This window comes from Embleya sp. NPDC050493 (assembly GCF_044458105.1).
GTDB lineage: Bacteria > Actinomycetota > Actinomycetes > Streptomycetales > Streptomycetaceae > Embleya.
Map to the genome: position 1 here is coordinate 1 of NZ_JBITHP010000008.1, position 57,671 is coordinate 57,671.

The 57,671-nt window shown below is 72.5% G+C and carries 43 protein-coding genes and 1 pseudogene (1 of these 44 running past the window's edge); 16 read left to right on the plus strand and 28 right to left on the minus strand.

What is annotated here, in order from left to right; translation table 11 throughout:
- Positions 1-104: 104 nt before the first annotated feature.
- A complete protein-coding gene (locus ACIBM5_RS17590) occupies positions 105-977 on the plus strand; it encodes a helix-turn-helix domain-containing protein (RefSeq protein WP_396007685.1) in 873 nt (290 codons plus the stop codon).
- A gap of 219 nt (positions 978-1,196) precedes the next feature.
- Complete coding sequence (locus ACIBM5_RS17595) at positions 1,197-1,655, plus strand: SRPBCC family protein (RefSeq protein WP_396007686.1); 459 nt, start codon at positions 1,197-1,199, stop codon at positions 1,653-1,655.
- Positions 1,656-1,802: 147 nt separating this feature from the next.
- Here ACIBM5_RS17595 and ACIBM5_RS17600 read toward each other — a convergent pair whose 3' ends face one another.
- Genes ACIBM5_RS17600 through ACIBM5_RS17610 form a run of 3 tightly spaced genes read right to left on the minus strand, consistent with a single transcriptional unit; the run spans position 1,803 to position 4,745 of the window.
- Complete coding sequence (locus ACIBM5_RS17600; protein WP_396007687.1) at positions 1,803-2,636, minus strand: ABC transporter ATP-binding protein; 834 nt, start codon at positions 2,634-2,636, stop codon at positions 1,803-1,805.
- A gap of 1 nt (position 2,637) precedes the next feature.
- The gene (locus ACIBM5_RS17605; protein ID WP_396007688.1) at positions 2,638-3,681 is read right to left on the minus strand and encodes a FecCD family ABC transporter permease; all 1,044 of its coding nucleotides are present in this window, start codon (positions 3,679-3,681) and stop codon (positions 2,638-2,640) included.
- Complete coding sequence (locus tag ACIBM5_RS17610; RefSeq protein WP_396007689.1) at positions 3,678-4,745, minus strand: FecCD family ABC transporter permease; 1,068 nt, start codon at positions 4,743-4,745, stop codon at positions 3,678-3,680. Before ACIBM5_RS17610 ends, ACIBM5_RS17605 begins: the two co-directional genes overlap by 4 nt.
- Positions 4,746-4,942: 197 nt before the next feature.
- Between ACIBM5_RS17610 and ACIBM5_RS17615 the strand changes: the two genes are divergently transcribed.
- Positions 4,943-5,959 carry an ABC transporter substrate-binding protein gene (locus ACIBM5_RS17615; RefSeq protein ID WP_396007690.1) on the plus strand — a complete coding sequence of 339 codons (1,017 nt, stop codon included), beginning with the start codon at positions 4,943-4,945 and terminating at the stop codon, positions 5,957-5,959.
- A gap of 256 nt (positions 5,960-6,215) precedes the next feature.
- Positions 6,216-7,640 carry an argininosuccinate synthase gene (gene argG, locus ACIBM5_RS17620; protein WP_396007691.1) on the plus strand — a complete coding sequence of 475 codons (1,425 nt, stop codon included), beginning with the start codon at positions 6,216-6,218 and terminating at the stop codon, positions 7,638-7,640.
- 138 nt (positions 7,641-7,778) lie between these two features.
- Here the strand turns inward: argG and ACIBM5_RS17625 are convergent, their stop codons facing one another.
- The 6 genes from ACIBM5_RS17625 to ACIBM5_RS17650 form a co-directional block, all read right to left on the minus strand.
- Positions 7,779-8,240, minus strand: coding sequence for a DUF3237 domain-containing protein (locus tag ACIBM5_RS17625; RefSeq protein WP_391583307.1), 462 nt, complete (start codon positions 8,238-8,240; stop codon positions 7,779-7,781).
- A 91-nt stretch (positions 8,241-8,331) separates the two neighbouring features.
- Positions 8,332-9,117, minus strand: coding sequence for an ABC transporter ATP-binding protein (locus ACIBM5_RS17630; RefSeq protein WP_396007692.1), 786 nt, complete (start codon positions 9,115-9,117; stop codon positions 8,332-8,334).
- Positions 9,110-10,123 carry an ABC transporter ATP-binding protein gene (locus ACIBM5_RS17635; protein ID WP_396007693.1) on the minus strand — a complete coding sequence of 338 codons (1,014 nt, stop codon included), beginning with the start codon at positions 10,121-10,123 and terminating at the stop codon, positions 9,110-9,112. The genes ACIBM5_RS17630 and ACIBM5_RS17635 overlap by 8 nt, the downstream gene beginning before the upstream one ends.
- Positions 10,120-11,013, minus strand: a complete 894-nt coding sequence (locus tag ACIBM5_RS17640; RefSeq protein WP_396007694.1) for an ABC transporter permease — start codon at positions 11,011-11,013, stop codon at positions 10,120-10,122. Before ACIBM5_RS17640 ends, ACIBM5_RS17635 begins: the two co-directional genes overlap by 4 nt.
- On the minus strand, positions 11,010-11,960 hold the full coding sequence (locus ACIBM5_RS17645) for an ABC transporter permease (RefSeq protein ID WP_396007940.1): 951 nt from the start codon (positions 11,958-11,960) through the stop codon (positions 11,010-11,012). The genes ACIBM5_RS17640 and ACIBM5_RS17645 overlap by 4 nt, the downstream gene beginning before the upstream one ends.
- A 5-nt stretch (positions 11,961-11,965) precedes the next feature.
- The gene (locus ACIBM5_RS17650) at positions 11,966-13,648 is read right to left on the minus strand and encodes a CocE/NonD family hydrolase (RefSeq protein ID WP_396007695.1); all 1,683 of its coding nucleotides are present in this window, start codon (positions 13,646-13,648) and stop codon (positions 11,966-11,968) included.
- Between the two features lie 113 nt (positions 13,649-13,761).
- Between ACIBM5_RS17650 and ACIBM5_RS17655 the strand changes: the two genes are divergently transcribed.
- Positions 13,762-14,352, plus strand: a complete 591-nt coding sequence (locus ACIBM5_RS17655; RefSeq protein ID WP_396007696.1) for a TetR/AcrR family transcriptional regulator — start codon at positions 13,762-13,764, stop codon at positions 14,350-14,352.
- Between the two features lie 100 nt (positions 14,353-14,452).
- Here ACIBM5_RS17655 and couO read toward each other — a convergent pair whose 3' ends face one another.
- From couO to ACIBM5_RS17680, 5 genes are all read right to left on the minus strand, one after another.
- On the minus strand, positions 14,453-15,382 hold the full coding sequence (gene couO / locus ACIBM5_RS17660; protein ID WP_396007697.1) for a 4-hydroxyphenyl-beta-ketoacyl-CoA hydrolase: 930 nt from the start codon (positions 15,380-15,382) through the stop codon (positions 14,453-14,455).
- An 83-nt stretch (positions 15,383-15,465) separates the two neighbouring features.
- Positions 15,466-16,458 carry a 3-hydroxyacyl-CoA dehydrogenase NAD-binding domain-containing protein gene (locus ACIBM5_RS17665; protein WP_396007698.1) on the minus strand — a complete coding sequence of 331 codons (993 nt, stop codon included), beginning with the start codon at positions 16,456-16,458 and terminating at the stop codon, positions 15,466-15,468.
- A complete protein-coding gene (locus ACIBM5_RS17670; RefSeq protein ID WP_396007699.1) occupies positions 16,455-18,452 on the minus strand; it encodes an acetoacetate--CoA ligase in 1,998 nt (665 codons plus the stop codon). The genes ACIBM5_RS17665 and ACIBM5_RS17670 overlap by 4 nt, the downstream gene beginning before the upstream one ends.
- On the minus strand, positions 18,449-19,303 hold the full coding sequence (locus tag ACIBM5_RS17675) for a crotonase/enoyl-CoA hydratase family protein (protein WP_396007700.1): 855 nt from the start codon (positions 19,301-19,303) through the stop codon (positions 18,449-18,451). Before ACIBM5_RS17675 ends, ACIBM5_RS17670 begins: the two co-directional genes overlap by 4 nt.
- Entirely contained in the window at positions 19,300-20,973 is a 1,674-nt protein-coding gene (locus tag ACIBM5_RS17680; protein WP_396007701.1) for a long-chain fatty acid--CoA ligase, read from the minus strand. Before ACIBM5_RS17680 ends, ACIBM5_RS17675 begins: the two co-directional genes overlap by 4 nt.
- Before the next feature lie 146 nt (positions 20,974-21,119).
- On the opposite strand from ACIBM5_RS17680, the gene ACIBM5_RS17685 reads away from it, so the two are divergent.
- Positions 21,120-21,587 (plus strand): MarR family winged helix-turn-helix transcriptional regulator, encoded by a 468-nt coding sequence (locus ACIBM5_RS17685; RefSeq protein ID WP_396007702.1) that lies wholly within the window; start codon positions 21,120-21,122, stop codon positions 21,585-21,587.
- Between the two features lie 174 nt (positions 21,588-21,761).
- On the opposite strand, the gene ACIBM5_RS17690 is transcribed toward ACIBM5_RS17685, so the two are convergent.
- The 3 genes from ACIBM5_RS17690 to ACIBM5_RS17700 all read right to left on the minus strand — a co-directional run bounded on the left by ACIBM5_RS17690 (position 21,762) and on the right by ACIBM5_RS17700 (position 26,627).
- The gene (locus ACIBM5_RS17690) at positions 21,762-23,177 is read right to left on the minus strand and encodes an amidase (protein ID WP_396007941.1); all 1,416 of its coding nucleotides are present in this window, start codon (positions 23,175-23,177) and stop codon (positions 21,762-21,764) included.
- A gap of 100 nt (positions 23,178-23,277) precedes the next feature.
- Entirely contained in the window at positions 23,278-24,924 is a 1,647-nt protein-coding gene (locus ACIBM5_RS17695; protein ID WP_396007703.1) for an ABC transporter substrate-binding protein, read from the minus strand.
- Positions 24,925-25,175: 251 nt separating this feature from the next.
- A complete protein-coding gene (locus ACIBM5_RS17700) occupies positions 25,176-26,627 on the minus strand; it encodes an FAD/NAD(P)-binding protein (RefSeq protein WP_396007704.1) in 1,452 nt (483 codons plus the stop codon).
- A 308-nt stretch (positions 26,628-26,935) separates the two neighbouring features.
- Between ACIBM5_RS17700 and ACIBM5_RS17705 the strand changes: the two genes are divergently transcribed.
- Positions 26,936-28,012, plus strand: coding sequence for a LuxR C-terminal-related transcriptional regulator (locus ACIBM5_RS17705; protein ID WP_396007705.1), 1,077 nt, complete (start codon positions 26,936-26,938; stop codon positions 28,010-28,012).
- Positions 28,013-28,064: 52 nt separating this feature from the next.
- On the opposite strand, the pseudogene ACIBM5_RS17710 reads toward ACIBM5_RS17705, so the two are convergent.
- Positions 28,065-28,517 (minus strand): annotated as a pseudogene (locus ACIBM5_RS17710) (VOC family protein); the annotation flags it as partial.
- Positions 28,518-28,781: 264 nt separating this feature from the next.
- Here ACIBM5_RS17710 and ACIBM5_RS17715 point away from each other — a divergent pair.
- From ACIBM5_RS17715 to ACIBM5_RS17730, 4 genes are read left to right on the plus strand one after another with little or no spacing between them, the layout of a single operon-like run.
- The gene (locus ACIBM5_RS17715) at positions 28,782-29,906 is read left to right on the plus strand and encodes an acyl-CoA dehydrogenase (protein ID WP_396007706.1); all 1,125 of its coding nucleotides are present in this window, start codon (positions 28,782-28,784) and stop codon (positions 29,904-29,906) included.
- Positions 29,903-30,742, plus strand: a complete 840-nt coding sequence (locus ACIBM5_RS17720) for a PIG-L deacetylase family protein (RefSeq protein ID WP_396007707.1) — start codon at positions 29,903-29,905, stop codon at positions 30,740-30,742. The genes ACIBM5_RS17715 and ACIBM5_RS17720 overlap by 4 nt, the downstream gene beginning before the upstream one ends.
- Complete coding sequence (locus tag ACIBM5_RS17725; RefSeq protein ID WP_396007708.1) at positions 30,739-31,383, plus strand: methyltransferase; 645 nt, start codon at positions 30,739-30,741, stop codon at positions 31,381-31,383. The genes ACIBM5_RS17720 and ACIBM5_RS17725 overlap by 4 nt, the downstream gene beginning before the upstream one ends.
- Positions 31,380-32,102, plus strand: coding sequence for a glycosyltransferase (locus tag ACIBM5_RS17730; protein ID WP_396007709.1), 723 nt, complete (start codon positions 31,380-31,382; stop codon positions 32,100-32,102). The genes ACIBM5_RS17725 and ACIBM5_RS17730 overlap by 4 nt, the downstream gene beginning before the upstream one ends.
- A gap of 158 nt (positions 32,103-32,260) precedes the next feature.
- Here the strand turns inward: ACIBM5_RS17730 and ACIBM5_RS17735 are convergent, their stop codons facing one another.
- From ACIBM5_RS17735 to ACIBM5_RS17745, 3 genes are all read right to left on the minus strand, one after another.
- Complete coding sequence (locus tag ACIBM5_RS17735) at positions 32,261-33,892, minus strand: phytoene desaturase family protein (RefSeq protein WP_396007710.1); 1,632 nt, start codon at positions 33,890-33,892, stop codon at positions 32,261-32,263.
- On the minus strand, positions 33,876-34,394 hold the full coding sequence (locus ACIBM5_RS17740; protein WP_396007711.1) for an SRPBCC family protein: 519 nt from the start codon (positions 34,392-34,394) through the stop codon (positions 33,876-33,878). The genes ACIBM5_RS17735 and ACIBM5_RS17740 overlap by 17 nt, the downstream gene beginning before the upstream one ends.
- 101 nt (positions 34,395-34,495) lie before the next feature.
- Entirely contained in the window at positions 34,496-34,624 is a 129-nt protein-coding gene (locus ACIBM5_RS17745; protein WP_391583283.1) for an LPFR motif small protein, read from the minus strand.
- Positions 34,625-34,962: 338 nt separating this feature from the next.
- On the opposite strand from ACIBM5_RS17745, the gene ACIBM5_RS17750 reads away from it, so the two are divergent.
- The gene (locus ACIBM5_RS17750) at positions 34,963-36,216 is read left to right on the plus strand and encodes a PP2C family protein-serine/threonine phosphatase (protein WP_396007712.1); all 1,254 of its coding nucleotides are present in this window, start codon (positions 34,963-34,965) and stop codon (positions 36,214-36,216) included.
- 23 nt (positions 36,217-36,239) lie between these two features.
- Here ACIBM5_RS17750 and ACIBM5_RS17755 read toward each other — a convergent pair whose 3' ends face one another.
- Both ACIBM5_RS17755 and ACIBM5_RS17760 read right to left on the minus strand, forming a co-directional pair.
- Positions 36,240-36,947, minus strand: a complete 708-nt coding sequence (locus tag ACIBM5_RS17755) for an ATP-binding protein (protein WP_396007713.1) — start codon at positions 36,945-36,947, stop codon at positions 36,240-36,242.
- Between the two features lie 498 nt (positions 36,948-37,445).
- On the minus strand, positions 37,446-37,814 hold the full coding sequence (locus ACIBM5_RS17760; protein WP_396007714.1) for a hypothetical protein: 369 nt from the start codon (positions 37,812-37,814) through the stop codon (positions 37,446-37,448).
- 326 nt (positions 37,815-38,140) lie between these two features.
- Between ACIBM5_RS17760 and ACIBM5_RS17765 the strand changes: the two genes are divergently transcribed.
- Positions 38,141-38,938 carry an inositol monophosphatase family protein gene (locus tag ACIBM5_RS17765; RefSeq protein WP_396007715.1) on the plus strand — a complete coding sequence of 266 codons (798 nt, stop codon included), beginning with the start codon at positions 38,141-38,143 and terminating at the stop codon, positions 38,936-38,938.
- 200 nt (positions 38,939-39,138) lie between these two features.
- On the opposite strand, the gene ACIBM5_RS17770 is transcribed toward ACIBM5_RS17765, so the two are convergent.
- From ACIBM5_RS17770 to ACIBM5_RS17785, 4 genes are all read right to left on the minus strand, one after another.
- Positions 39,139-40,356 (minus strand): aromatic acid exporter family protein, encoded by a 1,218-nt coding sequence (locus ACIBM5_RS17770; RefSeq protein WP_396007716.1) that lies wholly within the window; start codon positions 40,354-40,356, stop codon positions 39,139-39,141.
- 230 nt (positions 40,357-40,586) lie between these two features.
- The gene (locus tag ACIBM5_RS17775) at positions 40,587-41,561 is read right to left on the minus strand and encodes a ricin-type beta-trefoil lectin domain protein (RefSeq protein WP_396007717.1); all 975 of its coding nucleotides are present in this window, start codon (positions 41,559-41,561) and stop codon (positions 40,587-40,589) included.
- Positions 41,562-41,608: 47 nt separating this feature from the next.
- Positions 41,609-44,236: a right-handed parallel beta-helix repeat-containing protein gene (locus ACIBM5_RS17780; RefSeq protein ID WP_396007718.1), complete on the minus strand. Its 2,628-nt coding sequence runs from the start codon at positions 44,234-44,236 to the stop codon at positions 41,609-41,611.
- Positions 44,233-52,647, minus strand: coding sequence for a hypothetical protein (locus tag ACIBM5_RS17785; RefSeq protein WP_396007719.1), 8,415 nt, complete (start codon positions 52,645-52,647; stop codon positions 44,233-44,235). Before ACIBM5_RS17785 ends, ACIBM5_RS17780 begins: the two co-directional genes overlap by 4 nt.
- A 208-nt stretch (positions 52,648-52,855) precedes the next feature.
- Here ACIBM5_RS17785 and ACIBM5_RS17790 point away from each other — a divergent pair, with 208 nt between their 5' ends.
- From ACIBM5_RS17790 to ACIBM5_RS17800, 3 genes are all read left to right on the plus strand, one after another.
- Complete coding sequence (locus ACIBM5_RS17790; protein ID WP_396007720.1) at positions 52,856-53,878, plus strand: serine/arginine repetitive matrix protein 2; 1,023 nt, start codon at positions 52,856-52,858, stop codon at positions 53,876-53,878.
- Between the two features lie 64 nt (positions 53,879-53,942).
- Positions 53,943-54,251, plus strand: coding sequence for a hypothetical protein (locus tag ACIBM5_RS17795; RefSeq protein ID WP_391583273.1), 309 nt, complete (start codon positions 53,943-53,945; stop codon positions 54,249-54,251).
- 50 nt (positions 54,252-54,301) lie between these two features.
- The gene (locus tag ACIBM5_RS17800) at positions 54,302-54,637 is read left to right on the plus strand and encodes a hypothetical protein (protein WP_396007721.1); all 336 of its coding nucleotides are present in this window, start codon (positions 54,302-54,304) and stop codon (positions 54,635-54,637) included.
- A 45-nt stretch (positions 54,638-54,682) separates the two neighbouring features.
- Here the strand turns inward: ACIBM5_RS17800 and ACIBM5_RS17805 are convergent, their stop codons facing one another.
- Positions 54,683-57,671: the 3' portion of an FtsK/SpoIIIE domain-containing protein gene (locus ACIBM5_RS17805; RefSeq protein WP_396007722.1), read on the minus strand. The gene runs 1,679 nt beyond the window's last position; only the last 2,989 of its 4,668 coding nucleotides appear in the window; its start codon lies off the right edge, out of view; the stop codon is at positions 54,683-54,685.

Sequence of the window (57,671 nt, forward strand, 5' to 3'; positions counted from 1 at the left end):
CAACCCCGCCCGCAGGCCCCGAACCTGCCGCATGTCCACACCCACAACATGCTCTCGACAGACATATCTGGCAAGACCTAACGAAGTCCTACTAGGGTTGTGCCGTGTTCGATTCGTCCGACTTCGATCTGACGCCGTACGCAGACTCCGAGGTGTCCGCCGTGCGGCGCACCTATTGCAGTTGGGGTGAGGCGGGCTGGCGTTCGTTGCTCGTGCAGTGCTTCGACCACGCACCCGAGGTCGAACACTTTCGGCTTCCCGGGGTCTGCGACCTGCATCTGGTGCTCTGCGTGGCCGGGGACGTGGTCATGCGGACACGGTCGGACGGGCGGGCGGTCCGCCGCCGCTGGCTTCCCGGCAATCTGGAACTCGTCGTGCCCGGGCGGTCGAGCGTACGCAGCTACCGGACGACGTCCGCGCTGCGCACCATCCAGGTGCACATCCCGTCGGCGACCGTCGATCGAGCCGCCGCTCACCTGGGCGGCTCGGAGCCGGACTACGAAGCGCTGTCGGCCGCGGCGGACGCGGGCGATCCGGTTGTCGAACACCTCATGCGCGCACTGCCCGCCGCCGGCGCGAACGACCTGTACGCGGAGTCGGCCGCCGCGTTCCTCGCCACGCACCTGCTGAACCGGGGCCGGCACGCAAGCCTGCCGGGTCCCGAACACGCGGCGGTCCGGGTGGGTGTCGCCGTCATGCGCGAGCGGCTGGCGGAGCCGCTCACGCTGGCCGACATCGCCGCCGAAGCACACCTGAGCGTCTACCACTTCATCCGCGTCTTCCGGGCGGCGACCGGGGAGACGCCCCATCGGTTCCTCACCCGACTGCGGATCGAGCGGGCGCAGGAGTTGTTGGCCGACGGCACCCTCACCATCGGGCAGATCGCCGACCGTTGCGGTTTCGCGAGTCCCGGAGCGCTGTCCGCGGCCTTCCTGGGTCGGGTCGGCGTCCGGCCCTCGGTGTACCGCAAGATCTGATCGGTGATCGGCAATCCGGCGCATGTCCCCGGGCCGGCCGCGTCGCTAGGTTCGGACGGAGTCATACAGCCACGTCGTGGCCGCATGCTCGCCGACGGACCCGGACACGTCGGGTGGTCGTTCGGGGAGCCGCTCCGGGCCACCGCGACCCGGCGGTCGCGGTACCCCCGGACGGTCATTTCGCAAGGGTGTGCGGCAGCGAAGGAAAGGATTCGGATCTTGCGCAGCTACGACGCGACCGCGACTTCGACGGCGCCTCCGGCCGTCGTCTGGCGTCTGCTCGTCGACGCCCGTACCTGGCCCGTCTGGTCGACCGTCGACAGCCTGGACACCGAACGCTCCAGCGGGCTCGATCCGGACGGGCGGGATCCCGTCGGGGCGGTCCGCGCGTTCCGTACCGGGCGGACGGTGACCGGAGAGCGGCTGACCGGGCTCGACGAGGAGAGGCAACTGACCTACGAGGACGCGTTCAACCCGGCCATCCGTGACTATCGGGCGGTCGTCGACCTGACACCTGCGGCCGACGGGGGCACGGTCATCCACTGGCACGGCACCTATTCCGCCCGGTGGGGAACGGGTTGGCTGATGGAGCGCGTCATGCGGGGCGTCATGCAGCGCATGGCCGACGGCCTCGCCGCACACGCGGCGGCCCAGTCGTCCGATGCCGAAACCCCGTGACGGGGCGTTGCCGCGGGGCGTTCGGCGTGGTCGACGATCGTGCGCGCGGGGCGCGGCGCCGCCCGCCGCGAGGAGTGCGTCGGGCGCCGCCGGGCCGGGGTGACAGGCGCCCGGGCGCTCCCGTCCGGGTGCGGGTGCGGGTGCGGGTCAAGCCTTGACGGGTGGTTCGGTGGTCTCTCGTCGGCCGCCCAGCGGGATCACCAGCGGGACGCCCGAGACCGGGCACGGGATGACCGATGTGCGCAAGTCGAAGACCTCGTGGACCAGTTCGGGGGTGACGATGTCGGCGGGAGGTCCTGCGGCGACGACTCGGCCGGCGCGCATCGCGACGAGATGGTCGGCGTAGCGGCACGCGTGGTTGAGTTCGTGCAGGACCATCACGACGGTGCGTCCGTCGGTGCGGTTGAGGTCGGCGACGAGTTCGAGTACGTCGACCTGGTAGGCGAGGTCGAGGTAGGTCGTGGGCTCGTCGAGCAGGAGCACGTTCGTGTCCTGGGCGAGCGCCATCGCGATCCACACCCGTTGCCGCTGGCCACCGGAGAGTTCGTCGATGGAGCGGTCGCCGAGGGCGGTGGTGCCGGTGACCGCGAGGGCACGATCGACCACGGCGTCGTCGGCCGAGGACCACTGTCGCCACCAGCGCTGGTGCGGGGTGCGGCCGCGGGCGACCAGATCGCGTACGCCGATGCCGTCGGGTGCGGTCGGCGTCTGGGGCAACAGGGCCAGGCGCAGGGCGAGTTCGCGTCCGGGCAGGTCGGCGATGTCGCTGCCGTCCAGGTGTACGACGCCGGCTGCCGGCTTGAGCAGGCGGGCCAGGGCGCGCAGCGCGGTGGACTTGCCGCACGCGTTGGGGCCGACGAGCGCGGTGACCTTGCCCGCGGGGATGTGCAGGTCGAGGTCTTCGGCCACGACGCGGTCGCCGTAGCCCAGCCGAAGACCGTGGCCGGACAATCCGGCCGGGTCCGGTGCGGTGGTGGTCACGTCAACCCTTTCCGGCCCGGTTGGTCCGGGCGAGCAGCCACATCAGGTACGGGGCACCGACCGCGCCGGTGACGATGCCCACCGGCAGTTCTGTCGGCGAGAAGGCGAGTCGGGCGACCAGGTCGGCGGCGAGCAGTGTCGCGGCGCCGACCAGTCCGCTCGCGATCAGCGGGATGCCGGCGGTGCCGGTGAGTCGGCGGGCGATCTGGGGTGCGCCGAGCGCGATGAACGCGACCGGTCCGGCCGAGGCGGCGGCCACCGACGCCAGGCACGTGGCCACCACGAGCAGGGCGATGCGGGCGCGGCGCAGCGGCATGCCGAGGCTGAGCGCGGTGTCGTCGTCGAACTGCAGGAGTTGGTAGGGGCGGGCCAGGGCGAGCGCGAGGGGCACGAGGACCACCAGCGCGATGCCGACCCAGCGCACGTGCGCGTAGTCGCGCCCGTTCAGGCTGCCGGTGAGCCAGACCATGGCGCGGGAGGCCTGGTCGATGTCGGCCCGGGCGAGCATCCAGCGGGTCACGGCCATCAGCACGCCGTGCATCGCGAGGCCGACCAGCACGAATCGGTAGCCGGTGATGGTGCCGCCGCGATAGGCCATCAGATAGATGAAGGCGGCGGTGAGCATGGACCCGGCGAGCGCGCCGAAGGGGACGGCCCCGAAGGACGCGGCGCCCGCCGAGGTGACGCCGCCGATCAGGATCGCGCAGACGGCGCCGGCGCTCGCGCCGGCGGAGATGCCGATCAGGTCGGGTCCGGCCAGCGGATTGCGGGTGACGGCCTGGAAGATCGCGCCGGACAGGCCGAACGCGAGGCCGACGAGCAGCGCGGTGAGGGCGCGCGGCAGCCGCAGTTCGCGCACGATCAGGTCGGCGTCGCCGGAGCCGATGCCCAGCAGCGAGTCGACGACGTCGCGGATCGGGATGGAGAACGTACCGATGGACACCGACGCGACCAGCCCGCACGCGATGGTCGCGAGCAGTGCGGTGGTGACGATCGCGACGCGGGGTCGCACGGACATGCCGAAGGGGCCCAGTTCGACTCTCATCGGGCGTGCTCCTTGAGCTTGCCGCGCTTGACCAGCGCGATCAGGAAGGGCGCGCCGAGGATCGCGGTGACCACGCCGACCTCCAGTTCGCCGGGGCGCGCCACCAGTCGGCCGACGACGTCGGCGCCGATGGTGAGGGTGGCGCCGGCGAGGCCGGAACAGGGCACGAGCCAGCGGGCGTCCGGGCCGGTGAAGGCCCGTACCAGGTGGGGAACGACCAGGCCGACGAAGGTGATCGGGCCGGCGGCGGCGACCGCGGCGCCGGCGAGGAGGATGACCGCGAGGGCGCCGAGGGCGCGGGTGGTGCCGACCTTGATGCCCAGGGTGGAGGCGAGGTCGTCGCCCAGGGCGAGGGCGTTGAGTCGGCCGCACAGGGCGAGGGCCAGGATCAGTCCGACGGCCACGAACGGCAGGAGGCGCACGCCGAGATCGGTGTCGCGTCCGGCCAGCGAGCCGACGGCCCAGAAGCGGTACTGGTCGAGGGTGCGGACGTCCAGGAGAACGAGCGCGTTGGTGAACGCGTCCAGCAGTGCGGTCACGGCGGCGCCGGAGAGGGCGAGCTTGGCGGGGGTGGCGCCGCCGTACCCGGTGCCGCCGACGAGGTAGGCGAGCAGGCCGGCGAGTGCGGCGCCGAGGAAGGCGAACCACACGTACTGGTAGGGGCTGGTCAGTCCGAGCAGGCCGATGCTCGCCGCCACCGCGCACGCCGCGCCCGCGCTGACTCCGATCAGGCCGGGGTCGCCGAGCGGGTTGCGGGTGATGTCCTGCGCGACCGCGCCCGCGACGCCGAGGGCGATGCCGACCAACAGGCCCAGGAACGTGCGCGGAACGCGCAGGTCCCGGACGATGATCGCGTCGCCCTCGCGGCTGCCGCCCAGCGCGTGGAGGACGTCCGTGAGCGGGACGTTCTTGGTGCCGATGGCGAGCGATGCGAAGACGACCACGGCCAGGGCCGCGAGCAGGGTCGTTGCCACGGTGACGCGGCGACCGGTGCCGTGGCGGTCCGGCGCCGGTGGCCGTTCGGGTGCCGCGCGCGGGGCGACGAGATCGGTGTTCGAATGCACGAACGTAAGGTAAGGCACGCCTAAAATCCGGAAAACGCGACCCCGTCGCATCTGCCCGGAAAGGCAAGGCTAACCTCATCTCCACTTCCCCGGCCGAAGGTGGCTTCGCGCTGCCGCCTGCCCGGATGCCCCTTGCCGGATCGCATGGCCCTGTCGGTCCTGTTGTCCCTGTCGTTCCTGTCATTCGTGGAGGATTCATGTTCACGTTCGGACGCCGTAGACGAAACGTCCGTCTCGGCCTCGCCGCACTCGCCATCGCGCTGACGGCGGGCCTGACCGCGTGCGGCGAGGACTCCGACGACAAGGCCGCGGGTACGGACAAGCCCGCGGCGGCGTCCTCCGGCGCGGCGGCCTCCACCGCGTCGTTCCCGCGCACCATCACGCACGACAAGGGCACCACCACGATCAAGGAGAAGCCCAAGCGCGTGGTGGCGCTGGACAACAGCCTCGTCGAGGCGGTCGCCGCGCTCGACGTTCCGCTGGTCGGCGGCATCGGCTCCTACCGCGACCAGAAGGGCTTCCCGCCCTACCTCGGTGACGCGGTCCGGAACACCAAGGAGGTCGGCCCGCTCGACAGCCCCAACCTGGAACAGATCGCGCTGCTCAAGCCCGACCTGATCATCTCCGCGACCGTGCGACACGACCAGCTCTACGCGCAGTTGTCCAAGATTGCGCCGACCGTCTTCGTCAAGACCACCGGCCCGATCTGGAAGGAGAACGTCAAGCTCGTCGGCCAGGCGCTCGGCGAGGACGACAAGGCCAAGGCCAAGCTGGCCGCGTACGAGACGCGCGCGAAGAAGATCGGCGACGCGATCAACGCGAAGGCGAACAGGCCCACGGTGTCCGTCGTGCGCTTCGTGGACGGCCCGACGCGCATCTACCTGGGCAAGACGTTCAGCGGCATCATCCTGAGCGACATGGGCCTGACCCGTCCGGAAAACCAGCGCGACCCCGAGAAGTTCAACATCGAGGTCAGCGAGGAACAGATCGGGCAGGCGGACGCCGACTACATCTTCATGACGTCCTTCTCCGGCGGCGAGGAGCGCAAGAACAAGTTCCTGGCCAACCCGCTGTGGCAGCGCCTGAAGGCCGTTCAGGCCGGACACGTGTACGAGGTCAAGGACGAGCACTGGATGACCTCGGTCTCGCTCCAGGGCGCGGACATGGTCCTCGACGACCTGGCCCGCACCTTCGCGGTCGACCCGGCGAAGTAGGCCCGCCCGCGGCCCTGCCCGGCTCGCCGCGGTGCGGCCGGGCGGGGCCGCGTCGCGTGGGCGGGGGAGGGCCGGGTCCGCCCGGGCGCCGCTCGGCGCAGCCCTGCGGGGGCGGCGACGGGAGGCGGCCTTCCCGATCGCGTGCATAGTTTTGCTGGGAAGCGTAAATCTATGCCATGCTGTCGGCCTCGGGTTCTCCCGGGCTCACTCGTTACGATTCGGGGCCACGCGCGATCGGGCCGCTTGGGGTGCACACATGTCGAAGGTCTTGAACAAGCTGCCGGTCGGCGAACGGATCGGTATCGCCTTCTCCGGCGGGCTGGACACCTCGGTCGCGGTGGCGTGGATGCGGGAACGCGGCGCGATCCCCTACGCGTACACGGCCGACATCGGTCAGTACGACGAGCCGGATCTGGGCGACGTGCCGCAGCGTGGCCTTGCCTACGGCGCGGAGCAGGCGCGGCTCGTGGACTGCCGGGCCGCGCTGGTCGAGGAGGGCCTTGCCGCGCTGGCCTGCGGCGCCTTCCACATCCGTTCGGGTGCGCAGGCCTACTTCAACACCACCCCGCTCGGGCGCGCCGTGGTGGGCACGCTCCTGGTGCGGGCCATGCACGAGGACGACGTCTCCATCTGGGGCGACGGGTCCACGTACAAGGGCAACGACATCGAGCGGTTCTACCGTTACGGTCTGCTCGCCAACCCCGAGTTGCGGATCTACAAGCCCTGGCTGGACGGGGAGTTCGTGGCGGAGCTCGGCGGTCGGCAGGAGATGTCCACCTGGCTGGCGGAACGCGACCTGCCCTATCGCGACTCCGCCGAGAAGGCGTACTCCACCGACGCGAACATCTGGGGAGCCACGCACGAGGCCAAGCGTCTCGAATACCTGGACACCTCGCTCGAAATGGTGAACCCGATCATGGGTGTCGCCTACTGGGACCCCGAGGTGGAGATCGCGACCGAGGACGTCACCGTCGAGTTCGAGCACGGTCGCCCGGTGCGCATCAACGGACGCGCGTTCGCCGACGCGACGGAACTGGTGCACGAGGCCAATGCCATCGGCGGCCGGCACGGGCTCGGGATGTCGGACCAGATCGAGAACCGCATCATCGAGGCCAAGAGCCGCGGTGTGTACGAGGCTCCCGGGATGGCGCTGCTGCACGTGTGCTACGAGCGGCTGCTCAACGCCATCCACAACGAGGACACCATCTCCATGTACCACGTCGAGGGGCGCCGGCTCGGGCGACTGCTCTACGAGGGCCGTTGGTTCGACCCGCAGGCGCTCATGCTCCGGGACGGCCTGCAGCGGTGGATCGGCTACCCGATCACCGGCAGCGTCACGGTGCGGTTGCGGCGCGGCCAGGACTACTCGGTGCTCGACACGCAGGGCCCGAACCTCAGCTACCACCCGGAAAAGTTGTCCATGGAGCGCAGCCTCGACCAGCCGTTCGTCCCGGACGACCGGATCGGGCAACTCACCATGCGCAACCTGGACATCGCCGATTCGCGGAACAAGCTCGAACAGTACGCCGCGCACGGTGCGCTCAACCCGTGGAGCCGGCTCATCGGCGAGCTGACCCCGGGCGGCGCGACGGCCATCGCCGCGGGCAGCGAGGACGCCGAGGCCGTCGCGGAGGCATCCGACGCCCTCGACCACGCGGCCATGGAGTCCGGAACCGACTGAGCGATCCGCGTCGTACGGACGTGCACGAACACCGAGGCCCCGAAAGGCGGTCGGCTCCGGCCGCTGCCTTTCGGGGCCTCGGTGTGCGCGGTGTCCGGTGTGGGCCGCCGGCCGGGCGCCCGCCGGGATCGCACAGGGCTAGGCCAGCGCGTACATCCTGATCACCACGACGTCCTCGCCGTCCGGCCGGGCCAGCCCGACGAACACGGTCTCGGCGAGGCGGCGGTGGGCCGGGGCGTCGGTGCGGAAGATCGGCGACGTGCGGTAGTAGTGGCCCTTCTCGGTGACCCGGAGGTCGCCGTCGTACTGGTCGGGGCCGTCCGGAGCGGGGCGGTAGTAGCCGCGGTTGACGATGTCGACGACCGCGCCGTCGTCGGCGCGGATCAGGTAGCGGGCCTCCAGTTCGCAGACCTCGCCGCGGGTGTTGCTCCAGTCGCCGCCGCCGGGCAACACGGTGCCGTTGAACCAGGGTCCGGCGACCGTGCCGCCGACGATCGGGGTGAACTCGGTGATCTCGCCGTCGCCGTGGCCGATGTGCAGCGTCTCGGCGACGTGGGCGCGGATCTCGAAGGCGAATTCGAGGGCGGGAGTGAAGGTCATTGCGGGTCCTCGACGAGAAGGGAAGGGAGGGAGGGAAGGAAGGGGTCGGAAAATCCCGGGGGCGGAGTGTGCCGGGTGTGGTCCTGCGGTGTCACCCTGTATCGGGCCCGCGCCGGCGCGGTACCCATCCGGGTTTGGGGATCGAGTCGATCAGACGGCGGGTGTAGGCGTCCTCGGGCGCGCCGAGAACCCGCTCGACCGGACCGTGCTCGACGATCCGCCCGGCGCGCATCACCAACACCTCGTCGCTGACGTAGGGGACCGCACCGAGGTCGTGGGTGATGAACAGCAGTGCGGTGCCCGTGCTTTCGCGGATGCGGGCCAGCAGGTTGAGGATCTGCGCCTGGATCGACACGTCGAGTGCGGCGACGGCCTCGTCCAGGATCAACACGCGTGGCTCGGCCGCCAGCGCGCGGGCGATCGCCACCCGTTGACGCTGGCCGCCGGAAAGTTCCTTGGGCAGCGAGCGGGCCTGGCGATCGTCCATGCCGACCATGTCCAGGAGTTCCGCGACCCGGGCGCGCAGCGCCTCGCCCCCGAGCGGGCGATGCAGCGCGACGGCCTCGGCCACCGCATCCGCGACCGACTGGCGCCGGTCCAGTGACGAATACGGGTCCTGGAAGACCATCTGGATCTGCCCGGCCCGAGTCCGGCGGTCCGCGCCGCCCCTGCGCCCGGGCCGGCGCTCCTCTCCCGCCACCACGACGCGTCCGCCGCTCGGCGGCTCCAGCCCGGCGATCATGCGCGCGGTGGTGGTCTTGCCGGAACCCGATTCCCCCACCACCGCGAGCGATTCGCCCGCGCCCAGCGCGAAGCCGACGCCGTCGACGGCGACGAAACCGCCGTAGACCTTGCGCAGGTCGGTGACCTCAAGCATGGCGGCCGGCCTCCTCGGGTGCGGTGGTGTGCGGGAAGTGGCACGCCGCCGTACTCGGGCCGGCGGGGCGCGGCTCGGGGCGTTCGGCGCGACACCGCTGCTCGGCCCGCGGACATCGCGGGGCGAAGGCACATCCGGGCGGCACTTCGAATCCGGACAGCGGCCGTCCGCTGATCGCGCGCAGTTCGGCCCTCGGGCCGCCGACGGCGGGCCGGGAGGCGAGCAGGGCCCGGGTGTACGGGTGTGCGGTGCCCTCGTGGAGCGCCGCGGCGGGCACCTGTTCGACGGTCGATCCGGCGTACATGACGACGACGCGGTCGCATACGGCCGCCGCGAGTTCGAGGTCGTGGGTGATGAACAGCATGGCCAGGCCGCGGGCCTCGCGGGCCTCGGCGATGATCGCCATCACCTCCTCCTGGGTGGTGACGTCCAGCGCGGTGGTCGGTTCGTCGGCCAGCAGCAGTCGGGGTTCGGCGGCCAGGGCGGCGGCGATCATCACCCGTTGGAGGAGTCCGCCGGACAACTCCCACGGGCGTTGCCGCATGCGGCGCTCCGCGTCGGTGATGCCGACTTCGCGCAGGATGCCCGCGACCTTGCGCCGGGCGTCGGGCGCGGACATCCCGCATGCGGTGGTGAGGCCCTCGATGAGGAAATCGCCGACGCCGCGGGCCGGATTGATGTGGGCGCGCGGGTCCTGGAACACCATCGCGACCTCGCTTGCCCGATAGGCGCGCAGCCGGGTGCGGGTCATGTCCGGGATTGACTCGCCGGCGAAGCACAGGGTGCCGTGCACCTGCGCGCCGGGCGGCAGGAGGCGCAACACCGAACGTGCGGTGAGCGATTTCCCGGATCCCGATTCGCCGACCAGGGCGATCGCTTCGCCCTCCGCCACGGTGACGTCGGCCCGGTGCACGACGGTCCTGGGGGTGCCGTCGATCGGAAGGTCGAGGCGCAGCGCACCGATCTCCAGCAGCGGCGCGAGCGGTGGCTTCGTGGTCGGGGTCATGTGTTCTCTCCCAGCAGGCGCCGGGAGAGCCCCGATCCCAGCAGGTTGACGGCGACCACGACGACCAGCACGACCAGTCCGGTGAACAGCGACTGCTGGGGGTGGCCGGCCATGATGCCGGAGGCGCCGTTGGACACCATGAGGCCCCATTCCGGGTCGGGCGGTTGGGCGCCGAGGCCGATGAAGGAGATCGCGGCGACGTCCAGGAGCGCGTAGCCGAAGCCGATGGTGGCCTGGACCAGGACGAGCGGGGCGAGATTGGGCAGCAGGTGGCGCAGCCAGATGCGGCGGGTGGGGGCGCCCAGGAGTTGCAGGGCGGAGACGTACGGCAGTGCGCGTTCCTTCAGCGCCGCGGAGCGCACCACCCGGGTGACCAGCGGCAGGTAGGCGATGGAGAGCGCGGCGACCGGGGCGACGAGCCCGGCACCGAAGACCGCCGCGGCGAGCACCGCGAGGATCAGCCCGGGGAAGCCGAAGACCACGTCCAGGAGCCCGGAGACGATCCGGTCGACCCACCCGCCGAACCAGGCCGCGGACAGCGCGAGCAGGACTCCGACCACGGTCGAGAAGGCCACCACGAGTGCCGGTGCGACCAGGGCGGCGCGGGCTCCGCAGATGATCCGGGACAGGATGTCCCGGCCGGTGTCGTCGGTGCCGAGCAGGTGGGCGCCCGACGGCTCCGCGTTGACGTCGAACGGGTCGACGGCGTTGGGGTCGTGCGGCGCGATGAAGGGTCCGATCAGGGCGAGCAGGACGACGGCACCGACCACGCAGGCCGCGGCCGGGGTGATGCGGTCGCCGGGCCGGGGGCGTGCGGAGGGCGGGTTCTCCGGCTCGGTCCGGGGCGCGGGGTGGGAGCCGGCCGTGCGGCCGGCCGCGGTGCTGCTCATCGGCTTCCCTTCCGTGCGGACCGCGGGTCAAGGGCCGCGCCGACCAGATCGACGAGGGTGTTGACGACCACGAAGACAACGACGAACAGCAGCGACACGGCCTGCACGACCGCGAGGTCCTGCTTGGCCGCGGCGTCGATCATCAGCGCGCCCAATCCGCCGATGCCGAAGGCCTGTTCGGCGACCGCGGTGGTGGCGATCAGGCCCGCGACCCCGACGCCCGAGACGGCGAAGACCGGCCCGGACGCGTTGCGCAACACGTGCCGGCGGATGACGACGGACTCGGGCACGCCGCGGCTGCGTGCGGTCTCGACGTGCTCGGCGCGCAGTTCGGCGCGTACGGCCGCGCGGGTGACCTGGGCGACGTAGCCGATCCACGAGACGGCGAGGGCGATGGCGGGCAGGGTCAGGTGCGCCAGGGTCCCGGTGAAGCCGCTGCCGGTGCCGTAGACCGGGAACCACGGCAGTTGCACGGCGAACACCCAGATCAGCAGCACCGCCATGATGAACGTCGGCACCGCCATGGCGCTCGCGGTCGCCGTGGTGACCAGCGCCTCGGTGCGCCCGCCGCGCAGCGCGGCCAGGGTCCCGGCGGCGGTGCCGAGCACGATGACCAGGACGGCGGCGTACCCGACGAGCGCGAACGTGTCGCCCGCGCGGGAGCCGATCAGGTGGCCGACGCTGTCGCGGTAGACGAGCGACTTGCCGAAGTCGCCGTGCAGGCAACCGGAGAACCAGTGCCACCAGCCTTGCAGGAACGGGTCGTCGAGGTGGTAGTCGCGGTGGATTCGGGCGAGGACCGCCGGATCGGGCTTGCGGGCGCCGCCGACGAGCAGGGTGGCCGGGTCGCCCGGGGCGAGCATGAGGGCGCCGTGGATGGCCAGGCCGGCGATCACGACGGTGACGGCGAGCGTGGCGATGCGGCCGGCGACGAAGGACGGCGACATGGTGCTCACTCGCCGTCCGGGTCGGTGCCGGGGGCCGGCGGCAGCACGGTCAGGCGCAGCCGGGACGGGTACGCGGGCCCGGTGCGCAGGGTCTGGACGCCGGCCTTGGGCGCGGTGGTCAGCCACGGGTTCTCGGTGGTGCCGGAGTTGGGCAGGTGGTTGGGGAAGTCGCTGCCGGCGACCATCAGGGCGAGCCGGTGTCCGGGGCGCAACCGGTAGCCGGTGTGGCCGAGTTCGATCTCGTGCGCGCCGGCGGCATCCGCCTGGGCGCAGCCGCGCAGCACGAGCCGGGCGGTGCCGTCGGGGGCGAGGTCCAGGAGCCGGACGAACAGGTCGTGGGTGGGGGTGGTGCTCTCGGTGTGCAGGACGGCGTGCACCGGGCCGGCCAGGTCGAGCGGGCCGGCTGCCGCAGGGCCGGTGAAGACCAGCACGTCGTCGCGGTCGGCGGTGGCGCTTTCGTCCGGGTGGTCGTGCAGCAGCATGAAGGTGTTGGTGACGGCGGACGGTACGAGGTGGTCGGGGTCGTACCGCCAGGTCACCGATTCCGGCCCCGGTGACGGGAGTTCGCCGAGCGTGCCGCCCGGGAGCGGGCCGGTCGCGGCGTGCGGCGTGCCGAGATACCAGTCGCGGGCGACGGCCTCCGGCGGCGGCCAGGTGCTCGCGACGCGCGAGCCGGCGTGGCCGAGCTTCCAGCGCACGCGGGGCAGGGTGTCGGGGTGGGCGGTGCCCTTGAGGAAGACGTCGAAGAAGTCGAGGGCCGGCCCGGTGTACGCGTCGAGCAGCCTGGTCAGGGCGTCTTCGTCGGTCATGTGGTCGTTCGCCGGGCCGACCGGGGCGTTCTCCAGGAAGTAGTTCTCGTGGTCGATCGCGTCGGCGTCGAGGTACTGCACGGCGGCCCAGCCGGGGCGCTTGGCCAGTTCGGTGTAGTCGTGCATGTGCGCGATGCCGAGGTTGTCGAACCAGCCGACGCAGTGCAGCACCGGGACGGGGCGCGCGTCGTAGGGGTGGGGCCCGTTGTAGGCGGGCAGTTCGATGTCGCCGACGATGAGGTCGAAGCCCGCCGAGCGTTTGCCGATCGCGGCGAAGGCTTCCTCGTAGGCGGCGATCAGGGGTCGTTTGCTCAGGTCGGGTTCGAAGTCGTAGGTGTCGTTGTCGATCCAGATATGCGCCTGGTAGTCGGCGCCTTCGAGCCACACCGGCTGCCGGGCGGCGGCGTAGGCGGCCGTGCCGGGGACGATGTTCGTGGAGGTGACGCGCGGGACGATGGCGCGCAGCGCGGGGTGTTGGCTGGAGACGGCGGACCACTGGGTGAACCCGTAGTAGGAGTCGCCGAACATGCCGACGATGCCGTCGGACCAGGGTTGGCGGGTGATCCAGTCGAGCGTGTCGTAGCCGTCGTCGACCTCCCCGGTCCAGCCGAGGGTGTGGCCCTGGGAACGGAACTTGCCGCGGACGTCCTGGACGACCATGACGTAGCCGCGGGCGGTGAAGCGTTCGGCGACGTTCTCGAAGAAGACGTAGCGGCTGTTCTTGTCGTACGGCAGGCGCACGAGCACGGTCGGCGCGGGGGCGGATCCGGCGCGGTACACGTCGGTGGCCAGTCGTACGCCGTCGCGCATGCGCACCATGTGCTGCTGTGCGTGATCGGGAACGGGTTGGGCCGCGACGCGTTCGAAGGCAAGGCTCATGAGCACTCCAACGCGGGGGAAAGCACGCGAGAACACGTGGAAAACGCTGTGATATAACAGCGTTGCATCACGCGAAGTTCCACGTCAAGCCCCCACTGAGCTAGGTTGCCCTCATGCCGATCGACGTCGACGAAGTCCAGCGCCGCAAGGCCATCGCCAAGGCGACGCTCACCGTCGCCGCGCGGGACGGGGCCCGCGCGGTGACGATCCGCGCGGTCGCCAGGGAACTCGGCGGCTCCACCGCGATGGTCACCAACTACGTGCCCACCCGGATCGCCCTGATCACCAACGCCGTCGCGGCGGCCGAGTCCCGATGGAACGGCGAACTGGAGGAGCACGTCGACGGCCTCGACGGCCGGGAGCGACTGCACGCGACCGTCGCCTGGAACCTCACGACCGACCCGGACGACCTGCAACTGCGCCGCCTGTGGGTGGAGATGTTGTCGTCCGTGCAGAGCGGCGCCGAGTCCGCGGACGCCGCGCAGACCCGCGAACCCGCGGCCACCCGCCGAGAACTCCTCGACGCCGTCACCGCCGCGGGCGTCGCCGACCCCGAACTCGCCGCCGACCTGCTCTTCCTGCTGGTGCGCGGCTACTTCATCTCCACCGTCGAGGACCCCGAACCGTGGACGCCCGAGCGCGTGGCGCGGGTCGCGAACGCGATCGTGGACATGCTCACGCGCGGGCCCGCCGGCACCGACTGAGCACCCCGGAAACGGCGCGGCGCGCACGGGGCCGGTCCTGCGGAACCTGCGTGGCCTGCGTGGTCTGCGCCGGTCGACGGCTCGGCGCGGGTGAATACACCTAGACGCGGCGGGCGTTCGGGTCGTCGGTGTCGGTGTCGGTGTCGGTGTCGGTGTCGGTGGCGGGGGCCAGGCCGAGGACGCGGACCGCGTTCTCCTTGAGGATCAGCGGCCGTATCTCGTCCTTGATGTCCAGTCGCGCGAAGTCGGCGAGCCAGCGTTCGGGCGTGATGACCGGATAGTCGGAGCCGAACAGCACCTTGTGGCGCAACGTCGAGTTCGCGGCGCGCACCAGCTGCGGCGGGAAGTACTTCGGCGACCAGCCGGACAGGTCGATGTACACGTTGGCCTTGTGCGTCGCGATCGAGATCGCCTCGTCCTGCCACGGCACCGACGGATGGGCGAGGATGATCGTCAACTCGGGGAAGTCCGCCGCGACGTCGTCGATCAACATCGGGTTCGAATGCCGCAGCTTGATGCCGCGCCCGCCCGGCAGGCCCGCGCCGATGCCGGTCTGCCCGGTGTGGAAGAGGGCGGGTACGCCGGCCTCGGCGAGTGCCTCGTACAGCGGGTAGAAACGCGTGTCGTTCGGGTCGAACCCCTGGAGGCTGGGGTGGAACTTGAAGCCGCGGACGCCGTGTCGCGTGATCAGGCGGCGGGCGCGGGCGACGGCGGCCCGGCCGCCGTGCGGGTCGACCGAGCCGAACGGGACGAGGATGTCGGCATGCGCCGCGGCGGCGTCGGCGATCTCCTCGCTGGACAGCGCCGGGTGGCCGGTCGCGGCACTCGCGTCGACGGTGAAGACGACCGCGGCGGTGCGACGGGCGCGGTAGTGCGCGGCGATGCGTTCCAGGGTCGGGGTGCGGTCCTGGTCGGCCTTGAAGTAGGCGGCGGAGGCGTCGAGCAGTTCGCGGTCGAGAGCGAAACAGCCGTGGCCGTCCTGTTCGACGTGCACGTGCATGTCGACGGCGTCGATGGTGGTCGGGTCCATGGTCGTTCCCTGGGAAGCGAGGCGGGTGGGACGGGTGACGGGATGTGCCGGCGGCGCCGGACGAGGCCGGTTGCGGCCGGGCGTCAGGGCAGGTCGGCGTCGGCCTTCGCGGCGAGCAGCACGTGCAGCAGTGCGTCGCGGCGGGCCGCGAGGGCGGTGTGGTCGATCCCGGCGAGCGCCTCGTCCACGCCGGCCACGAGCTTGGCGGTCAATTCGGGGGTGAGCGACGGGTCGCCGAGGTCGCGCCACCACGCCTCGGTCGGCGGTCCGAGGTGCGCCAGGACGTGCGCGATGCCACCCGCCCCGCCGGACAGGTGCTGGTTGGCGAACGGTCCCAGGATCGCCCAGCGCAGGCCGGGCCCGTACGCGATCGCGGTGTCGATGTCGGCCACCGTCGCCACACCCCGGTCGACCAGCGAGTACGCCTCCCGCCACAGTGCCGCCTGGAGCCGGTTGGCCAGGTGGCCGGGCAACTCGCGGCGGACCCGGATCGGCTTCTTGCCGACCGCCGTGTAGAACGCGAGCGCGGTGTCGACCGCGTGCTCGGTGGTGAGCTCCCCGGGCACGACCTCGACGAGCGGGATCAGGTGCGGCGGGTTGAACGGGTGGCCCACGAGCACACGTTCCGGGTGCGCGGTGCAGTCGCGGGCGATCACCGTGGCCGCCATGCCGGACGAACTGCTGGCCAGGACGACCCCCGGACGCGCCGCCGCGTCGAGGCGGGCGAACAGCTCGCGCTTGACGTCCTCGCGTTCGGGGCCGTTCTCCTGGACGAAGTCGGCCGCGGCTGCGGCCTCGGCGGCATCCGCGGTGAACGTCAGCCGGTCGGGCCGGGCGGCGTGCGCCGGGTCGGTACCGGCCGGGGTCGGCCGGAGCGCGGCGACGTCGGCGCGCAGCCGCTCCTCGGCACCCGGGGCCGGGTCGGCGGCGATCACGTCCAGCCCGCGGGCCAGGAAGTGCGCGGCCCAACTCGCCCCGATCACGCCGGTGCCGACGATCGCGACGCGGGCGATGCCGGCGTACCGCGTCGCGGCGCCCGCGGCGGCGTCCGACTCGTGGTCGGTGTCCGTGCTCATGGGGTTCTCCGTTCTGCGGCGAGGGCGCGGAAGGCGTCGAGCGCGGTCGGGTCGGCGAGGGTGTCCGGCCCGAGGACGTCGGCGACGTCCGCGCCCAGCAGGATGCGCTTGACCGGCAGTTCGAGCTTCTTGCCGGTGCGGTTGCGTGGCACGGCCGCGACGGCGATGACGGCGTCGGGAACGTGTCGCGGCGAGAGCGCGCCGCGCAGTTCCCGGACGATGCGCTCGTGCAGTTCCGCGCCGAGTCCCTCCCCCGACGCGGGGACGACGAACAGCAGCAACTCCCCGTTGCCGCCCGCCGCGTCCTCCAGGTGCACGACGAGGCTGTCCGCGACCTCCGGGATCTCCTCGACGACCCGGTAGAACTCGGCGGTGCCCAGCCGCACGCCGCCGCGGTTGAGCGTGGCGTCCGAGCGCCCGGCGATCACGCAGCTCCCGGTCTCGGCGAAGCGCGCCCAGTCCCCGTGCCGCCACACGCCCGGGTAGGTGTCGAAGTAGGCCGCGCGGTAGCGGGAGCCGTCGGTGTCGCCCCAGAAGCCGACGGGCATCGACGGCATGGGCACGGTGATGACGAGTTCGCCGAGTTCGCCGACGACCTCCCTGCCGTCGGCGTCGAACGCGGCCGCGGCGACCCCGAGCGCCGGTCCGGAGATCTCGCCGGCCCGCACCGGCTGCCACGGACCGCCCTGGACGATGCCGCCGCACACGTCCGTGCCGCCGCTGCCGACGTTGAGCAGCACTCGGTCGCCGAACTGCTCGTGGACCCAGCGGTAGCCCTCCGGCGGCAGCGGGCTCCCGGCGGCGCCGATCTGGCGCAGCGCGGCGAGGTCGTGCGCGCGGCCCGGGTTCAGTCCGGCGCGGCGGCAGGCCATGAGGTAGCCGGGGCCGGCGCCCAGCAGCGTCGCCTCGGTCTCGGCGGCGATGCGCCATTGCGCGTCGAGGTCGGGGTACAGCGGGTTGCCGTCGAACAGCACCGGGCACGCGCCGACGAGCAGGCCGGACACCAGCGCGTTCCACATCATCCACGCGGTGGTGGTGAACCACACCATGCGGTCGCCCGGGGTCAGATCCCAGCTGAGTGCGTGGTTCTTGAGGTGTTCGAGCAGGATGCCGCCGTGGCCGTGCACGATCGCCTTGGGGCGGCCGGTGGTACCGGACGAGAAGAGTACGTACAGCGGATGGTCGAACGGCACGGGGTCGGTGTCCGCGCTGCCTGGCTCGGCGAGCAGTTCGTCCCACCCGAGGGTGTCGGGCACGGTGCCGGAGCCGTAGGGGACGCAGACCACCGTGCGCAGCGTCGGCAGTGCGGCGCGGATCTCCGCGACGGTCGCGCGGCGGTCGATGTGCTTGTCGCCGTACCGGTAGCCGGGCACGGTGAGCAGCACCGCGGGTTCGATCTGGGCGAATCGGTCGACCACGCTGCGCGCGCCGAACTCCGGTGCGCAGCTTGCCCATACGGCGCCCAGGCTCGCGGTGGCGAGGAACGCGACGACGGTCTCGGGGATGTTGGGCAGGTAGGCCGCGACCCGGTCGCCCCGGCCGACGCCCAGGCGGCGCAGTCCGGCGCGGGCGCGGCCCACCCGGTCGCGCAGCTCGGCCCGGCTCAGCTCGACGCGGTCGCGGGTCTGCGAGTACGCGATGAGCGCGGGCGTCGAGTCGTCGACGCCGGCGCCGTGCAGGGCGTGCCGGGCGTAGTTGAGGGTGGCGCCCGGGAACCAGCGGGCGCCGGGCATGCCGTGGTCGGGGAGCACGGCATGTTCGGGGCCGGCGAACCGGACCCGGAAGAAGTCCCGGACGGAGGTCCAGAATTCCTCGGGCCGGGTGATCGACCAGCGGTGCAGTTCGCGGTAGTCGGCGAAGGACTCGCCCCGGGCGGCCTCGACGTGGCGCACGAAGCGGCCCAGTTCGGTGGTGTCGAGCACATCCGCGGCGGGTGCGCGCAACAATTCGGGCGCGTCCTGCCGGGCGGCGCCGGGGGTTGCGGGGGTGGTCACGAGCGGCCGACCTTTCCGGCGCGGCCGGCGAGGAAGGCGCGCATGCGGGTCTTGGCCTCGTCGCTGCCGGAGGCGACGGCCGCCATGAGCGATTCGAGCAGGTAGCCCTCGTCGGGGCCGGCCTCCGCGATCCGAGGCAGCGCCTGGAGGACGGCGAAGTTGGTGATGGCCGCGTTGTCGGCGATGTGTCGGGCGAGTTCGAGGGCGCGGCCGAGGCCCTCGCCGGCGCCGGTCAGGTATTGCGACAGGCCGAGGGCCTGGCCGTCGGCGGCGTCGACGACGCGGCCGGTGAGCATCATGTCGGTCATGCGGTGCACGCCGATCAGCCGCGGGACGCGCACCGATGCGCCGCCGCCGACGAACAGGCCGCGTTGTCCTTCGGGCAGTGCGTAGAAGGTGCTCGGTTCGGCGACCCGGATGTGCGCGGCGCACGCCAGTTCGAGACCGCCGCCGACGACCGCGCCCTTGAGGACCGCAACGACGGGCACGTCGCCGCGTTCGATGCGCTCGAAGGCACGGTGCCACATGCGCGAGTGCCGCAGTCCGGCGAGCGTGTCGCTCTCGGTGAGTTCGGACAGGTCCAGTCCGGCGCAGAAGTGCTCGCCCTCGGCGTCCAGGACGACGGCGCGCACGTCCGGCGGGGGCGCCGCGAAGAACGCTTCCAGGCCCAGGACCGTCGCGTCGTCGAGGGCGTTGCGCTTGCCCGGGCGGGCCAGGCGCAGGACCGCGACGGGGCCATGCCGCTCGACGTGCAGGGACGACGGCAGCGCGGGCGTCGTGGTGGATGTGGCCGTGGTTGCGGTCGGTGGGCCCTCGGGGGCCGGGACGGTGTGGACGGCGGGGCGGGTCATGCGCAGGTTCCTTCCACGTCGGCGAATTCCGTGGCCGCTCGGGCGCGCAGCTCGACGCGGCGGATCTTGCCGGTGGCGTTGGCGGGGAGTGCGGTCACGAAGACGACGTACTTGGGGATCTTGAAGCGGGCCAGGTGTGCCTCCAGGTGGGAGCGCACGCCGGATTCGTCGAGGGCGATGCCCTCGCGCGGTTGGATGTAGGCGACGCCGACCTCGCCCCAGCGGGCGTCGGGGACGCCGACGACGGCGGCGTGGGCGACCGCGTCGAGCCGGAGCAGCACGGCTTCGACCTCGGCGGGGTACACGTTCTCGCCGCCGGAGATGATCAGGTCCTTGACCCGGTCGGTGACCGATGCCCAGCCGTCGGAGTCGACGCTGAGCAGGTCGCCGGTGCGAAACCATCCGTCGACGAACGCGTCGACGGAGTCGGCGGGCCGGTTCCAGTAGCCGGAGAAGACGTGCGGGCCGCGGACGAGCAACTCGCCGGGCGGGCCGGCGACGATGGTGGGGCGGTCGGCGCGGAGCATGGCGACGTCGGTGAAGAAGTGCGGGACGCCGACCGAGACGGGGCGCTCGGCGGCGCCGGAGGCGGGCGCCATGTACACGCCCGGCGCGGCCTCGGTCATGCCGTAGCCCTGATGGAGGCGCACGCCGCGGTCGAGCCACGCGCGGGCGACGCGCTCCTGGACCGGCGAGCCGCCGTAGACGACGCCGGTCAGCGATCCCAGGTCGACGTCCGCCCACCGCGGGTGTTCGCACATCATGCGCAGCATCGTGGGCACCGCAGAGAAGGCGGTGATCCGGGCCCGCTCGATGCGGTCGAGGATGGCCCCCGCGTCGAACCTGGGGACCGGTTCCACGCTGCCGCCCTTGAAGAAGGTCGGCAGGGTGACCTGGCCGAGCCCGGTGGCGTGGAACAGCGGCGAGATGCACAGCGTGCGTTCGTCCCGTCCGATGTCGAGGTGCGCGAGCTGGTTGACCGTGTTCCAGGTCAGGTTGGCGTGGCTGAGCACGGCGGCCTTGGGCCGGCCGGTCGTGCCGGAGGTGTAGAGCAGGACGGCCGGGTCGTCGAGGTCGACGGCGGGCGGTGCGTCGAGCGGGGGGCCGGCGGCGATCGCGGCGGCCAGGCCGGTCGGGCGGGCGGGGGCCGGGTCGGCCGGGTCCGCGGAGTGCGTCGGGTCGGCCGGTCGTGCCGGGTCCGCCGGCCCTGCGGGGGCTGCGGGGGCTGCCGGTCGTGCCGGGTCTGCCGGTTCTGCCGGGATGAGGATGCGCAGTGTGCCGGGCAGCGGCGCCGCGGCGGCCAGGAGTGCGTCGACGTCCGGGCTGTGGACGAGCACGGCCGCCCCCGAATCCGCCAGCATGTAGCGGATTTCCGTGCCGGAGAGCCGGAAGTTCAGCGGCACGGCGATGGCGCCGAGCAGCCACGTGGCGAAGAACGTCTCGAACGTGCTCGCGGCGTTGACGCCGAGGTAGGCCACGCGGTCCCCGGGGCGCACCCCGCGCTCGGCCAGGTGCCCCGCCAGCCGTGCCGTGCGGTCGGCGAGGGCGGCGTAGGTGAGGGTGCGGCCGGCCTCGACGAGTGCCGTGCGTTCCGGGGAGATCCGGGCGCGGCGGGCGGGCCACGTGCCGAGACCGAAGTTGGCGCGGGTGCCCTCGGCTGTGGTGTTCATGGATGGGTCCTCCACGTCGAGGCAATGACAGGAATCCTTATATCAAGATTCCGTGCAATGGTCATCGGGGCGGGACGCGCGTCCCGGCATGCGAGACTCGGGGTGCACACGGCGGAATCACGGAACGAGGAGCGAGGAGTGGGCGTATGGCGGCGGGGGCCACGGGGGACGACGCACCGGGCGTGTCCGCTCCGTTGTTGCTGTACGCGGTCAAGCAGGTCGAACTCGCGGTGCGCGCACTCCTGGACGACCTGCTGCGCCCGACGGGCATCACCGCCCTGCAGTACACCGCGCTCACCGTGCTCGACCGTCGCGACGGCCTGACCAGCGCCGAACTCGCCCGCAACTCGTTCGTGACCCCGCAGGCGATGCGGGATCTGGTCACGGCCCTGGAGAAACGCGGCCTGATCGCCCGCCGCCACGACCCCGCGCACCGACGCCGCCTGCTCATCGCCCTCACCCCGGCCGGACGCACGCTCCTGGCGCAGACCAGGGACGAGGTCGACGCACTGGAGGAGCGCATGCTCGACGGTCTCTCGGAGGCCGAGCGCCGGGCGTTCCGCGACTACCTCAACCGGGCCCGGACCGCACTCGCGGGGGGCCCGGCGCAGTAGGCGGGCGGTGGGCGGGGCCGTCCGGCGTCGGGCGGGCGGCCGGTCCGGCGGCCGGACGGGCTGCGGGCCGCCGGGGCGCGTCCGGGCGACCGGCCCGCGCGGGCCGAGTCCCGCGCAGGGCGATGGGCCGGTGGGACGGTTCGACCCCGCCCCACCGGCCGTGCGATCGCCTCCTCAGGCGGGCAGGATCGCCGGACGCACCCGCGGCGTCCGGGCCTCGATCGCGGCCGCGGCGTCGAGCAGCAGGTCCTCGCGGAACCGCCCGCCGATCAGCTGCACGCCCGAGGGCAGCCCGTCGGCGACGCCGGTCGGGACCGCGAGCGCCGGGAAGCCCAGCACCGGAACGGCCTGCAACGGCCACTGCGCGGCCACGACTTCGCGCATCCGCGCGTCGCCCACCAGGTCGGCGTCCTGCTCCAGCGGCGGCTCCGCCGACACCGGGGTGAGCAGGATGCGGTCCCCACCGAGGTACTCCTGCAACCGGGTGACGAGCGTGCCGCGGCGCGCATAACCCCGGATGTAGGTGGCCAGGTCCGGCTGTTCTCCCCAGATCGCGGCGGCGGCGCGGAACGTCGATGCCAGCGAATCCCGCACGCCCGCGTCGCCGAACCGCTCGATCTCCGGCAACATCGTGCGCAGTTCCTCGAACAGCAGCAGCGACCACAGGCGCGCGGCCTCGGCGAGCAAGGGCAGTTCGACCTCCTCGACCAGGTATCCGGCCTCGGCGAGCACCCGCGAGGCCGTGTCGATCGCCGCGTTCACGGCCGGCTGCGGCTTGGCGATGCCGACGTCGCGCACCACGGCGACCCTGACCGGACCCGCCGCTGCGCCGCTCGGCAACAGCGCCGGGATCCCGACCGGATCGCGCAGGTCCGGCGTGGCCATGACGTGCATCGCGGCTCGCAGGTCGGCGATCGTCCAGGCCATCGGGCCGTGCACGGCCATCGTCTGGAACGACATCGGGCTGTCGAACTCGACCTCGCCGGACGGCTCCCACGCGGACACCAGGCCGACCGTCGGACGAATTCCCACCGCGCCGCAGCAGTACGCCGGGTAGCGGATCGACCCGCCGATGTCGTTGCCCTGGGCGATCGGCACCATCCCGGCGGCGAGTGCGGCGGCGGCCCCGCCCGAGGACCCGCCGGGGGTGCGGCCGTGGTTCCACGGGTTCAGCGTCCGTCCGTGCAGGTCGTTCTGGGTGAACCAACGCACGGCGAACGCGGGGCTGTTGCTGCGGCCCAGGAGCACCGCGCCCGCCTCCCGCAACGCCGCCACACACGCCGCGTCGTCGGATGCGACGAGGCCGGACCACGCGGGGATGCCGTGCGAGGAGGCGTACCCGCGCTGGGAGGTGTTGATTTTGGTGGCGGTCGGGACGCCGTGCAGGGGGCCGAGCGGGCCGCCGGCCGCGACGGCGCGGTCGGCCGCGTGCGCCTGCGCCAGGACTTCGTCGGGGCGGATGTCGACGAGAGCGTTGACCACCGGGTTGACCGCTTCGATCCGGCCGAGGAACGCCTCGGCGACCTCGACGGCGGTGAACTCGCGGGCGCGGATCCCGGCGGCCAGGTCGATCGCGGGGCGATTCCACAGGGCGTCGGCGTCGGCGCCGCGGCCGGCGCCCCGGCGGGCTCGGCGGAGTCTGCGAAGTTCGTCATCGTGTGCGCGTCCAGGGGTGCGGGGATGGATGGGGTCATGACGCGGTGCCGCCGAGGTACGCCGCCCACGGCATGTTCATGTACGCGAACGACGCGGGCGCGCCGCTGATGCGCTTGTTCATGAACATGCGCTGGTGCGGGGCGACGAGGTAGATCACCGGCAGGGTCGGGGTGTAGGCGGCCTGTGCCCGGGCGAACGCCCCGGCGGCGGCCGAGGGGTCGGCGGCGGTGCGGGCCTGGTCGAGGAGGTGGGTCGCCTCCGGGTTGCGGTAGTCGGTCCAGTTGAACAGGGCACCCTCATTGACCATGTCGGCGACGTAGGAGGGGGCGTCGGGGGCCGCGACGTAACCGAAGGTGACGACGAGGTCGAGGCCGTCGCGGATCGACGGATCGTAGAACAGCGAGGACATTTCGGTCGGCTGCAACTGCCGGATCTCGATGTCGACGCCGATCTTCTTCGCCGCGGCCTGGAGGAAGGTGACGATCTGGAGGTCCCGCTGGTCACCCGCGGGTATCGCGGTCACCAGCGGGCGCTTCGGCGCGCCGACCTCGGCGACGAGTTGCCGGGCACGGTCGAGGTCCGGCCCGGCGATCGCCGGTAGGGCATCGTACGCGGCGTTCAACTGCGCCGCGGCCGGGTCGCCCGCCCAGGTCGGCGGCGGGGTGAGGGACTTGAGCAGTGTGGCGTCGCCGCCGAAGGCGTTCTTGATCAGCGCGTTGCGGTCGACGGTCAGGGACAGCGCGTCCAGCAGGCGACGGTCGGCTGCGGGCGTCCGTGGATTGCCGGGGACCAGCATCACGTTCTGCGTCGCGGGACCGAGGTGGATGCTTCCGTTGTTCGCCTTGGCGAGTGCCGCGGCGCTGCCGGGCGGGAGTTCGTACACCCCGTCGATCTCGCCGGACAGGAGGGCGCCGGTCAACGTGTTGCCGTTCGTCACGAAACGGAAGACGACCTGGGCGGCCTTGGGCCTGAGCCGCGTGTCCCAGTAGGCGTCGTTGCGCGTGATCGTGATGTTGTCGCCGGACTTCCAGGACGCGAGCCTGAACGGGCCGGAGCACATGACGCCGCCGGTGGGGGTGCCGTAGCCGGCGCCGGCCTTCGCGGCGAAGGTCTCCTGGACGACCGCGCCGAAGGGGGTCACCAGGGCCTTGAACAGGCCCTCGTCATGAGCCTTGGTGCGCAGCGTGACCTGGTGCGGGCCGGTCGCCTCGATGGCGGTGACCTGGGCGAGGGCGCTCCCGTAGATGCCCTGCGTCTTCGGGTCGGTCTGGCGTCGAAGGCTGTACACGACGTCCCGGGGGGTGAGCGGCGTGCCGTCCCAGAACGTCACCCCCGGTCGCAGGTCGAGCACGAGGTTGTGTTCGTCCGCCCAGGTGGCCTTCTCGGCCAGACCGGGGCCGATGGAGAAGTCCGGGGCCATCCGCAGCAGCGTGTCGCAGAGGTTCGCGACCACCGTCTGCGGCGAGTAGTCACCGACCTTCGCGGGATCCAGGGTGGTCGGCTCGCCCATCGGCAGCGCCCAGGTCACGCGGTCGAGGGCACCGGCGCCGGGCGGCGTGGTGCTGCTCAACGAGGCACCGGACGACGGCTTCGCGCCGCTGCCGGACCCCGCCGAACAGGCCGTGCCGGCGGCCAGCGAGGCACTCACCAGCAGGGCGAGCGCCTGTCTTCTTGCAGCCATGGCCGAAGCTCCTTGCGATGAAGAGGGTTGCCGGCACGCGCTCCGCCGGGCCCGGAGCGGCGGCACGACGCCGTAATAAACGAACGTCATATAACGTTGTTTCATCACGTAGGCTTCCACCCGATGAACACGGCCGTCAACCCCTCACCCGCCCCGATCCGCCTCCGAGCCCTTCCCCCGGCTGCCCGACGGCCCGTCCGGACAGCCTTCGCGCCCGCGCGGCGGTGGCGGCGGCGGTGAGCAAGAGTGGCTCAGCCTGCGGTCGACGGTCCGGGGGTTCGCAGGGCTGCCGCGGTGCGGGTCGCCTGTGTGGCCACACCTGCGATGCTCGATGTGATGAACGAGCCGCCGGACAGGTCGCCGACCACGTGCACGCGCGGGTCGGCGGGGAGCAGGCCGCCGGAGGGGTGGAGGGTGGCCAGACCGTTGGCCGTCAGTGATCGCACCAGGGGTCGGGCGGCGTCCGGGATCGCCTCCGCGGACGCGTTCACCGCGTTGACGACGACGTGCGCGGTGTGTCGGCCCTCGGCAGTGTGCACCCGGAACCGCCCGTTCACCGGCTCGATCGCCTCGATGCCGGAAGAGACGGCGAGCTGACCGGAGTCCAGGAGCCGCATCAGCACGGACGCGTTCACCGGGACCATCGGCGAAGCGACGCTCGTGACCGTGCGGAGGTGGCGCCGCAGCCAGGCGCGGTCGGATTCACGCAACAGGTGCCATGCGTACGGGCCGACGCTGTGCGCCGTCTCCTGCACCACCCGACGGCCCACCCGCGGGTCGTCGACTGCGGCGAGTTGGCGCCGGAGCCGTTGCACCGGATCGTCGGTGCGGGTATCGCGGAGTTGGGCCGCGAGATCGTCGAAGTTCTCGCCCGTGTCCGCCAGTTCCATGCGCAGCAGGCCGACCAGGTCGTCGAGCGCGAGCTGTCCCCGGGCGCGATGCAACGCTGCCACCCGCTCGACGGTCACGTGGTTCGGGCGTCGGCCGTTCGGGCGCTGCCACACGTACGGGAGCACCCCGCTGCGCGACAGGAGCGTGATCCGCCCCGGATACCCGTGCGCGGCGAGGGCCACGACGACGTCGACGGCGGTCAGGCCGCTGCCGACGACCGCCACATCGTCGCCGGCGGCAATGCGGTCGAGCGTGCCGGCGAGCGGATAGGGATCCGCCGTGAAGCCGGCGTGCCCGGCAAGTCCGTACGGGTCCGGGGAAGTTCCCCCACCCACGCACAGCGCCACGCGGTCGGCCGGATACTCCTGCCCGTCGTCCGTACGCAGGACCGGGCGCGGGCCGGAGCGGACGGCGATGTCCGTCACCCGCGCGGCCACGACGCGCACGGGCCGGCCCTGTTCGCCCAGCGCCGCCACGGCCTTCTCCGCGGTGTGGACCAGGTACTCGCCGTAGAGTGCGCGCGGGACCAGCGGTTGGCCGAGAAGCGGGTCCATGTGCTCGGCACCGCGTTCGCCCAGCCAGGCCGCGAAGTGGCCGAAGTCGCCGCCCCGGACCGACATGAGGGCCGGCGGCGTGTTGACCAACACCGCGTCCAGGTCCGGTCCGTACGGTCGCCCCCGCCACAGGTGCGGCGACGGCTCGAAGACCGTGATGGTGCCGGTCCCGCCCCCTGCGGCGTCGCCCTCGGTGCCGGCCAGCGCGTCCAACAGGCCGACGGCTGCCGCGCCTCCCCCGACGATCGCGATATCCATGATGTGCCTCTCCGGTGGTCGTATGCCACCGACCCTGTCCCTCCTTGCCGTGGCGTCCCATCCCCCGCTTCCGGGAGATCGGTCCGGAACGACCCCCTCGATCGAGGGGTACCGTGCCGTGGGGCCACAGGACAGGCTGGGGGACCGGAAGGTGCGGGGAGCGGGGCAGGCCGGAGCCGGAAGGTGTGCGGCGTCGGGACGGGATCGGGGGACCTGAAGGTGTGCGGCATCGGGGGCTGGACGAGGGAGCGGCAGGTGCCCGGGACCGGGGCGGGCGAGTGGCGGGCCGATCGGTGGCGGGGGCGGGCATGAACGATCGACATGCACCCGTGCTGGCCGCCGCCGAACAGGCCGCCGACGCAATGGAGTTGTTCGGCCGCGTCTCGGCCCGGCTGCGGCGGCTGGTGCCGTTCCAGTCGGCCGTGTGGACTGCCGCCGACCCGGAGACCGGCCTGATCACCGCACCGATGCTGGTGCAGAACCTGGGCTCCGGGGAGGGCTGCGCGGCCTACTGGCAAAGCGAACTGCTGGAGGAGAACGTGTTGCCGTTCCGCGAGCTGGCCCGTGCCCCCGTACCGGCGGCCGGGTTGCGCGCGGCCACCGGCGATCTGCCCGCCCGCAGCGCCCGGTTCCGGCGCCTGCTGCTGTCCCAGGGCGTGCACGACGAGCTGCGCGCGGTGCTTCGGATCGGCGACCGGCCGTGGGGCCTGGTGAGCCTGTTCCGCACCACCGAGGCGTTCCGCCCGCAGGAGACCGCGTTGCTCGCCGACCTGTCCCGTCCGCTGGCCGGGCGGCTGCGCACGCTCGCCCGGCCGTTCACGTCCGCGCGCGGCACGGACTCCCCGGCGCCCGGCCTGATCCTCTTCGACGAATCCGGCGAAGCCATGTCGGCCAACGACGAGGCACGGCACCACCTCGCGCGGCTGCCGGAGGGGCCGTCGTTCGGCACGCCGCTGGGGCTGACGCTGCCGATCTGGGTGATCGGCACGGCACTCCAGGCCCGCGCCATCGCCGACGGCCGGGATCGCGGCAGCGCCCGGGTGCGCATCCGGACCACCGAGGGCCGTTGGCTCAGCTGCCACGCCTCGTGCCTCACCGGACCCGGCGGCAGGCCCGGCCCGGTGGCCCTGGTCATCGAGCCCGCGACGCCCGCCGACCTGGCGGTGCTGGTCGCCGAGGCGTACGGCCTGACCTCACGGGAAGTCCAGATCACCCAGCTCACCGCACGCGGGCTGACCACCGCCGAGATTGCCACGGCACTGTTCATCTCGCCGCACACGGTCCGCGACCACCTCAAGACGATCTTCACCAAGGCCGAGGTATCCAGCCGGGGCGCACTGGTGGCCCGGCTGTTCACGGACCACCACTGGCCGGCCCGGACGTAGCCGAGGCGACTCCGGCGCCCCGGTCGACCACGCCTGCCCGGGCCCGGCCGCGCTAGCGAGGCGTCGTCACGTGGAACTCGTTGCCGTCGGGGTCGGCCATTGCCACCCGGTCGCCCTCGTCCGGGCCGGTGTCGATTCGAGTGGCCCCGAGCGAGAGCAGACGGTCGACCTCCGCCCGTCGATCACCGTCGACGGGTGGAGCGAGGTCGAAGCGCAGCCGGTCCCTGCCCGTTCTCGGCATCAGCGGCGGACCACCCCACGTGATCTTCGGACCACCGTGTGGCGAGCGAATCGCGGTCTCCTGGTCCTGATCCCAGACCAACGGCCGGCCCAGTGCCTCGCTCCAGAAGTACCCGACCTCCTGCGAACCGTCGCAGGCCAGCGCTCCGATGAACCCGCAGTCGGCGAGGAATTCGTTGCCCGGCGCGATGACGCAGAACTCGTTGCCTTCGGGGTCCCGCAGCCGAGTATTCGACGCGACGTTCCCGCACTCCGGCCGCCAGCCTCCCGCGCCGATCGCGCCGATCGCGCGCCCTCGTGTTCGACGTGATCATCGCCGGCCGAAGAGCCCACTTCCGTCGCACCCGCCCGTGCCCGGTTCCGTGCCCGGACGTGCGGGTGGGGAGCCCCGGGCCACGGATCCGCCGGTGCCGATCGGTAGCGCCGCCGGCCTCCCGGAACCACCGGGCGGGCCGGCATGAGGCCGCGAGGCCAGGGGTAGCCGAGGTGAATGAGAACCCAAGGGACACCCGACGCACCGGCGGCACGCATGGGGGCAGGAGCGATCGACGGTGCCCCGGACGGGCACACGGCACTGGTGGAGAGCCGGTTCGCCCGGTTCGCGACCGGCCCCGGACGGAACCTCGCGCTACCCGGTGCCGGTGCCACCGGCGCGCGGTGGCGGACCCTGGCCGCGCTCGCCGAGCAGGATCTCGCGCTCGGCCGACTGGCGGAAGGGCACGCCGACGCGCTCGCCATCATCGCCGAGGTCGACCCGGGCGTCGCGCGCGTGCCGCCCGGGTCGCGCTGGGGCGTCTGGGCGGCCGAGCCGCCGGGCAGTCGGCTGACCGCAACGCGGCGGGACGGGACCTGGATACTCGACGGCGTCCGGCGCTACTGCTCCGGCGCGCTGATGTGTACGCACGCCCTGGTCACCGCCGACACCGCGGACGGCTCCCGGCTGTTCCGGATCGACCTCGACCACGTCGGCTACCGGCCCCGGCCCGACTCCTGGCCGGCGGTGGGCATGGCGGCCAGCCAGACCCTCGACGTCGAGCTCGACGGAGTGCCGGGCCAGCCGCTCGGCTCGGTGGGCGCCTACCTGGACCGACCCGGGTTCCACCACGGCGGAGCCGGCGTCGCGGCCTGCTGGTTCGGCGGCGCCCGCGCGGTGGCCCGCCCGCTGACCGCCGCCGCCCGCGCCGGGCGCCTGGACGCGCACGGCCTGGCCCACCTGGGCACGGTCGACCTCGCACTGCACACCGCGGCGCAGGCGCTGCGCACCGCCGCGACGGAGATCGACGCGGATCCGGCGGACCGGACCGGCACCGCCGAGGTTCGTGCGCTGCGGGTACGCGCGCTGGTGGAGCGCACCTGCGCCGACGTCCTGGAACACGTCGGGCGCGCCCTGGGTGCGGAACCGCTGTGCCACGACGCCGGGCACGCCCGCGCGGTCGCCGACCTCACCGTCTACATCCGGCAGCACCACGCGGAGCGCGACCTGGCCCGACTCGGCGCCCTCGCCGCCGCACCGCCGGAACGCGAGCGAACCGAGACCGGGGGAACCGAGACCGGGGGAACCGAGACCGGAGGAACCGCGACCGGGGGAACCGAGACCGAGCGAACCGAGACCGGGGGAACCGGGACGGAACGAACGAAGGCGGCCACCCGATGACGACCGAGCCCATGACCGAGCCGATCACCGCGCCCATGACCGAGCCCACCACTGTGCCCATCACCGAGCACATCACCGACGCGGCACCGGAGCACGAGAACGCGATCCAGGCGCCCGGCACGCCCGAGCCCGCGTGGGCCCGGTGGCGCGGACTGGACCGCCTGCCCCGGGTCACCCCCCGGGTGGTCGGCGGACTCGTGGTGGTCGCGGCCCATCCCGACGACGAGATCCTGGGCGCGGGCGGGCTGCTGGCGAGTGTTCTGGACGCCGGCGAGCGGGTCCGGGTCGTCGTGCTCACCGACGGCGACGCCTCGCATCCGAACGGCCCGATCCCGCCGGCCGACCTGGTGGCCCGCCGGATCGAGGAGAGCAGGCGGGCCCTCGCCGTGTTGTCGCCGGGCGGGCCGGCCGCCGAGATCGTGCGCCTGGGTCTGCCCGACACCGCCGTCGCCGCACACGAGGCGGCCACGATCCCGGCCCTGGCCGAGTTGCTGGCCGGGTACGCACTGTGTGCCGCGCCGTGGTCCGGCGACCTGCACGCCGACCACGAGGCGGCCGGTCGCATCGCGGCCGGAGCGTGCGCGGCGGCCGGCGTCCGGCTGGTCGAGTATCCCGTGTGGATGTGGCACTGGGCCGAGCCCGCCGACCCTCGGGTGCCGTGGGAGCGGGCGGTCCGCATCGACCTGAACCCCGAACGGGTCCGCCGCAAGCAGCGCGCGATCGGGTGTTTCGAGACGCAGATCGCACCGCTGCATCCGGGGCTGGACGACCGGGTGATCCTGCCGCCGGAGGAACTCGCCCACTTCGAAAGGTCCTTCGAGGTGTTGTTCCGGTGAGCCGCATACCGCCCCCGCACCACCGGTTCGAGGACCTCTACGCACACTCCCCGGACCCCTGGCAGTTGGCCGAACGCGCCTACGATCGGCGCAAGTACGCGCTCACGCTGGCCGCCCTGCCCCGGGAGCGCTACCGCAGCGCGTTCGAACCGGCCTGCTCGGTGGGGGTGTTGACCGCCGCGCTGGCCCCGCGCTGCGACCGGCTGCTGGCCTGCGACCTGGCGTCGGTCGCGGTGGAGCAGGCGCGGGCGCGAACCCGGGGCCTGCCCGGCGTCACCGTCGAGCGGCGGACCCTGCCGCAGCAGTGGCCGACCCCCGCCGACGCACCGGACGCGGTCCCCTTCGACCTCGTCGTGCTCTCCGAGTTCCTCTACTACTTCGACCCGGCCGGCGTCGCGGACGTGCTGCACCGGGCCCGAGCCACACTCGCGCCCGGCGGCACGCTGGTCGCGGTGCACTGGCGACCGCCCGCCGACGAGCACGTACTGCCCGCCGAACGGGTACACGCCGCCGTGTGCGCGTTGCCCGGCCTGGTCCGGATCGTCGAACACCGCGAGCCCGACTTCCTGTTGGACGTGCTCGTCCGGGCGGACGCGCCCGCTGCGGAGGTGTCGCCCGCGGCCCGTGAGGGGCTGCGTTGAGCCCCCGTCGGGCGGGCCGACCGGTGCGTGCGGTGGCGGTGGTCGTACCGGCGCGCGACGAGGAGGCCGAACTGCCGGGCTGCCTGGCCGCGTTGGACGTGGCCCGGGCACGCCTGGCGGCCCGGGGGGTGGCCACGACCGTCGTGGTCACCGCCGATCGTTGTCGCGACCGCACCACCGAGATCGCGCAGGCCTTCGGCGCCCGGGTGGTCGAATCACGCGCGGGCGCCGCGGGTGCGGCCCGAGCGGCGGGATTCGCCGCCGTGTTGGCGGAGGATCGCGGCGACCCCGAGGACCTGTGGCTGGTGAGCACCGACGCGGACAGCCGAGTGCCGCCGAACTGGCTGACCCGGCAGGTCTCCTGGGCCGCCCGGGGCTGGGACGCGGTGGCCGGGACCGTTTCGGTGATCGACTGGAGCGGTCATCCACCGGGCAGCGCCGCCGCGTTCGCGACTCGGTACGACTCCTGGAGCGGTAACTCGCCGCACGTGCACGGCGCCAACCTCGGCTGTTCCGCCGGCGCGTACCTGGAGGTCGGCGGCTTCGCCCCGCTGGCGGTGGGCGAGGACCGGGCCCTGGTGGAAGCCCTGGAGGCTTCCGGCCGCCGGGTCTTGCGCACCGCGGCGTTGCGGGTGCTGACGTCGTCCCGCCTGGACTACCGGGCGCCCGCGGGCTTCGGCCACGACCTGCGCCGGCAGGCCGACGCCATCGGCGGCTGAGCCCGGCGCCCCACGCGCGAGCACCGCGGCCCGGCCCGACCCGCCTGCCCGCGCGATCGCCGCGCCCGCACCGAGGACGCACCGAAGCGAGTCCGCGCGGATCGAGGCGTAGGTGAACCCGTTCGCCCGGTGGTCGTCTCGGCGCGCCCTCGGTGGGCTCAACGGTCCTGTGCGGGGGAGCCGTGGCGTGTCGCCGGGCGGCGGCGGATGGTGTGGGTGAGCGCGAGACGGTCGGTGCGCAGGGCGGCGCGGGCGGCATTCGCGCCGCAGGCCCCGTGCACACCGCCGCCGGGGTGAGCGGAGGCGGAGGCCAGGTACAGCCGGCGGACCGGCGTCTCCGAACGGCCGAGGCCGGGGACGGGGCGGAAGACCAACTGCTGGTGAAGCGCGGCGGTTCCGCCGTTGAGGGCGCCGCCGACCAGGTTCTCGTTCGCTGCCTCCAGAGCGAGCGGGGACAGGATCCGGCGCGCGGTGATCCGTGAGCGAAACCCCGGGGCGAAGGATTCGACGCGTGCTTCGACCCGGTCCGCGTAGGCCTCCGCCTCGGCGGAGTCCCAGCGTCCGGTGAGGGTGCCGCCGAGGTCCTCGGTGACGTGCCGGGGCACGTGCGTGTACGCCCATGCGGATTCCGTCCCGGCGGGGGAACGCGTGGGGTCCGTCGTGGTCATCTGCCCCAGGAGCAGGAACGCGTGGGCGGGCAGCCTGCCCGAGCCGACCTGCACGGCGTAGTCGGAGAGTTCGGCGAGATCTGCGGCGACATGCACGGTCCCGGCGTCGGCCGCCTCGGGCGCGGTCCACGGGATCGGCCCGTTCAGGGCCCAGTCGACCTTGAACGTCCCCAGGTCCCAGGCGAATCGGCGCAGGTCCTCGCGCAACCGGGTCGGCAGGTCGTCCCAGGAGACGAGGCCGCCGTACAGCGTCGGCGCGGGCACGTCGGCCAGTACCGCTCTGCGGGCCCGCACCGCCTCGCCGTCCGCGGTGCGTACGCCCAGTGCCGTACCGCCCCGTACGACGACCGACGTCACCCGCGAGCCGCAGCGCACGATGCCGCCCTTGGAGGTGAGACGTAGGACGAGCGCGTCGGTCAGCGCGCCGGCGCCACCCATCGGGGCAGGCCAGCCGTACTGCTGGCCGAGCATGGCCAGGAGCCAGCCGAATGCCCCGCTCGGCACCGCGTCCGGCAACAGGTCCGCGTGCAGGGCGCACCCGGCCAACAACATCGTGGCGCCGACGTCGGAGAATTCCTCCTCGCCCAACCTGCGCACGGGCAGCGCCATCATCCGTGCGAAGCGCAGACCGTCCGCCAGGCCCAGTCGCATGGCGAGGGTGGCGCCCGATCGAATCGGCGGGAAGGGAGAGAGGAGCGAGTTCACCACATGCGGGTCCAACCGGTCCCACAGCGCCGACAACCGGCGCCACCCGCTCGCGTCGTCGGCGCCGAAATCCGCCGCCAGCCCCGCGGCCGTGGCATCGACGCCGCGACGCAGCGTGGCGCACCGGCCGTCCGCGAGCGGGTGGGCGAGCACCGACGGGGCACGGGACCACCGGAGTCCGTACTCGTGCAGGTTCAGTGCCGCGATCGCCGGGGAGGCCGCGGCGAGCGGATGGAAGGAGCTGAACAGGTCGTTCACGAAGTCCGGATGCACCCCGCGGTCGCTGCGCACCGCGCCGCCGGGCACCTCCCGGGCCTCCAGTACCTCGACCCGCCACCCCTGGTCCGCGAGGATGTTGGCGGCCACGAGCCCGTTCGGACCGGCCCCGACGACCACGGCGTCAGCGTCGTCGGTCATCGGTCTCCTTCGAGTCCGCAGCCGGTGTCGAGCGTCGACTCCCGCGCTCGGATTCCGCGGCTTCCTCGTCCGGGGATTCCTCCGCGACCCGGGCGAGGTTGTGCAGCATCCTTCGGTTGCGCAGGTGCAGAAGGACCTCGCCCGGCGGCCCGTGGAGACGGGCGGCCGGCCCGCGCAGCGGATGCTCGTCCACCAGGACCAGGGTGTCGGTGTCCCACGGGAGCAGCTCGATGCCGATGCGAGCCGTTCCCAGCGGCGACGCCACGGCCTCCAGTTCCAGGCGGCTGCCCGGGACACAGAGCCGAACGACGCATTCGTCCCGGAACGTGATCGGCCCGAAACCGATCGTGTACTCCAGGCGGGCCCCCTGGCGGGGCCATGCCTCGTCGGCTCGCTCGATGCTTCGGGTGCCCACGACCCACTCGGCATAGCGTCTGGCATCCGCGAGTACGTCCCATACTCGTGCGGGATCCGCGTTGATCAACTGCTGTCGTCGCGCCATGCGCGGCGACTACCCGGTCCCGGGCACCCATACGCGGACCCGTTCGTGGTCCATGGGGCCCCTCCGCCCTCCGCAGGACGGAGGCGGGGCGGGCGGGCGGGTCAGTGGCGGCCGTGGGCGCTGTCCGATGCGCCGCCGAAGAGTCGGGCGACGGCCCGGAAGGGGAGGGTCACCACCGTGGCGATGGCACCGCCCACGGACCGCAGGACATCCGCTATGGCCTTGAACATCGGTGGTACCTCCGACCTGTCTGCCGGCGGACATTCGACGACCGCCGGGCACTGCCCCGTACGGTGCGTCTGCCCGATGGAGGATCGAGAAAACCGGCCCGATTCCGCGGCCGGAGCGCACTCACACCCCTCGGTCACATGCAGGCGCTTGCGGGTGGTTCGGGTGGATGCCGACCGGTGTCGACGGGAACCGCGCAGGGTTCGAGGGCCGTCGTGGGCCGGTGCTGCGGGCAGTGCGAGGCCGGCTCTGTTACTTTCGGATGCTGCCCGACCGGCAGCAGCCGAGCGATGTCGTGATCGACAGCCGGCATCGGGCCCCGAATCAGGACAGGACGCCGGTGAAGCCCCTTCCCAACGATGTGGCCACGGCGGGCGGGCTGCTCCGGGCCAGTCGTCATGCCGTCATAGAGGATCTTCCGAGGCTGATCGCCGCACACGCCCGACCGCTGGGGCTGTCGCGTCCGCTGATCTACCTCGTGGACGTGCAGCAGCAACTGCTGCGTCTGGTTCCTGGCCGCGGTACGAACGAGGCGGTGACGGACCGAGCCCCCGAGGCGCCCGAGGCCGAACTGCGCGTGGACGCCACCCTGGCCGGCCGGGCCTTCCAGAGCGCCGAACCCGTGGAGGCCCCGGCCGGCGCGGACCAGGGTGCGCCCGAGGAGACGCGGACGAGGCGGCTGTGGCTTCCGCTGACGGACGGGGCCGAACGCCTGGGCGTGCTGGGCCTGGAGACGGACGAGGTCGACGACGCCGTCCTGGACCGGGCGCTCGACCTCGCTCTCCTGGTGGGTCTGCTCTTGGTCAGCAAACGCGCGTACAGCGACTCCTACGAGCGCCTGGTACGCACCCGCCCGATGGGGCTCGCCGCCGAGATGCAGTGGACCCTGATGCCGCCCGGCTCCTTCGCCGGCGACCAGGCCACCGTCAGCGCGGCCCTGGAGCCCGCGTACGAGATGGGCGGCGACGCGTACGAGTACGCGGTCGACGGCGACACCGCGCACCTGGCCGTCTTCGACGCGATGGGCCACGACACCTCCGCCGGCCTCACCGTCGCCCTCGCCCTGGCCGGCTGCCGCAGCAGCCGCCGCCACGGGGTGGGCCTGGTGGAGACGAGCGAGGCGATCGAGACCGCCCTCCTGGAACAGTTCGGCCGCAGTCGCTACGCCACCGCGATCATCGGCCGGCTCGACCTGCTCAGCGGCCTGTTGACCTGGGTCAACCGCGGCCACCACCCGCCGGTCCTGGTCCGCAACGGCCAGTGGGTCGCCACCCTGCAACGCCCGCCGGCGCACCCGATGGGCACGGCCATGGGCCTGCCCGTCGAGCTGTACGAGGAGCAACTCGAACCCGGCGACTGGCTCCTGCTCTACACCGACGGGGTCACCGAGGCCCGCAACCCGGAAGGCGAGGTCTTCGGACTGGACCGGTTCGTGGACTTCGTGATCCGGCACATAGCCGATGGCCTCCCCGCGCCCGAGACCCTGCGCCGACTGATCCGGGCGATCCGCGAATACCACCTCGACCGGCTCCAGGACGACGCCACCATCCTGCTCCTGCAATGGCACGGCGCCGTCCGTCCGGGGCCCGGCTGACCGGGCCGGGTGGGGCCGCTCGCTCAGGCCGCGGGTCGGGCCGTGGCGAGGAGGTGCACGAGCATCAGGCCCGACCCACGTCGGCGCGGGAGCCGCACCAGGGAGGACACGACGGCGCGCGCGGTCGAACCGATCGCGCCGGCCCGTCGCCACACCTCCGCCACCGGTAGGCCCGCTCGGGCCCGACGACGGGTCGCGAGCGACCCCTCGCGCAACCGCGACACGAGCGACCGCCGGATCGAGGAGGTCCTCGCTCCGGCGCTCGACCGCCTCGGGCGGTGCGCAACGGCGGCGGCGTCGATGTCGGCCCAGACGGTCTTTCCGCCCCGGTGGGTCCGGACGCCCCAGTCGGTGGTGATCGTGTCGAGGATGTGCAGCCCGAAACCGCCCTCGTGTTCGGGGCCGGTGTCGCGCCGGGTCGGCATCCGGGGATCGGTGTCGGTGACGGACAACCGCGCCCCGCGCCGGGTCCGACGCAGGGCCAGGGCCACATCCCCCTCGGTGTACAGCTGTGCGTTGGTCAACAGTTCGGACAGGACCAGGACGGCCGGCGCGACCCGATCCTCGTCCCAGCCCCAGTCGGCGAGCGTGCTCCGCACCGCCTTCCGGGCCCGCCCGGAAGCACCGGTCCGTCGTGGCACGCGCCACCGGACGAGGGGACGACGAAGTCGAAACATGACCCTCCTCAAGGGGCACGAGGGCGGACGGCGGACGGTACTTCGGCTCGACATCGGCGCGCGGACCGCCAGGAAACGGATTCCTCGGCCGGATTCTCGTCCGGACGGCCCACGTGTGCGCGATCCGAGCCGGCGAGCAGCCACGACTCCTCCGCGCGGTCGTGACGAGCCCGCTGGTGCGGCGCCGGCAATCCTGTCGCAGCCGGCACCGTCGTGCCCGCACACCTGCCCCCCGACGGGCGCCTCAAGCGTCACCCATTCGACTGTTCCGCACCCGTCGGTCGCGGCGGTGCGGCGGCCGGCCCGGTTCACCCGTTCGGGCGCGTGCGCGGCGTCGTCGCCGGGGCAGGGATGGGGCGTGCGTGGTTCCTCCCCCGATGGGGGCTCCGGGGGACTGCGTGTGGTGGGCGTCTCCTCCCAACCGAGGGGGAGGAGGCGCCCGCGCGCTCGGGTGCCGGGCCTCGGACCCCCGGGTTCGTGGTGGTTGCCGGCGACCCGGACGGCCCGGTCGAGGCGCGGCTGTGGCGGCCGGGTGGGCGGCCGGGCGGGGCGCTACGGCATGGACGATGGTGGGCCGGCGACGGCGGCGTGGACTCCGGGCGGACCGTCGCCGCACGGCTGCACCCGTCGCGGGTGGGGAGCCGGACCGCGGGCTTCGTCGTCGAGCGTGTCTGGTATCACCACGTCCGCGTCGTCGGAGCCGGTGTCGTCGTCGGTGCCCGACCGTTCCGAACGCCGCCCCGGATCCGCGCTCGCACGTCTTTTGGGGGGTGGAACGGCGGGAGCGAAGTTGGCGAAGGGTTCGGCGGCGGCGATCAGGTCGGCCAGAGCCGGTGAGGTCGCGGCGTCGGGATGGGCGGCGAGTGCCCGGCGGGCGGCTGTGACCGCAGCGCGCAGTTCCTCGTGTCGGGTGGTGGGCATCGGTGGGTCCTTCTCCGGGTCGGTGTCGGTCCGGGGCCGGGCCCGACCGCGGGGTGTTCGAGTCCTACCCTCCCACCGGTTTGCGGAAGCAGGAGCCGGATCGGGGCCGGCCCGGGGCCCGATCCGCCGTTCTGCGCGATTCGGAGGCGATCGAGTCGGGGCCGGGTCGGAGCCGGAACCGCCCTGCGGCGGAGCGCGGTTGGGTGGTGCCGGTCGTCCCGTGGCAGCGGGGAGCGGTCGTCGGAGCGTTCGGGGCGAACGATCCTCGCGTTGCGCGGCATGTCGCGTCACCGGGTGCCACCGGGGCCGCCGGTAGGGTGCGGAGCATGATCAACTCATCTGCGGGCCTGTCCGATGCCGAAGTTGCGATAGCCGCGGCGAGTGCCGGCGCGGACGTGGTGCGTGACCTGTACGGGCGGCGACTGGCCCGGATCGACAAGGGCGGAGGGGACTTCGCCACCGCCGCCGATGTCGAGGCGGAGAAGACGATTCTCGGCGTGATCGGCGCGGCGCGACCCGACGACGCGGTGCTCGGTGAGGAGGGCGGGCAACGGGGCACCGCCGAGGCCGCGCGCCGCTGGCTGGTGGATCCCCTGTGCGGGACGTTGAACTACGCCGTCGGCACCATGGTGGTCGCCGTCAACGTGGCGCTGCGCGAGGGCGCGGCTGCGGTGGCCGACCCGTTCGGCGGCGAGATCTTCCACACCGACGGCGCGAGCGCGTGGGTGCGACGCGAGGGCGCGGACACGCAGTTGGTGCCCTCGTCCGCCTCGCGGTTGGTGGATGTCAACCTGGATCCGCCGTTCCCGAACGCACCGGGCTTTCGAGCCGTGGACCTGCCGGCCCATCCCGGGTTCGTCGAGCGGTTCCGGCCGCGGGTGGTGTCCTCGACGCTGGCGGTGGCCTGGGTCGCGGCCGGCAAGCGCGCCGCGTACGTCACCGACGGCGGCGACCTGTCGGGGAGTGTGCACTTCGCCGCCGGGATCGCGCTGTGCCGGGCGGCCGGTTGTGTGGTCACCGGGATCGACGGCGCCCCGATCGGCGAGGCGGGTCGCGGACTGGTCGTGGCCGCCGACGCCGAAACCCACGGGCTGCTGATGTCGATGATCCACCGCCGAGGCTGAAACGCGTACGCACGCCGGTCGGGCGGCCGTCGGGCACGGACGGCGTCGCGGTGGCGGGCCGCCCGATCGCCATGCCGGGTACGGCCGGGTCGCGGGCCGCTCGCGCGGGCCGGTCTCGTCGAACTCCGACCCACGCGGGTGTGCCGGCCACCGTTGCGATCGACCGGGGCTTGCCGACATGTCGTCCGCGACGAGCCCGCTCAGTCGACGACCGGATGTCGGCCGGTGTCCGAGCCCGCGTCGAGGTCGCCCAGCAGTCGGCCCGCCTCGGCGAGCAGGGAACCCGTCAGTGCGGTGGTCAGCGGGCCCGACCGCGCCGCCTCGGGCAGGCGCTCGGTCAGGACGGTGTGGATCTCGACGGCCCGGGACAACTCGCGTCCGGCGCGGCGCAGTCGGGTGTCCGGTGAGCCCGCCGCGTCCGGTGGCACCGACGTTCCCGTCGCGGCCACGGCCCCGCCGTATTCGCGCACCGCGCGGGCCAGGGCATCCAGGAAGTCGGCATAGGGCGCCAACGTCCTTCCGTCCGGCGTCAGGTCCACGCCGCCCTCCCGCGCGGTGTCGCGAATCGTCCTGGTGATCGCGATCGTGCGGGCGACCAGGTTCTCCAGCGTGGGCACGAAGCCGTGTTCGATCTCGGGCACCGGGCCGTGGTGATGCCTGCGCGGATTCATCCGCACGCTTTCGCGCGCGTGTTCGGTGGCCGCCCGCAGATCCTCCCAACGGCGGGAGATCCGCAGTGCCCGGCGATACCGCTCGTCCGCCGCCGCGGCGTTCCACTCCACGCGCAGTCCGGCGGCCGACGCGGCCAGGATCTCGGCGATCTCGTCCGCGACGTCGAGTGCGGCACGGCGGCTGTCCCGCAGGTGTACCGGCGGCCACACCAGGAAGTTCACCGCGAGCCCGATCGTCGCGCCGAGCAGCGCCTCGCCGAGCCGGTGGCCGATCGTGGCGCCGGTGACCGGGCCGTAGGAGAGCACGAACAGCGCGCTGGTCGAGCTGTACATGCCCTGATCGCCGAACCGCCGCCAGTTGCCCAGCAACATCGTGATCGGCAATACCGCCGCCATCGCCCCGATGGTGCTGCCGCATGCCGCCCAACCGACGGCGGCGATCAGCGTTCCGAACGCCATCGACACCAGGACCTGGAGGGCCTGGGCCACCGACCGGTACACCGTGGCCTGCACGAGTACGATCGCCACCCAGGGCGCCATGATGGCCATCGGGGCCCGCAGCCACCACCCGGCCACCGCCCAACTCAGCACCGCCGCGAACGCGGCCTTGGCCGACTGCCCGACCAGATCCCGCTCGCGCCCCGGGCCCCGCCAGGCTCGGGCGGTCGACCGCCCGATCCCGCGAAGCTCGGCCCCGACCACTGTGGGCGCACCGGATATGCGCCGACCCCAAGAAACACCGGACATGATCCGAGCCTGTCCCGCGGCCGAGAGTTGACACCCGTGCCCTCCGGCGCGGCGCACAGCCCTCCCCGAAGGATGCCCGCGCGGCGTCGCGCGTATGTGCGCCGGCGCTCCGTCGATCCGCAGGTGGGGCGCGGCCGCGGCGGCGTTCACGGGTACGCGCCGCGGGCGTACCCGTCACCCGTGGCGCGATGCCTGCGCGGCGGGTGACGGGTACGGTCGGGCGGTCGGTCTCAGCCGCGTGTCCACACCTGATTCGTGCCGTAGTGGCAGGGGTGGAGGCGGATCGCCGCGCCGTCGCGGGTGTTGAAGTCCCACAGGTCGACACACATGTTGGACGCCTTCGCGTAGATGTTGTTGCCGCGGAGGGCGAATTGCTGGGCGGGGTTTCCGCTGCAATAGGCGAGTTGCACGACCGTGCCCTTGGCGGTGGAGCCCCACGCCGCGTCCATGCACAGGCCCTTGGTCCGGATCGTGCCGTCGGATCTGATGTCCCACTTCTGATTCACGTCGCCGTTGCACGACCACTGGATCAGCGGTGTGCCGTCGGAACCCGCGGACCCGCTCAGGCACTTGCCGGTGTACCCGTTCCGCAGGGGGTTGCCCGGGACGTTCGGCCGCGGCGGCTGAGCGGGCGGGGGTGCCGCGATCCTGGGCTGCTGCGCCGGCGTGGTCTCGACCGGCCCACGGGGGACGGACCGGGGCACCTGCGGTTTCGTCGCGGGCGGCCCGGCCACAGGGGGCCGCTCCGCGCTCGGCGCCTCGGGGCCGGCCGCGGCGGGTGCCTCGGGAGTGCCCGCGGGTGGCGCCCCGGCGCCCGTCGGCGACGCGGCGGACTCGCCGGGCAAGCCGGGGGATCCCGGCGCTCCGGGTGATCCGGGTGGTCCGGGTGTTCCCGGGGCCCCGGGCGATCCGGGAGCCCCGGGCGAGCCGATCGTTCCGGATCCGCCGGACTTCGCGTTCTCGGGCGCCCCCGCGGCGGCGACCACCCGGTCGCCGTCCGCCGGGTCGCCGCTCGCCCCGCTCGGGGTCAGGGCCACGGCCAGCGTCGTGACGGCGGCGATGCCCGCGGCCGAGCCGAGGGACACCCACACCCGACGCCCCGGCAGGAGACCGCGACGGGGACGGGCCGGACGGCGGGCGTACGCCTGCGCCAACGACGGCGCGGACGAACCGACGGGCGCGCCGGCTTCGTTGGGTTCGGACACGAGCTCTCCTCCATGGGCACGACAGATGACAAAGGGGGTGTGCACGGTCAGGGCGAGCCCGCCGGCCGTGGCAGGTCCATCTCGTCGAGGACGACCAACTGGCGTTCGTCGGGTGCGTCGATCTCGGCCATTCGCATGGCCTGACGTTCGGTCATCTGCTGGAACACCTGGCGCGCGGTGCGGCCGTTGCCGAACTGCGCGCCACGCGGCATCGCGATGAACAACTCGCCGAGCGCCTTGCGCGCGGGGACGCTGAGTTCGTAGCGGTGCCGACCCGCATGGTGCTCGACGATGCGCACCAGGTCGTCGGCCGAGTAGTCGTCGAACAGCAGGCTGCGGGTGAACCGCGAGGACAGACCCGGGTTCGAGGCGATGAACCGCTCCATCTCGCCGGGATACCCGGCCACGATCACGACGACCTCGTCACGGTGGTCCTCCATGAGTTTGACGAGCGTGGCGACGGCCTCGCCGCCGAAGTCGTTCGCCACGCCGGCGGGCACGAGCGCGTACGCCTCGTCGATGAACAGCACGCCGCCGCGGGCCCGATTGAACGACTCGGTCGTCTTGGGGCCGGTGTGCCCGACGTACTCGCCGACCAGGGAGCTGCGGTCGACCTCGACCAGATGGCCGCGCTCCAGGAGTCCGAGCGCCTTCAGCAACCGTCCGTACAGGCGCGCGATGGTCGTCTTGCCGGTGCCCGGGTTGCCCGCGAAGACCAGGTGACGACTCAGCGGCGGTGCGGGCAGTCCGGCCTCCTGACGCCGACGCACCGTCTGCATGAGCTTGACCATGCCTCCGACATCGCGCTTCACGCCGTCCAGTCCCACCAGTTCGGCGAGTTCGGCGAGCAGGTCGTCCAGCGTCTCGGACGGCGGCGGAGCCTCGCCCAGTTCGGCCAGATCGACCGACGCGGGCACGGCGGGAAGCGGTGCGCCACCCGCCGCGGCGACGCCCGCCCCGGCCGGGGCGGCGGGCTCGTGCGTTGCCCGGCCGGACCCCTGCGACAGCGAGGCCAGCGACGGCGCGGCCACCCGGACGGACACGCACTCCTCGAACACCGGCCGCGCGTCCTCGGCGAAGCCGACGTCCTGCGCGCAGTCGAAGACCCGGCAGCCGACGAACCGCGGTTCGGCGTCCCGGCCGATGTGCAGGGCGGGGTACGCACACCCCGACAGATCGCTGTGTTCGATCACCCCACGTGCACCCTCGCCGAACAGGATGCCGTTCTTCCCGGTCCCGTCCACCCGGATGCCGCGCACCGTCGGTTCGGCACCTCGTCCCACCACCAGCCCGCTGCCGCCGACGGCGAAGACGCCGCCGCCGTCCATGCGCAGCCGGGCACCGGAATCGACGCTGACACCCGCGCTGCCCGTCTCGGCGATCCGGGTCGCGGACAGCGTGGCGATCGCGACGGACCCGACCTCGACACCGGTCCTGCGCTGCCCGCTCACCACGCATTCGCGCAGTTCCGATTCCGCGGACGAGCGCAGCCGAACCCCCGTCTCGCCGCCCTCGACCCGGGTGGCGCGCATCGCGACACGCGCCTCGTCGACCACATGCACCCCGCACATGGTCGCCCCGGCGACCGTGGTGTCCACGATCTCCGCGTACGCGGACCCCACGACCGCGAAGCCGTGCTCGTCGCTGCCGTCGAGCCGGCAATCACCGAACCGGCCCCGCGCGTTCTCGCCGAGGTGCACCGCGGTGAATCCGGTGCCCGCCACCAGCGACGCGGTGACCGTCACCTCGGCCTCGCCGAGCGCGACGATGCCGTTGGCGGCCGGAGCGATGATCCGGCAGCCGTGCGCGAGGAGTTGCGCCGCGCCGGCGACGGCGACCGCGCTGCCGCCGGCGTCGGTGATCCGGCAGTCGGTCAGGTGCACGCGCGCCTCGTGTTCGGCCTGGACGCCGCTGCGTCCGACCTTGCGCAGCCGGCAGTCGTCGAGATGGACCTCGCCGCGTTCCTCGACCAGCACGCCGTTGCGTCCGGCGCCGTCGAGTGTGCTGTCCCGGGCCAGCAGCCGCGCGTCCGCGCACACCCGCGACGCGGAGCCCGAGGTCTCGCGTACGCGCAACCGGTCGGCGACCAGCACCGCGTGGCCGGTCAGCAACACGCCGACGCCGTCGATCGTTTCCACGACCGTGTCCTCGGCGCGGGCCCGGGCGTCGCCGTCCAGGACCAGCGCGGCGTGCCGCGCGCCGCGCAACCGGGTCCGGGAGAGCAGCAGGACACCGCCGCCGGTCGGGTCGGCGAGGTCGACGTCGAGCGGGTCGGCGAGCGTGAGCAGGGCGTTGCGCGCGTTGCCGCTCGCCTTCGCCGAGCCCAGTACGTCCACCCGGCCCCGCTCCAGTTCGCACGCGTCCAGGGTCAGGCCGGCCGCGTCCTCCACCCGCACGACCGGCTCCGCCGGGTCCGCGCCGCGCAGGACGAGCCCGCGGACCAGACAACCGGGGGCGGCGACGGTCAGGGTGGCTCCGGCCCGCGCGCGGATCACGACCGTCCCGGCTCCGTTCTCCGGCCGCAGGACCACGCGCCGCTCCAGGCGCAGGCTCTCCTCGTACTCGCCCGGGGCGATCAGGATCTCGGCGCCCGCGGGCGCGGCGGCGAGCGCGGACCCGATGTCGCGGTGGGTCCCGCGGCCCCTGGGGCCGACGCGGATCTCCGGTGTGCTCATCCGCCACCTGTTCCTGTTCCGGGCAGCAGGTTGTCGCCCGAGTGCACGTCGGGCCGGTCGCCGATCCAACGGATGGTCGCGGGACCGAGCACCGTGAGCGAGAAGAGCTTGTCGACGAGCTTGCCGATCGCCCCGATGACGAAGATGTCCATGGGACCTTGCCGGTGGATCCACCGGCTGCCGATCGTGTGCTGCACCAGGGTGCGGAGCGCGCCGACCGAGACGGTGTCGAGGAGGCCGCCGACGACGGACGCGAGGCCGGACAGCACGGCATCCTGGCCGGTGAGCTTGATGATCGCGCCGTCCGCACCGCGAACACCGAAGAGTGCGGCCTGCGATGCGCCGCTGACGAATCCGCCCACCGCGCCGGTGCCGAGCCCGAGGGCGAATTCGTACGTGCCGCCGCGCCAGCGCACCGGGCGCTCGTTGGCACCGAATTCGGTGTTCCAACTGTCGTCGTTGGGACGCCAGCTGCCCGGCATTCCGTAGTCGATGTTCGACCAGTACACCTTCCAGCCACCGCGGTTGGCGGACATGTGCGCCGCCGCGACGGTGCCCTTGGTCATCGAGCTGAGCGCGGCGCCGAAGGCGGCGCGCCCGACGTCCACGGCGCTCAAACCGCTGCCGGACATGACCCGGACGATCGACAACACGACGAGGTTCACGGTGAAGTCGAGCAGGAACTCGTGCGTCATGTCGATGCCGATGGACTGGATCGCCCGGAGCGCGAACGGTGCCGGGACCGCCTCGCCGTCCACGGACGGACCGAAGTTCCAGCGGTTCGCCTCGCGGAACGTGCGGTTCAGGCCGCGGTATTCGTTGATCCAGCCGGTGAAGTGCGTTTCGCGTCCGACGATGGTGCCCACGCCGTGGGCGTCGAACTCGGTGATGTACCCCGGGATCGAGCGGTCGTTGACGAGCGTGACGCCGTCGGTGTCGTAGCGCCGGCCGTGCTTGTTGAAGGCGTTCGTCTCCAGGAACGTGCCGTCCGAGAGCCGGACCTTGACCTGCGCGTGGATGCCGTGGTCGGACTCCTGCCAGATGTGCCGGTTGAACTCGGTGGTGGGGGTGGGGGTGTAGTCGCGAACCCGGAACGGGGTGTCGGTGAAGTAGTCCCGCACCATGTTGGTCGTCTTGGGGGCCGGGATCTCCTGGACGACCCGGTCGTCGAGACCGGTGATCCGGTCGGACCACCGGGCCCCCTTCGCCCAGCCGGGCAGCGCGTTGCCGTCCGCGTCGAACCAGTGCCGGATCCGGTCGTCGACGCCGGTGCCGAAGGTCAGCACGTTGTTGTTCGCGTCCATCTTGTTCCAGTGCCACACCTCGTTGCCCCGCGCGTCCACGCCACGCCACGCGTCGACGGTCAGGCCCTCGCCGAGCAGTCGGTGGTCGCGGATGAGACGGCCGTCCGCGTCGAAGTCCTGGAACGACTCGCGGTCCCACTGCCAGGCCGAGATCTGCCGCTCGAACGAGGTGATCCGCACGCCGCCGATCTCCGGGTGGGCCGCGTCGTGCCACCGGAACACGCGCGTGTTGGCCCCGATGGTGCCGACGATGTCGAGCCGGCCCGCCCCGTTGGGATCGGGGAAGGAGTCCGAGCGGCCGAGGACGACGCCGTGGTGGTCGTACATGGTCCAGTTGCCGTTGCCGGCGTCGATGGAGGTGCGGGTGTTCGGCCCGACGCCCCCGGCGCCGTCGTTGGGCCTGGGCCGATAGTCGATGAACGTGCCGTCGGCGAAGCCGGTCCGCACCACCGTCCAGTCCTTGGCGCCGGGGGTGTACCAGTCGCCGTCCTCCGGATCGGTGGTGACCCGGTCCTGCCAGGTGATCTGCTTCTCGCCCGCGCCCGGGGTGGGCACGAAGTCGGTCGGCACATGCGTGCGATGCCCCCGGAGGCCGCCGACGCTCTCGGACCACGGGAGGTAGCCGGGCCGGTGCGGCACCGGCGTTCCCGCGTTCGGGCCGGCGTGCACGGCGGGCAGTTGTACGTTGCCCACGGTGAGGGTGTCGCCGTTCGGCAGCGTGCGGGTCTCGCGGACGATGTCGCCGTTGCTCGCGACGTCGATCACCGTCTTGTTGTTGGTGGTGAACTGCACGCCGCGGCTGCCGCCCACCCCACCGCCCGCCGGCTCCTGGGTCCACGTCGCCACCCGCAGGCGGTCGTCCTTGGCCAGCCACGGGTGGCGGGTCAGGTCGGTCGCGCGGATCTCGGCGCTGAACAGGTTGCGGAAGAACACCGGCGGCCGCTGCTCGGCGAAGCGGACGACCTGGAGGAAGTCGCCGTTGTGCAGTGTCTTTCCGAAGCCGTTGACGTTGCCGTCCGGGTGTCGGGAGACGAAGTCGCGTTTGGGGACGCCGTCCGGCCCCAGCTCGATCTGGTGGAAGCGGCGGACGTCGTGCAGACCGAACTGGAAGCGGCCGAACTTCTCCTGGACGGTGATGGGTTCGCCGGTGATCGGGTGGTTCGTCCGGTCGGTCCAGCCCCGTCCGGGGCCCCAGTGCCGGGTGCCCGACGCGATCGGCCGGAAGTCGGCGTCGAACCGCACCCACGTGGTGTCGGCGAAGCCCTGGGTGGCCGGCACGTTGTCCAGCTTGGCCAGGACGTGTCCGCCGTCCGCGCTCATCTGGAAGTGCCGTACGCGGACGTCGAAACCGAACACGCTCTTGACGTCGAACCAACTGCGGGTGCTCTCGCCCCAGTGCCGGGTGCCGTGCTGGATCAGGTCGCCGTTCGGGCCGAACTCCGCCCACTTACCGCGCTGATTGAACAGGCCGAAGTCGCCCTGGGTGGCGGGGGTGTGGTGCGCGTCGAGCATGTTGCCGTCGGGCAGCGGCCTGCGCTCGAACACGGTGACCTTGAGGTGGCTGACCAGATGGACCCGGCCCACCTCCGCGCCCTGCACGTCGACCGTGCCGCCCTCGAACCACGGGCGGGTCGCCGGTCCGGGCACCGGTACGCCGTGGGCGTCCGTCTTGACCAGCGACCAGGTGGGATCGCCGCCCGCCGGGTAGCTGATCTCGAAGTGCCGGTTCGGATCGATCGCCCCCCGGCCACCGACGATGTCCACCCGCTGGAACTCCAGCCGCCCGCCCGCGTCGAAACGCCGGAACTCGTTCGTGTGCACGCCGATGCCGTCCACCCGGTATCCGCCGCCCGGCTGCGTGGTCGCCCGCAGGTTCGGGAGCGCTTCGAGATTGCCGTCCAGGACCCGGAGGTCGCCCCCGGTGGTTCGCAGGAGCTGCATCCGCGCCGGGTCGGTGAGTTGCCCGTCCGACAGCTTGATCACGTCGAACCGGTGCGCGCCGGCGCCGTCGGCCACGGTCAGCACGCTGATGTGGCCCTCGCCGTGCGCTACTTGCTGCGGGGTCGCGACGAGGTCGAGCCTGCCGGTGCGGTCGAACAGGCGGAACCCGCCGTCGGTGCCGCGCAGATGGAAGCCGCCGCCGTCGCGGGTGTGCACGGTGAGGTCGGGGACGGCGGCCAGATCGTCGTCGACCACGGTCCGTGCTCCGCCGGGGTGCACGCGGATGTTCTGCGCCAGGTGGGTGCCTGCGGCGTCGGTCAGCCGCAGCACCCGGAAGTCGAACTCGCCGGTGCCGGAGAAGACCCGGATCGAGGTGTCGTCGACGACGCGGAGCGTGCCGTCCGGGCGGCCGGCCACCTCGACCCTGATGTTGTGGCCCGCCGCGTTCTTGGCCAGCGGCAGCGGACCGGGCGCGGGCCCACCGGCCGTCGGGGCCGGGTGGCGGAAGACGAACTCGCCCGTGGGGGCTCCGTCCGGGCCGCGCAGCGCAACGGCGTCGAAGCGGTGTGCGCCCCGCAGGCCGACGACGACGTGGTCGGTGCCGTGGACGATTCGGAAGCCGTCGTCCAGCAACTCCGTCTGGCGGACGACGTGGGTGTCCGGGACGGGGACCAGGTGCGTGTCGACCAGGGTGGCGGCATGGTTGTCGAATCGCACGAACCGGCCGCCGAACGGGCCGCCGTCGGGCAGGTGGATCGCCTCGTACCGGCGCATGCCGTCGAGACCGTGCACGGCGAACGACCCGTCGGGATCGGTGAGCCGCAGTTCGCCGCCGATCCGGGTGATCGTGCGGTCGGGATCGGGCACGCCGCCCCGGGTGTGCGGGTGCGGCACCGGCGCGTTCGGGGCGTCGATCGGCGTGTGCACGAATCGCCCGAGCTCTTCGCCGTTCGCTGTCAATTGCACGACGTTGTGCGTGTGCCTGCCCGCGTCGTCGACGAGGATGGCGGCGTCGCCGTGCTTCACCAGGTATCCGCCGCCCTGCTGTGGGGTGACGCGGGCGAGCGGCACGATCGTGCCGTCGCCGCGGGTGAGGTGCGGCGGCCCACCGGCGTGGTCGGGCAGTCGGATGAACCCGCCCGGTGCGCCGCCGCCGGTGAGCGGAAGCGCGGTGTGCGAGAACACGCCCTGCGGGGTGTGCACGGCCACCACATGCGGTCGGCCGTCGATGCCGGTGACGTGGAAGGTGTTGTCGACCCTGGTGACGGTCGCGGTCGTGGACGGTGTGCCGTCGATGCCGCGCGGGTGGGGCAGCGGGTGCACACCGGCGACGGGGGTGAACACGTGCAGCCCCGTCCCGGCGCCGTCGGCGGTGGCCAGCGGGACGACGTCGTGGCCGCGTGCGCCGCCGGCGTCGACGTGGAACTGCCCGTCCGCGTGCACGACGCGGAACTCGTTGCCCAGCTGCGGGATCACCTCGGTGCCCGGGACGACCCTGCCGTCGGGGCCGGCCACGTGCGGGGTGTCGCCGTGCGGCGAGCGGATGTGGCCGCCTGGCAGGCCCAGTCCGTCGATGCGGGTCAGGGGCAGGGAGTCGTGCGAGAACCGGCCGTCCGCACCGAAGACGCGCACGACCGGTCCGGTGCCGGTCGGGACGACGTGGAGCATGCCGTTCGCGTGCGCCGGTGTGGTCACGGCGCCGAGCGTCGCGGTCGCCCGGGCGTCGACCAGGGTGCGGGGTCCGCCGCCGTTCGGGGTCAGCACGTGCAGCGGCAGCGGGTTGCCGTCGGATCCGAACAGCCGCAGGCCGGTGTGCGACAGCGCGCCGGTCGCCGGGTCGTGGAGCCGGAAGCCGTCGGCCGTGGGGATGTTGATGCCGGCCGCGTTGAACCGCACGGGCGGCCCGCCCGGGTTGCGGACGCTCCCGTCGGCATTGATGTGGGTGACGCCGAGGGGCTCGTCCGCCACGTCGACCCGGACCACGACGAGGGTGCCGTCGTCCGCGCCGCCGCTGAGAGTGAAGCGCCGCTCGATGCCGACGAGTCGGCCGCCGTCCGCGGACACCTCGAAGTCCCACCGGCGGGTCTCCACGTTCGGCACGACGTCCTGCTCGACCCGCACGATGTTGCTCCCGCCCGCACCGGTGCCGGGCGTGGTGCGCAGACCGGGCCCGTCCGCGGCTCCCACCACGCGGACGCCGTCGACGCCGCCGTCGACGAGGCGAACCTCCAGCCGTGTGTGCGGCAGCCCCGGGATCTCGACGAGGTGCGCGCCGGGGGAGGCGGTGCCGCCCGTTCCGTGGACCGGCGGCACGCCGGTGCCGTTGCCGACGGTGGTCGAGCCGGTGAGCCCGCCGGCCGGAGCCGGCGAGGTGATGGCGGTCAGCTCCACGGACTGCCCGGGAACGGGTCCGGTGACCTCCGCGTCGATGACCTGGTCGTCGAGGAGCCGGTGAGTGTTCGAGGCGTTCAGTTCGTAGTCCCAGCGGTGCACGCCGCCGCCCGGGAGGGTCTGTTCGATCCGCAACACCTGCTGCTCGCCCACGGTCAGGTGGAACGCGTCGATGTCGGTGCGGCCGCCCGCGCGGACGTCGATGTCGACGGTGTGGCCGGCCCGGGTGCTCGGCAGGACCCGAACCTCGACGCCGTTCAGCCCCGGGATGCCGCCGAACGTGTGCGCGAAGTCGTACCGCACGTTGTTCACCATGAACACGGTGATGTCGTTGCCGGCCGGGCTCGACGGCACGACGTGGGCTCCGCCGGTACGGACGCCGCCCACGGCTCCGGTGCCCGGTGGGCCGCCCACGGCGCCGGTGCCCGGTACGCCGACGACTCCGCCCTCCGGCATGCCACCCACCGTTGCGCCGCCCGGTACGCCGACCGGTGTCACGTGGCCGAGCCCGTGGCCCGACGTCAGGTTGCCGAGTGTCACCTGGCTGCCGTTGACACCGATGTGCGTCGTCCCGGCCGCACCGACGGTCGGCGCCTGGATCTGCGAGGTGATGGGGACCGAACCGACCTCCGGGACGTGGGCCAGGGTCCCGTCGGCGCCTCCCACGGTCCGCGGGCCGGCGAGGTTGGTCGGAGTCAGGCCCGGCAGGTCCGCCAACTGCGCGCCGACGGTCGGCAGTTTGAGGTCGCCGACCGCGGGCGTCGGCATCGCGCCGGCGGTGTGGCCGAGCCCGGGGGTCGGGGAACCGGACACGCCGGGGACCGGCGTGGTCGACACGGACGGCAGGTGGGCCTGCGGCAGCGCCGACACGGTCGCGTTCGGCATCGCGACGGTGCCCGTCTGGGGGACGGCCACGTGGCCCAACTGGGGGAGGGCGACGGTCCCGATGCCGTCGACGTGGGGGAGGGCGACGGTGCCGACGCCGTCGACATGCGGGAGGGCGACCGAGCCGGCCGTGGGCAGGTCGTGCACGAGAGCGCCCGAGCCCGGCAGGCCGAGTTCGACCCTGGGCAGCGCGTGGGTGACGGTGCCCAGGTTCGGGATGCTGACGTGCCCGAGCGCGCCCGGCAGTGCGGTCGGCGCGGTGGTGCCGAGCCCGGTGATCCCGGGCGGGACCGCGAGATGGCTCCCGAGATTGGCCGTGCCCAGGCCGCTGAAGGAGAACGACGGAATGTCGGCGATCTTGCCTCCGAACCCGGTGAGCGGGGCGATCGCGCCCAGCTCGCCCAGGTTGCCCGTGGTGCCCGTGAAGGTGTTCAGGCCGGGAAAGGTGCCGGCGTGGAACCCACCGCCGACGACGCCCAGGCCGGGTACGTGCACCATGGGCACGTTGCCCAATCCGCCGGTGAATCGGCCGGAGAGCGGCGGCATGTCGAAGGTGTGGCCGATCGGACCGACGTGCACCGACCCGATCCCCCCGACGCCCACATGCGGCAGCTTCACCACGTCGCCACCCGGCGCGAAGGCGGTGAATCCCGCGTTGACGCCGCCGGAGATCTTGGCGCCCGCGCCGATGAACTTGCCGTCGATGAACGCCCCGTAGCGGTACATGTTGAACATGCCGCGGTCGATGAAGCCGATCCGGAAGGCGAGCCCCAGGCCCTCGCCCATCTCGTCGGCCGCCACCGGCAGGAACAGACGCAGGCTCTTGAAGCCGCTCAGCCCATTCGCCAGACCCTTGAAGGCGTTGACGGTGGTTATCACGCTGCGCAGGCCGAAGAACGTCTTCGCGCCGGCCAGATTGATCACGGTGAGCTCCGCGGCGATCGGGAACACACGCACACCGCGTCCGAAATTGCCGCCGAACGCCACGATTTCCGGCACGCGGGTGATGGCGGGGCCCAACTTCAGTCCCTGGAGCCCGCCCCTGATCCACGACCCGGCCGCGCCCACGGCCGAGTCGATGCCCAGCCCCACCCGGCCGAACAGGCCGAACGAGTTGGGCCCGCCCAGGAACAGGTTCTTGCTGCCCGCGATGCCGCGGTTGCCGGTGACTTTGATGACCTTCCACAGGTTGCCCAGGTGCAGCCCCTTGGTGGTGGGGGCGATCACCCCCAGGACGCCCAGGATGAGCTCGGTGACACCGGCCTTGCCGTGCGCGAAGTCGATCGCGGTCTTGATCAGGAGCGCGACGCCCAGTGCGATGGTGAGCAGCGCGAGCGCACCGCCGAAGATCATCGCGGGCAGGACCAGGATCATCGCGATCCAGCCGAGCGCCTTCCAGAACTCCTCGCACTCGTCCACGGGGGAGGCGATGGACTCGGCCGCGGCGTTCAGCGCCCGGGCCGCGGTGTCCGCGGCGCCCGCCAGAATCTTCCGGGCGTCCTCGGCGGTGGCCTTGTGCGTGGCCCGGCCCGCGTCGTCGTCCTCGGACAGCGCGGCGGCCGCGGTCAACGCGGCGTCCGCGCGCCGCTGTTCCGTGCGCATCACGCCGACGTAGACGGTCAGCGCGGTGCGGACGTCCTCGTGTGCCTTCTTGAACGTGGAGATGTAGTTGCGCAGGTTGCCGTCGATGACGCCGCGCATGGCATCCGCCGTCTTGCCGATGAAGATCTGGCTCGACGTGTTCTTGATCTCGGTGAGGCCGTTGTCGATGTCCCGTGCGAGATCGACGAATTCCTTCTCCGCGGCGATCACCCGGTAGATCCGGTCGGCGTCGCCGGGGGTCGGGTCGCCGTCGAGGCCGAGCGCACTCCAGTCTCCCGGACGAGCCATCGCCGGCGCCCCTCTCGCTCGATCGTGCTCCCACGGCCCTTTTCTGTACGCGCCGTTCACGGGTCGGGTTCAATCCTTCTCGAAGGGACCCGAGGCGAACCTCCCACGGTCGCGACCGGGAATTGAACCTCCCACGGTCGCGACGCGTACAGAAGTGGAGCCGGTTCCGGGTGCGGCGCACGAAGCGGGTGAGGAACAGGAGGTCCGCATGGCCGATTTCGCGGTCGACTACACCAACCTGCACACGATCCAGAGCAAGCTGAGAGACCTTGCCCGGCAAGCCGATTCGGGCACGAGCGGGGCGTTTCGGGAACTCGGCGAGGCGGGCGCCGGAGAACGCAAGGCGTGCCTGGGCACGGCCGGCCTCTCGTACGCCTTCAACAACTTCTACCACCACTCGAAGTCGCGCACCGGCAAGGCCAAGGAGGGCCTCACCCAACTCGCCGACACCATCAAGTCGGTGTCCGACGTGTTCTTCGACGCCGACGCGCAGATCTCCGGCGCGGCCGGGCTGGTGACCACGGTCCTGGGCATCGACCAATGGCGCAACACGAAGGCGACGCACGACAAGTGGCTCGCGGACAAGGCCAAGTGGGACGCGTATCTGGCCGGCATCGGCGCCACCGACTACTTCCGCGACCACCCGGACAAGAACAGCATCCGCTCCGTGTGCCACGACCCGGAGGCGCCCGCGTGGTGTGTCTCCTGGATGGCCAGGGGCGACAAGGAAGTGCCGCCCAAACCCGGCGAGGAACCGCCCAAACCCCCGGACAAGCCGCCGACTTCGCACCACTACCAGGACAAGAACGGCAGCATCGACGTCAGCGTCGAACTGGACAAGGACAACAACGTCATCAAGGAGACCTCGAAGATCACCAACCCACAGGGGCTGACCTACGAGTCGACCGTGACGTACAAGGGCCCGCCCGAATGGGTCGATCTGCCCGACGGCGACGACAAGGACAAGGAGCCGGACAGGTTCGACGCCCGCGACTACACCATCACCACCACGTACGGCGACGGCAGCAAGGGCACGTCCGAGTACACCATCAACAAGGACGGCAGCGGCACGATGATCTCCACCGCCGGCGAGAAGACCGAGCACTACATCCGCGACGGTCCGCGCGCCAAGTGGAAGCCCGATCCCGCGTTCGCCGACGTCGACGCCGGCAAGGACCACAACCAGGACCGGGGCGGCAATCTCGGCAAGGGTCAGGGGCGCATCATCTGACGCCCGCCCCTCATCGCGCCCACCCGCTCCCCCACCCGCGCATCCGTTCCCGAGGAGACCTGCCATGCCCGCCAACATCAAGCTCACCTACGCCGAGATCACCCGGGTGTCCAACCTGCTGGACAACAGCGTCGACCACACGCTCGTGCCCCGGATGAAGGAGGCCAAGGCCGAGGTCGACAACCTGCTCACCACGGACCTCGTGCTGGTCCAGGCCAGTCCCGCGCTGCAGGCCCAGTACGAGAAGTTCAGCACCGCGCTCACCGCCGCCACCGAGAGCATCAAGGGCTACGCGACGCAGTTCCGGCAGATCATGCAGTCGGTCCAGGACATGGACAAGGACATCGCCGACAAGGTCAACTCCGCCCAGTAGCAGCCTGCCCACCACCCCCACACCGGCAGCCGACCCCATCGGAGGACCACATGGCCGACATCCACGTCGATTTCGACGAAATCGCCCGCGGCGCCACGAGAATGGGCGCCAAACTGGCCGACATCTCCAAGGAACTGGGCGAATTGGAGACCCATGTCAGCAACCTGCTCCACGACGGCCTGGTGTTCGAAAAGGCCAGCCCCGCGCTGCAGGAGGCGTACCAGACCTTCAGCACGCAGATGAAGTCCTCGGCGGCCAACATCAAGTCCTATGCCAAGAACTTCACCGACATCGCGGACTCGCTCGGCAAGTCGGACGGGGATCTGATGACCAACATCCGCACCGCCATCGAGAAGATGAAGCACGAGGCGGCGAACCACAAGTAGCCCGCCGCTCCCGCCCGTCCCGTGCGGGTGCCGCTCCCGTCCCGGTCAGCCGTCCAGGACCGTGAGCGGCACCTGCACCGCGATCGCCGCCCCCGCGCCGCCCGCGGTCCAACCCCGACCCGGGCCCAGCGGTGTGCGCACCTGCTCGGCCGACAACCTCGCGCCGATCAGATCTCCCTCGCCGAGGGTCTTCGGCCCCAACAGCAGGCCGCGCCGCGAACGGCGCGCCATGCCGACCCAGCCCAGCGAACTCATCGACTCGGCCAGGCCCGCCAACAACAGCCCCTGCCCGTGGTCGCGGCCCGACGCCGCGATCTGGCGCAGCACCGAGTCGGCCGAGCAGGCGAGCATCAGATCGGCGTCGTCCACCACGACCACCACGGGCTTGTCCCGCACCTCGGCCAACGCCTCGACCAGTGTGTCGGGCGACGGGTCGGGGTCGTCGAGCACCCGGGCCAGTCCGTGCGCGGCCAGCTTGCGCAACTGCGAGTCGCGCGGCGTCAGGACGATCAGGTGGGTACCGCCCATCAGCAGCGACACGCACATCGCGGCCAGCGCCGTGCTGCGTCCGCTGCGCGGCGGTCCCGCGACCATGAACGACCCGCCGCCGTCCGCGAAGTCGTGACCCAGCGGCTCGACCGCGTCCCCGCCCACGCCCAGCAGCGCCCAGAACGGCTTGCGCAGCGGCTGCGGCACCCCGGCGTGCGCCTCCTGGAAGCCGATCAGCGTCGGCATCTCGTTGATCCGGAACGGCCGCCGCACGGCGGGCACCCGGGCGTCCCGAATGGTCGCCCGCCGACCCAGGTCCCGCATCGCCTCGGCCTGGTCGCTCTGATCGACGATCGAGGTGTCGGCCGGCTCCACGGCGCCGGCGGCGGGGGCCTTCGAGGGGTCGGTGACCGACGGCAACAACGCGATTTGCGCCTCGATCGCCCCCGGGGCGAGCCAGCCGCGGCCCGGCGGGACGTACGACGGAAGGTTGTTGCGGGCCATGCCGATGAGCGTGTAGTCGCTCGGGTCGGACTGCCGCAGCAACAATCGCCGGTCGTTGTGGGCCGCGAGACGCCCGCCGAGCAGCAGCCGCTCGGACGTGGCGATCACATGGATCCCGGCACCCTGGCCCTCGCGAAGCAACCGCACGAAGTCGGCGTACAGCCGCCCGCCGTCGTAGTCGTCGAGCATGTTGCTCAACGCGTCCCAGCCGTCCACCATGAGCAGCAGGTGGGCGGGTCGGCGGTCCTTGGTCAGTTTGCCGCGCAGTTCGGTGACGTCCGCGCAGTCGTGGTGGGCGATGAGCCGCTGCCGGACCGTCAGTTCGCCGATCAGGCGGGTGATCAGCCGTTCCATGCGCTCCGCGTCGTGCCGCGAGACGACCGCCCCGCAATGCGGGAGCGCCTCCAGCACGCTCAGCCCGCCGCCGGCCGAGTCGATGGCGTAGATGTGCAGGTCGGAGCAGGCGATGGTGAGCGCCGCGGCGCCCGCGATGGTGCGCAGGACCTGGGTGCGGCCCGATCGGGGCGCGCCGATGACGTACAGGTGGCCGAAGGTCGCGAAGTCGATCGCGGCCAGCCGCCGGGCCTGGAGTCGGGGAAGGTCGAGCAGGGCGTAGGGGACCATCGGCAAGGTGCCGGGTGCCGGCTCGGGAATGGGCGGCAGATCGTCCAGCCGCATGCGCTCGTCCATCGGCGGCAGCCACGGGCTCGGCAACGCCCGGAAGTCGGTCAGTCGATCCGCCGCCGTGCGCAGCACGTCCACCAGGGCGCGCAGGTCCGTCGGTTGCTCCTCGAACGGGGGACTGCCGCCCTCGTGCGGATCGGCGGGCGATTCGAGACCTTCGAGACCGGCTTCCGAGAGGTCCAGCGGGCGGCCGAGCCGTTGCCAGCCGAGTCGGACTCCGCGTACCGGCCTGGACGCGGCCGCTTCGGCGACCGCGCTCGGGATCGCACCGGCGCGCTCCGCGCCGACGAACGCGGTCTGGAACGGCGTGGGCGCCCCCTCGCCCCGGCGGACCAGCGCCCGACCGGGGTTGTGCGGCGAGATCCCGGCCGCCTCGCCGCTGTTGATGATGTCCTGGCTCTCCGAGCGGTCGGTCACCCGCAGGGCGATGCGCAGGTTGGTGTTGGCCTTGATCTCGTTGCTGACCGAGCCGCCGGGGCGCTGGGTGGCCAGCAGCAGGTGCAGACCCAGCGATCGGCCGCGCTGCGCGAGGCTGATCAAACCGGGCACGAAGTCCGGCAGTTCGCGGACCAGGGTGGCGAACTCGTCGATCACCAGAATCAGTCGGGGCAGTGCGGGCAGCCGCGGATCGCGGGCGCGCTTGATCCGGTACTCGGTGTGGTCCTTGGCCTCGACCTCGTTCAACACCGTCTCGCGGCGCCGCAGTTCGGCGTCCAGCGAGGCCAGGGCGCGTTGCACGAGGTGGCCGTCGAGGTCGGTGATCATGCCCAGGGTGTGCGGCAGTTCGGCGCATTCGCGAAAGGCGCTGCCGCCCTTGTAGTCGACCAGGACGAAGGTCAGTTCGTCCGGCCGGTTGGCCGCGGCCAGCGACGCGATGATCGTCTGGAGCAACTCGGACTTGCCCGAGCCGGTGGTGCCGCCGATCAGGCCGTGCGGTCCGTCGCGGACCAGGTCCAGGCGCAGGGTGCCCTCGTAGCCGCTGCCCAGTACGAAGGAGGTGGATGCCGGACGGCGCTCCCAGGCGTGGAGCACGAGATCCGCGTCCGGCGGCTCTTGGCCGATCAGCGGCAACAGCGCGACCTCGGACGGCAGTCCCGAGTCGCTTTCCACGGTGACGTCGCGCAGCGGGGCGACCGCCCGGGCGACCTCCTCGCACCAGGCGGGGTCGACCAGATCGGCCCTGATGCCCTTGACCTCCGGCACGTGCGGCGCCTTGACGTCGAGGCGACCGCCGTTCGCGGTGACCACCGCCGTGCACTCCTCCGGCAGCAGGTGCTCGCGTTCCTCCAGGCACAGGCTGAACACGCGAACGGCCGGACCGGTCGTCAACACCTCGATCACGCCCGGCACATCGCGC

Bases quoted from the DNA above. Each gene is read 5' to 3' on its own strand.
- ACIBM5_RS17675 (WP_396007700.1), bottom strand. From the start codon at position 19,303: ATGACCCGCCCCGCCGTCCACACCGTCCCGGCCCCCGAGGGCCCACCG.
- ACIBM5_RS17615 (WP_396007690.1), top strand. From the start codon at position 4,943: ATGTTCACGTTCGGACGCCGTAGACGAAACGTCCGTCTCGGCCTCGCC.
- ACIBM5_RS17765 (WP_396007715.1), top strand. From the start codon at position 38,141: ATGATCAACTCATCTGCGGGCCTGTCCGATGCCGAAGTTGCGATAGCC.
- ACIBM5_RS17655 (WP_396007696.1), top strand. From the start codon at position 13,762: ATGCCGATCGACGTCGACGAAGTCCAGCGCCGCAAGGCCATCGCCAAG.
- ACIBM5_RS17630 (WP_396007692.1), bottom strand. From the start codon at position 9,117: ATGCTTGAGGTCACCGACCTGCGCAAGGTCTACGGCGGTTTCGTCGCC.
- couO (WP_396007697.1), bottom strand. From the start codon at position 15,382: ATGGACCCGACCACCATCGACGCCGTCGACATGCACGTGCACGTCGAA.
- ACIBM5_RS17790 (WP_396007720.1), top strand. From the start codon at position 52,856: ATGGCCGATTTCGCGGTCGACTACACCAACCTGCACACGATCCAGAGC.
- ACIBM5_RS17685 (WP_396007702.1), top strand. From the start codon at position 21,120: ATGGCGGCGGGGGCCACGGGGGACGACGCACCGGGCGTGTCCGCTCCG.
- ACIBM5_RS17705 (WP_396007705.1), top strand. From the start codon at position 26,936: ATGAACGATCGACATGCACCCGTGCTGGCCGCCGCCGAACAGGCCGCC.
- ACIBM5_RS17700 (WP_396007704.1), bottom strand. From the start codon at position 26,627: ATGGATATCGCGATCGTCGGGGGAGGCGCGGCAGCCGTCGGCCTGTTG.
- ACIBM5_RS17745 (WP_391583283.1), bottom strand. From the start codon at position 34,624: ATGTTCAAGGCCATAGCGGATGTCCTGCGGTCCGTGGGCGGTGCCATC.
- ACIBM5_RS17665 (WP_396007698.1), bottom strand. From the start codon at position 16,458: ATGAGCACGGACACCGACCACGAGTCGGACGCCGCCGCGGGCGCCGCG.
- ACIBM5_RS17760 (WP_396007714.1), bottom strand. From the start codon at position 37,814: ATGCCCACCACCCGACACGAGGAACTGCGCGCTGCGGTCACAGCCGCC.
- ACIBM5_RS17795 (WP_391583273.1), top strand. From the start codon at position 53,943: ATGCCCGCCAACATCAAGCTCACCTACGCCGAGATCACCCGGGTGTCC.
- ACIBM5_RS17755 (WP_396007713.1), bottom strand. From the start codon at position 36,947: ATGTCGAGCCGAAGTACCGTCCGCCGTCCGCCCTCGTGCCCCTTGAGG.
- ACIBM5_RS17780 (WP_396007718.1), bottom strand. From the start codon at position 44,236: ATGAGCACACCGGAGATCCGCGTCGGCCCCAGGGGCCGCGGGACCCAC.
- ACIBM5_RS17640 (WP_396007694.1), bottom strand. From the start codon at position 11,013: ATGAGCAGCACCGCGGCCGGCCGCACGGCCGGCTCCCACCCCGCGCCC.
- ACIBM5_RS17770 (WP_396007716.1), bottom strand. From the start codon at position 40,356: ATGTCCGGTGTTTCTTGGGGTCGGCGCATATCCGGTGCGCCCACAGTG.
- ACIBM5_RS17635 (WP_396007693.1), bottom strand. From the start codon at position 10,123: ATGACCCCGACCACGAAGCCACCGCTCGCGCCGCTGCTGGAGATCGGT.
- ACIBM5_RS17735 (WP_396007710.1), bottom strand. From the start codon at position 33,892: ATGACCGACGACGCTGACGCCGTGGTCGTCGGGGCCGGTCCGAACGGG.
- argG (WP_396007691.1), top strand. From the start codon at position 6,216: ATGTCGAAGGTCTTGAACAAGCTGCCGGTCGGCGAACGGATCGGTATC.
- ACIBM5_RS17650 (WP_396007695.1), bottom strand. From the start codon at position 13,648: ATGAGCCTTGCCTTCGAACGCGTCGCGGCCCAACCCGTTCCCGATCAC.
- ACIBM5_RS17715 (WP_396007706.1), top strand. From the start codon at position 28,782: ATGGGGGCAGGAGCGATCGACGGTGCCCCGGACGGGCACACGGCACTG.
- ACIBM5_RS17680 (WP_396007701.1), bottom strand. From the start codon at position 20,973: ATGAACACCACAGCCGAGGGCACCCGCGCCAACTTCGGTCTCGGCACG.
- ACIBM5_RS17740 (WP_396007711.1), bottom strand. From the start codon at position 34,394: ATGGCGCGACGACAGCAGTTGATCAACGCGGATCCCGCACGAGTATGG.
- ACIBM5_RS17645 (WP_396007940.1), bottom strand. From the start codon at position 11,960: ATGTCGCCGTCCTTCGTCGCCGGCCGCATCGCCACGCTCGCCGTCACC.
- ACIBM5_RS17605 (WP_396007688.1), bottom strand. From the start codon at position 3,681: ATGAGAGTCGAACTGGGCCCCTTCGGCATGTCCGTGCGACCCCGCGTC.
- ACIBM5_RS17695 (WP_396007703.1), bottom strand. From the start codon at position 24,924: ATGGCTGCAAGAAGACAGGCGCTCGCCCTGCTGGTGAGTGCCTCGCTG.
- ACIBM5_RS17785 (WP_396007719.1), bottom strand. From the start codon at position 52,647: ATGGCTCGTCCGGGAGACTGGAGTGCGCTCGGCCTCGACGGCGACCCG.
- ACIBM5_RS17625 (WP_391583307.1), bottom strand. From the start codon at position 8,240: ATGACCTTCACTCCCGCCCTCGAATTCGCCTTCGAGATCCGCGCCCAC.
- ACIBM5_RS17720 (WP_396007707.1), top strand. From the start codon at position 29,903: ATGACGACCGAGCCCATGACCGAGCCGATCACCGCGCCCATGACCGAG.
- ACIBM5_RS17800 (WP_396007721.1), top strand. From the start codon at position 54,302: ATGGCCGACATCCACGTCGATTTCGACGAAATCGCCCGCGGCGCCACG.